Annotated in this window: 51 protein-coding genes and 3 tRNA genes (1 of these 54 cut by a window edge); 25 read left to right on the plus strand and 29 right to left on the minus strand. The window is 68.9% G+C overall.

Annotated features, from left to right (window positions below):
* Positions 1-156: 156 nt before the first annotated feature.
* Genes ACIRG5_RS37980 through ACIRG5_RS37990 form a run of 3 tightly spaced genes read right to left on the minus strand, consistent with a single transcriptional unit; the run spans position 157 to position 4,010 of the window.
* Positions 157-1,110 (minus strand): ABC transporter substrate-binding protein, encoded by a 954-nt coding sequence (locus ACIRG5_RS37980; protein WP_330270360.1) that lies wholly within the window; start codon positions 1,108-1,110, stop codon positions 157-159.
* Positions 1,111-1,122: 12 nt separating this feature from the next.
* Complete coding sequence (locus ACIRG5_RS37985) at positions 1,123-3,048, minus strand: ABC transporter permease (protein WP_402914573.1); 1,926 nt, start codon at positions 3,046-3,048, stop codon at positions 1,123-1,125.
* A 2-nt stretch (positions 3,049-3,050) separates the two neighbouring features.
* On the minus strand, positions 3,051-4,010 hold the full coding sequence (locus tag ACIRG5_RS37990) for a glycine betaine/L-proline ABC transporter ATP-binding protein (protein WP_402914174.1): 960 nt from the start codon (positions 4,008-4,010) through the stop codon (positions 3,051-3,053).
* Positions 4,011-4,310: 300 nt separating this feature from the next.
* Between ACIRG5_RS37990 and ACIRG5_RS37995 the strand changes: the two genes are divergently transcribed.
* Positions 4,311-5,249, plus strand: coding sequence for an ABC transporter substrate-binding protein (locus tag ACIRG5_RS37995; RefSeq protein WP_402914177.1), 939 nt, complete (start codon positions 4,311-4,313; stop codon positions 5,247-5,249).
* Between the two features lie 23 nt (positions 5,250-5,272).
* Here ACIRG5_RS37995 and ACIRG5_RS38000 read toward each other — a convergent pair whose 3' ends face one another.
* Positions 5,273-7,042, minus strand: a complete 1,770-nt coding sequence (locus ACIRG5_RS38000; RefSeq protein WP_402914180.1) for a hypothetical protein — start codon at positions 7,040-7,042, stop codon at positions 5,273-5,275.
* Positions 7,043-7,061: 19 nt separating this feature from the next.
* On the opposite strand from ACIRG5_RS38000, the gene ACIRG5_RS38005 reads away from it, so the two are divergent.
* Positions 7,062-7,823, plus strand: a complete 762-nt coding sequence (locus ACIRG5_RS38005; protein WP_402914183.1) for an alpha/beta hydrolase family protein — start codon at positions 7,062-7,064, stop codon at positions 7,821-7,823.
* 49 nt (positions 7,824-7,872) lie between these two features.
* Here ACIRG5_RS38005 and ACIRG5_RS38010 read toward each other — a convergent pair.
* A tRNA-Pro gene (locus tag ACIRG5_RS38010) sits at positions 7,873-7,946 on the minus strand.
* A 62-nt stretch (positions 7,947-8,008) separates the two neighbouring features.
* On the opposite strand from ACIRG5_RS38010, the gene ACIRG5_RS38015 reads away from it, so the two are divergent.
* Positions 8,009-8,079, plus strand: a tRNA-Gly gene (locus tag ACIRG5_RS38015).
* Positions 8,080-8,201: 122 nt separating this feature from the next.
* Here ACIRG5_RS38015 and ACIRG5_RS38020 read toward each other — a convergent pair.
* Complete coding sequence (locus tag ACIRG5_RS38020) at positions 8,202-8,756, minus strand: NAD(P)-dependent oxidoreductase (protein ID WP_402914185.1); 555 nt, start codon at positions 8,754-8,756, stop codon at positions 8,202-8,204.
* 57 nt (positions 8,757-8,813) lie between these two features.
* Between ACIRG5_RS38020 and ACIRG5_RS38025 the strand changes: the two genes are divergently transcribed.
* The 3 genes from ACIRG5_RS38025 (at position 8,814) to ACIRG5_RS38035 (ending at position 9,970) form a co-directional block, all read left to right on the plus strand.
* Positions 8,814-9,116, plus strand: coding sequence for a winged helix-turn-helix transcriptional regulator (locus ACIRG5_RS38025; RefSeq protein WP_402914188.1), 303 nt, complete (start codon positions 8,814-8,816; stop codon positions 9,114-9,116).
* Positions 9,113-9,448, plus strand: a complete 336-nt coding sequence (locus ACIRG5_RS38030) for a VOC family protein (RefSeq protein WP_402914191.1) — start codon at positions 9,113-9,115, stop codon at positions 9,446-9,448. The genes ACIRG5_RS38025 and ACIRG5_RS38030 overlap by 4 nt, the downstream gene beginning before the upstream one ends.
* A gap of 147 nt (positions 9,449-9,595) precedes the next feature.
* Entirely contained in the window at positions 9,596-9,970 is a 375-nt protein-coding gene (locus ACIRG5_RS38035) for a histidine triad nucleotide-binding protein (protein WP_401040226.1), read from the plus strand.
* Here the strand turns inward: ACIRG5_RS38035 and ACIRG5_RS38040 are convergent.
* Complete coding sequence (locus ACIRG5_RS38040; RefSeq protein ID WP_402914193.1) at positions 9,951-10,559, minus strand: MBL fold metallo-hydrolase; 609 nt, start codon at positions 10,557-10,559, stop codon at positions 9,951-9,953. The genes ACIRG5_RS38035 and ACIRG5_RS38040 overlap by 20 nt on opposite strands.
* Complete coding sequence (locus ACIRG5_RS38045; RefSeq protein WP_402914196.1) at positions 10,556-11,221, minus strand: 2-phosphosulfolactate phosphatase; 666 nt, start codon at positions 11,219-11,221, stop codon at positions 10,556-10,558. The genes ACIRG5_RS38040 and ACIRG5_RS38045 overlap by 4 nt, the downstream gene beginning before the upstream one ends.
* 27 nt (positions 11,222-11,248) lie before the next feature.
* Between ACIRG5_RS38045 and ACIRG5_RS38050 the strand changes: the two genes are divergently transcribed.
* Together ACIRG5_RS38050 and ACIRG5_RS38055 are read left to right on the plus strand one after the other, a co-directional pair.
* The gene (locus ACIRG5_RS38050; RefSeq protein ID WP_402914199.1) at positions 11,249-11,701 is read left to right on the plus strand and encodes a ribose-5-phosphate isomerase; all 453 of its coding nucleotides are present in this window, start codon (positions 11,249-11,251) and stop codon (positions 11,699-11,701) included.
* The gene (locus ACIRG5_RS38055) at positions 11,694-12,494 is read left to right on the plus strand and encodes an Fpg/Nei family DNA glycosylase (protein ID WP_402914200.1); all 801 of its coding nucleotides are present in this window, start codon (positions 11,694-11,696) and stop codon (positions 12,492-12,494) included. Before ACIRG5_RS38050 ends, ACIRG5_RS38055 begins: the two co-directional genes overlap by 8 nt.
* Before the next feature lie 4 nt (positions 12,495-12,498).
* Here the strand turns inward: ACIRG5_RS38055 and ACIRG5_RS38060 are convergent, their stop codons facing one another.
* The 5 genes from ACIRG5_RS38060 to ACIRG5_RS38080 form a co-directional block, all read right to left on the minus strand.
* Positions 12,499-13,236 (minus strand): hypothetical protein, encoded by a 738-nt coding sequence (locus tag ACIRG5_RS38060; protein ID WP_402914203.1) that lies wholly within the window; start codon positions 13,234-13,236, stop codon positions 12,499-12,501.
* A 57-nt stretch (positions 13,237-13,293) separates the two neighbouring features.
* Positions 13,294-14,496, minus strand: a complete 1,203-nt coding sequence (locus ACIRG5_RS38065; RefSeq protein WP_402914206.1) for a GNAT family N-acetyltransferase — start codon at positions 14,494-14,496, stop codon at positions 13,294-13,296.
* A gap of 41 nt (positions 14,497-14,537) precedes the next feature.
* The gene (locus tag ACIRG5_RS38070; RefSeq protein ID WP_402914209.1) at positions 14,538-15,890 is read right to left on the minus strand and encodes an aldehyde dehydrogenase family protein; all 1,353 of its coding nucleotides are present in this window, start codon (positions 15,888-15,890) and stop codon (positions 14,538-14,540) included.
* Between the two features lie 518 nt (positions 15,891-16,408).
* The gene (locus tag ACIRG5_RS38075) at positions 16,409-17,248 is read right to left on the minus strand and encodes a DNA-3-methyladenine glycosylase family protein (RefSeq protein WP_402914212.1); all 840 of its coding nucleotides are present in this window, start codon (positions 17,246-17,248) and stop codon (positions 16,409-16,411) included.
* Between the two features lie 69 nt (positions 17,249-17,317).
* Entirely contained in the window at positions 17,318-17,926 is a 609-nt protein-coding gene (locus ACIRG5_RS38080; RefSeq protein WP_402914215.1) for a DsbA family protein, read from the minus strand.
* Between the two features lie 163 nt (positions 17,927-18,089).
* Here ACIRG5_RS38080 and pepN point away from each other — a divergent pair, with 163 nt between their 5' ends.
* The 3 genes from pepN (at position 18,090) to ACIRG5_RS38095 (ending at position 23,092) form a co-directional block, all read left to right on the plus strand.
* On the plus strand, positions 18,090-20,666 hold the full coding sequence (gene pepN / locus ACIRG5_RS38085) for an aminopeptidase N (RefSeq protein ID WP_402914217.1): 2,577 nt from the start codon (positions 18,090-18,092) through the stop codon (positions 20,664-20,666).
* A gap of 84 nt (positions 20,667-20,750) precedes the next feature.
* Positions 20,751-22,460, plus strand: a complete 1,710-nt coding sequence (locus ACIRG5_RS38090; RefSeq protein ID WP_402914220.1) for a GNAT family N-acetyltransferase — start codon at positions 20,751-20,753, stop codon at positions 22,458-22,460.
* On the plus strand, positions 22,457-23,092 hold the full coding sequence (locus ACIRG5_RS38095; protein WP_402914222.1) for a GNAT family N-acetyltransferase: 636 nt from the start codon (positions 22,457-22,459) through the stop codon (positions 23,090-23,092). Before ACIRG5_RS38090 ends, ACIRG5_RS38095 begins: the two co-directional genes overlap by 4 nt.
* A gap of 42 nt (positions 23,093-23,134) precedes the next feature.
* On the opposite strand, the gene ACIRG5_RS38100 is transcribed toward ACIRG5_RS38095, so the two are convergent.
* From ACIRG5_RS38100 to ACIRG5_RS38110, 3 genes are read right to left on the minus strand one after another with little or no spacing between them, the layout of a single operon-like run.
* Positions 23,135-23,614 (minus strand): DUF5130 family protein, encoded by a 480-nt coding sequence (locus ACIRG5_RS38100; RefSeq protein WP_402914224.1) that lies wholly within the window; start codon positions 23,612-23,614, stop codon positions 23,135-23,137.
* Positions 23,601-23,846, minus strand: coding sequence for a hypothetical protein (locus ACIRG5_RS38105; protein WP_090010263.1), 246 nt, complete (start codon positions 23,844-23,846; stop codon positions 23,601-23,603). The genes ACIRG5_RS38100 and ACIRG5_RS38105 overlap by 14 nt, the downstream gene beginning before the upstream one ends.
* A 20-nt stretch (positions 23,847-23,866) precedes the next feature.
* The gene (locus tag ACIRG5_RS38110) at positions 23,867-25,036 is read right to left on the minus strand and encodes an MFS transporter (protein ID WP_402914227.1); all 1,170 of its coding nucleotides are present in this window, start codon (positions 25,034-25,036) and stop codon (positions 23,867-23,869) included.
* 249 nt (positions 25,037-25,285) lie between these two features.
* On the opposite strand from ACIRG5_RS38110, the gene ACIRG5_RS38115 reads away from it, so the two are divergent.
* A complete protein-coding gene (locus tag ACIRG5_RS38115) occupies positions 25,286-25,915 on the plus strand; it encodes a DUF2345 domain-containing protein (RefSeq protein ID WP_402914228.1) in 630 nt (209 codons plus the stop codon).
* Between the two features lie 16 nt (positions 25,916-25,931).
* Here the strand turns inward: ACIRG5_RS38115 and ACIRG5_RS38120 are convergent, their stop codons facing one another.
* On the minus strand, positions 25,932-26,504 hold the full coding sequence (locus ACIRG5_RS38120; protein WP_319981753.1) for an HNH endonuclease: 573 nt from the start codon (positions 26,502-26,504) through the stop codon (positions 25,932-25,934).
* A 248-nt stretch (positions 26,505-26,752) separates the two neighbouring features.
* Between ACIRG5_RS38120 and ACIRG5_RS38125 the strand changes: the two genes are divergently transcribed.
* The 4 genes from ACIRG5_RS38125 (at position 26,753) to ACIRG5_RS38140 (ending at position 31,924) form a co-directional block, all read left to right on the plus strand.
* Positions 26,753-28,849 carry a prolyl oligopeptidase family protein gene (locus ACIRG5_RS38125; protein ID WP_402914230.1) on the plus strand — a complete coding sequence of 699 codons (2,097 nt, stop codon included), beginning with the start codon at positions 26,753-26,755 and terminating at the stop codon, positions 28,847-28,849.
* Positions 28,850-28,881: 32 nt separating this feature from the next.
* A complete protein-coding gene (locus tag ACIRG5_RS38130; protein ID WP_402914232.1) occupies positions 28,882-29,772 on the plus strand; it encodes a mechanosensitive ion channel family protein in 891 nt (296 codons plus the stop codon).
* 118 nt (positions 29,773-29,890) lie between these two features.
* A complete protein-coding gene (locus tag ACIRG5_RS38135) occupies positions 29,891-30,274 on the plus strand; it encodes a globin (protein ID WP_319981755.1) in 384 nt (127 codons plus the stop codon).
* Between the two features lie 57 nt (positions 30,275-30,331).
* Complete coding sequence (locus ACIRG5_RS38140; RefSeq protein ID WP_402914234.1) at positions 30,332-31,924, plus strand: glycoside hydrolase family 13 protein; 1,593 nt, start codon at positions 30,332-30,334, stop codon at positions 31,922-31,924.
* 25 nt (positions 31,925-31,949) lie between these two features.
* Here ACIRG5_RS38140 and ACIRG5_RS38145 read toward each other — a convergent pair whose 3' ends face one another.
* The 3 genes from ACIRG5_RS38145 to ACIRG5_RS38155 all read right to left on the minus strand — a co-directional run bounded on the left by ACIRG5_RS38145 (position 31,950) and on the right by ACIRG5_RS38155 (position 34,188).
* Entirely contained in the window at positions 31,950-33,062 is a 1,113-nt protein-coding gene (locus ACIRG5_RS38145) for a low temperature requirement protein A (protein WP_402914236.1), read from the minus strand.
* 75 nt (positions 33,063-33,137) lie between these two features.
* Entirely contained in the window at positions 33,138-33,764 is a 627-nt protein-coding gene (locus ACIRG5_RS38150) for a hypothetical protein (RefSeq protein ID WP_319981758.1), read from the minus strand.
* Complete coding sequence (locus ACIRG5_RS38155) at positions 33,757-34,188, minus strand: thioesterase family protein (RefSeq protein ID WP_319981759.1); 432 nt, start codon at positions 34,186-34,188, stop codon at positions 33,757-33,759. The genes ACIRG5_RS38150 and ACIRG5_RS38155 overlap by 8 nt, the downstream gene beginning before the upstream one ends.
* A gap of 85 nt (positions 34,189-34,273) precedes the next feature.
* Between ACIRG5_RS38155 and ACIRG5_RS38160 the strand changes: the two genes are divergently transcribed.
* Entirely contained in the window at positions 34,274-34,771 is a 498-nt protein-coding gene (locus ACIRG5_RS38160) for a DUF2975 domain-containing protein (protein ID WP_402914239.1), read from the plus strand.
* A 60-nt stretch (positions 34,772-34,831) separates the two neighbouring features.
* Here ACIRG5_RS38160 and ACIRG5_RS38165 read toward each other — a convergent pair whose 3' ends face one another.
* From ACIRG5_RS38165 to ACIRG5_RS38180, 4 genes are all read right to left on the minus strand, one after another.
* A complete protein-coding gene (locus ACIRG5_RS38165; RefSeq protein ID WP_402914241.1) occupies positions 34,832-39,775 on the minus strand; it encodes an NAD-glutamate dehydrogenase in 4,944 nt (1,647 codons plus the stop codon).
* A gap of 381 nt (positions 39,776-40,156) precedes the next feature.
* Positions 40,157-44,701 (minus strand): histone H1-like repetitive region-containing protein, encoded by a 4,545-nt coding sequence (locus tag ACIRG5_RS38170; RefSeq protein WP_402914244.1) that lies wholly within the window; start codon positions 44,699-44,701, stop codon positions 40,157-40,159.
* 18 nt (positions 44,702-44,719) lie between these two features.
* On the minus strand, positions 44,720-46,396 hold the full coding sequence (gene ettA / locus ACIRG5_RS38175; RefSeq protein WP_402914246.1) for an energy-dependent translational throttle protein EttA: 1,677 nt from the start codon (positions 46,394-46,396) through the stop codon (positions 44,720-44,722).
* Positions 46,397-46,657: 261 nt separating this feature from the next.
* Positions 46,658-47,050 (minus strand): single-stranded DNA-binding protein, encoded by a 393-nt coding sequence (locus tag ACIRG5_RS38180; RefSeq protein WP_402914249.1) that lies wholly within the window; start codon positions 47,048-47,050, stop codon positions 46,658-46,660.
* A gap of 251 nt (positions 47,051-47,301) precedes the next feature.
* Here ACIRG5_RS38180 and ACIRG5_RS38185 point away from each other — a divergent pair, with 251 nt between their 5' ends.
* Genes ACIRG5_RS38185 through ACIRG5_RS38195 form a run of 3 tightly spaced genes read left to right on the plus strand, consistent with a single transcriptional unit; the run spans position 47,302 to position 49,639 of the window.
* Positions 47,302-47,916, plus strand: a complete 615-nt coding sequence (locus ACIRG5_RS38185) for a TetR/AcrR family transcriptional regulator (protein WP_402914251.1) — start codon at positions 47,302-47,304, stop codon at positions 47,914-47,916.
* Positions 47,909-48,832, plus strand: coding sequence for an ATP-binding cassette domain-containing protein (locus ACIRG5_RS38190; RefSeq protein WP_402914253.1), 924 nt, complete (start codon positions 47,909-47,911; stop codon positions 48,830-48,832). The genes ACIRG5_RS38185 and ACIRG5_RS38190 overlap by 8 nt, the downstream gene beginning before the upstream one ends.
* A gap of 9 nt (positions 48,833-48,841) precedes the next feature.
* Positions 48,842-49,639 carry an ABC transporter permease gene (locus ACIRG5_RS38195; RefSeq protein WP_402914255.1) on the plus strand — a complete coding sequence of 266 codons (798 nt, stop codon included), beginning with the start codon at positions 48,842-48,844 and terminating at the stop codon, positions 49,637-49,639.
* On the opposite strand, the gene ACIRG5_RS38200 is transcribed toward ACIRG5_RS38195, so the two are convergent.
* Positions 49,636-51,567: a cytochrome c oxidase assembly protein gene (locus ACIRG5_RS38200; protein WP_402914258.1), complete on the minus strand. Its 1,932-nt coding sequence runs from the start codon at positions 51,565-51,567 to the stop codon at positions 49,636-49,638. The two genes, ACIRG5_RS38195 and ACIRG5_RS38200, sit on opposite strands and share 4 nt — an antisense overlap.
* 34 nt (positions 51,568-51,601) lie before the next feature.
* On the opposite strand from ACIRG5_RS38200, the gene ACIRG5_RS38205 reads away from it, so the two are divergent.
* Positions 51,602-52,126 (plus strand): hypothetical protein, encoded by a 525-nt coding sequence (locus tag ACIRG5_RS38205; RefSeq protein WP_402914261.1) that lies wholly within the window; start codon positions 51,602-51,604, stop codon positions 52,124-52,126.
* Here ACIRG5_RS38205 and ACIRG5_RS38210 read toward each other — a convergent pair.
* Positions 52,104-53,267 carry an MFS transporter gene (locus ACIRG5_RS38210; RefSeq protein ID WP_402914263.1) on the minus strand — a complete coding sequence of 388 codons (1,164 nt, stop codon included), beginning with the start codon at positions 53,265-53,267 and terminating at the stop codon, positions 52,104-52,106. The two genes, ACIRG5_RS38205 and ACIRG5_RS38210, sit on opposite strands and share 23 nt — an antisense overlap.
* A 72-nt stretch (positions 53,268-53,339) precedes the next feature.
* On the opposite strand from ACIRG5_RS38210, the gene ACIRG5_RS38215 reads away from it, so the two are divergent.
* The 3 genes from ACIRG5_RS38215 to ACIRG5_RS38225 all read left to right on the plus strand — a co-directional run bounded on the left by ACIRG5_RS38215 (position 53,340) and on the right by ACIRG5_RS38225 (position 55,112).
* A complete protein-coding gene (locus ACIRG5_RS38215; protein ID WP_402914265.1) occupies positions 53,340-54,419 on the plus strand; it encodes a LacI family DNA-binding transcriptional regulator in 1,080 nt (359 codons plus the stop codon).
* Between the two features lie 129 nt (positions 54,420-54,548).
* Positions 54,549-54,621, plus strand: a tRNA-Arg gene (locus ACIRG5_RS38220).
* Positions 54,622-54,728: 107 nt separating this feature from the next.
* A complete protein-coding gene (locus tag ACIRG5_RS38225) occupies positions 54,729-55,112 on the plus strand; it encodes a hypothetical protein (RefSeq protein WP_402914267.1) in 384 nt (127 codons plus the stop codon).
* Here the strand turns inward: ACIRG5_RS38225 and ACIRG5_RS38230 are convergent.
* Positions 55,088-55,891 carry an NAD(P)H-binding protein gene (locus tag ACIRG5_RS38230; protein WP_402914270.1) on the minus strand — a complete coding sequence of 268 codons (804 nt, stop codon included), beginning with the start codon at positions 55,889-55,891 and terminating at the stop codon, positions 55,088-55,090. The genes ACIRG5_RS38225 and ACIRG5_RS38230 overlap by 25 nt on opposite strands.
* Before the next feature lie 88 nt (positions 55,892-55,979).
* On the opposite strand from ACIRG5_RS38230, the gene ACIRG5_RS38235 reads away from it, so the two are divergent.
* The gene (locus ACIRG5_RS38235) at positions 55,980-56,741 is read left to right on the plus strand and encodes an AraC family transcriptional regulator (RefSeq protein WP_402914273.1); all 762 of its coding nucleotides are present in this window, start codon (positions 55,980-55,982) and stop codon (positions 56,739-56,741) included.
* On the opposite strand, the gene ACIRG5_RS38240 is transcribed toward ACIRG5_RS38235, so the two are convergent.
* Together ACIRG5_RS38240 and ACIRG5_RS38245 are read right to left on the minus strand one after the other, a co-directional pair.
* Positions 56,698-57,603, minus strand: a complete 906-nt coding sequence (locus ACIRG5_RS38240) for a LysR family transcriptional regulator (protein WP_402914275.1) — start codon at positions 57,601-57,603, stop codon at positions 56,698-56,700. The two genes, ACIRG5_RS38235 and ACIRG5_RS38240, sit on opposite strands and share 44 nt — an antisense overlap.
* Positions 57,604-57,646: 43 nt before the next feature.
* A protein-coding gene (locus ACIRG5_RS38245; RefSeq protein WP_402914278.1) for a DUF3152 domain-containing protein crosses the window boundary here: on the minus strand, positions 57,647-57,671 show its 3' portion. Its footprint extends 767 nt past the window's final position; only the last 25 of its 792 coding nucleotides appear in the window; the start codon falls outside the window, past its right edge — the gene reads right to left on this strand; its stop codon occupies positions 57,647-57,649.

Here is a 57,671-nt window from a genome sequence, read left to right on the forward strand (position 1 = left end):
GTGCGGGGGGGGTGGTGGCGGCGCGGGGCCCCCCCCCCCCCCGCCCCGGGGGGGGGGGGGTGGGGGGCGGGCGGGGGGGGGGGGGGGGGGGGGGGGGGGGTGGGGGTCCCCCCCCCCCCCCCCCCCCCCCCCCCCACGGCTCTTCTCACGTTCTGACTAGGCCTTGGGCAGCCACGCCTTGACCTTGTCGGCGTTGGCGTCCGCCCACTTCTTGGCGGCGTCCTCGGGCTTCATCTTGTCCTCGGCGATGTACTTCGCGACCGTGTTCTGGTCCTCGTTGGTCCACTTGAAGTTCTTGACCAGCTGGAAGGCCGGGCCGTTGGCGTCGGCGAACTTCTTGGACACGAGCTTGTCGAGGTCGTAGTCCGGGTAGTCGCAGGCGATCTTCTCGGCGTCGGCGTCACAGCCCGCCTTGTACTCGGGCAGCTTCACCTTCTCGAGCTTGATCTCGTTGAGCAGCCACTGCGGCGAGTAGAAGTAGCCGATGACCCACTTCTTGTCCTTCTCCGCCTGGCGGAAGGCCTGGATCAGCGCGGTCTCACTGCCGCCGTAGACGACCTTGTAGTTGAGGTTCAGGTTCTTCACCAGAGCCTCGTCGTTGGTCACGAACGACGGGTCGCCGTCGAGCAGCTGGCCCTTGTCGCCGGACTCGGACGTCTTGAACTGGTCGGCGTACTTGTTGAGGTTGTTCCAGTCGAGGATGTCGGGGTGCTCCTTGGCGAGCCACGGCGGCACGTACCAGCCGATCTGGCCCTTCACGCCCGTGGACCCCGCGCTGACGGCGGTCTTCTGCTCGTCGATGTACTTCTTGCGCAGGTCGTCATGGCCCCAGTTCTCGACGACGGCGTCGACCTCACCGGTGCCGAAGCCCTGCCAGGCCACCTCTTCCTTGAGCTCCTTCTTGGTGACCTTGCACTTGAGCTCCTTCTCGGCCACGTACGCGAGAACGGCCGCGTTCGCCTCGTAACCGACCCACGGGTTGATCGCGAGGTTGAACGTGCCGCAGTCGCCGGTCGCACCCGAGGAGGTGTCACCGACCTTGGCGCCACCGCAACCAGCAAGGGCGAGTGCTCCTACGAGCACTGCTCCCAGCACGCTGTGCCTAGCCACTTTCCAGACCTCCTAGTTGGTCCACCGCTTGGCGGCCGCCTGCGTGAGGCGGTCGAGCATCACGCCCAGCACGACGATCGCGACACCGGCCGCGAGCCCCTTGCCGTACAACTGGCCCTGCGAGAAGCCGGCCACCACGTCGTAGCCGAGCGCGCCGGCGCCGACGAGACCGCCGACGACGACCATCGAGAGCACGTAGATCAGGCCCTGGTTGGCGGCGAGGGTCAACGCCCCGCGCGCCATGGGCAGCTGCACCTTCACGATCGTCTGCCACGAGCTCGATCCGAGCGCCGTGGACGCCTCGACGGTCGCGGTCGACACCGCGCGGATGCCGTCCGCGATGATCTTGATGGCGACCGGCGCCGCGAACACCACGGCCGCGATGATCGCGGTGAAGCGGGACGCGGAGAACAACGCCAGGAAGGGCACCAGGTAGACGAAAGCGGGCATCACCTGCGCCGCGTCGAGGATCGGCCGGATGAACCGGTCGGCCCGCCTGCTGCGTCCCATCCAGACACCGACGACGATTCCCAGCAGCATCACCAGGATCGTGGCGACCAGGGTGGACGCCAGCGTGATCATCGAGTCCTGCCACAGGCCCGTCGCGATCAGCGCCGCGACGCACACGGCGGAGACGATCGCCGACCGTACGCCGCCGATCATGAACGACAGCGCCACGATCACCAGCGCCACCAGGAACCACGGCGACTCGGCCAGCAGCGCCTGCAGCGGGTTGATCAACGCGAACGTGACGAAGTCCTTGAAGCCGTCCGTGATCACCGGCAACGAGTCCTGCGCCCACTCCGTCACGACGGTCGCGCCCTTGCGGATCGAGCTGCCGATCTCCACGTCCGACTGGAACTCCGCCGCCCACAGGTAGGTGTAGGACAGGTAGACGCAGACACCCGTGACGCCGAGGCCGCCGAACAACGCCCAGCGCGGGAGCTTGCGGCGCTCGCTCGCGGCGGCCGTCGTCACGCGGTCCAGCACGATCGCCAGCACCACGATCGCGAGGCCCGCGTTGAACGCGGTGCCGACGTCGAGGGTCTGCAACGCCTTGATGACCGTCTTGCCGAGACCCGGCGCGTCGATCAGCGCGGCGATCGTGACCATGGACAGAGCGGCCATGATCGTCTGGTTGACGCCGAGCACGATCGTCTTGCGCGCGGACGGCAGCAGTACCTTCACCAGCGTCTGCTTCTGCGTCGCGCCAAGGGACTCGCTCGCCTCGACCGTGGTGCGCGGCACCGAGCGGATGGCGTGCGCGGTGATCCGGATCGCCGGCGGAGCGGCGTAGATCAGCGTCGCGATCGTCGCCGAGGCAGGGCCGATCAGGAAGAACAACGTCAGCGGCGCCAGGTAGACGAACGTCGGCATCGTCTGCATGAAGTCGAGCACCGGCGTCAGGATCCGGTGTGCCCGATCGGACAGTCCCGCCCAGATTCCCAGCGGAATGCCGATGAGCAAGGAGATCACGACCGCGGCGAGCGTCAGGGAGAGCGTGTCCATGCTCTCCTGCCACAGGCCCTGCAGGCCGAGGAACACGAAGCCCGCAACGGCGAGCAGCGCGACCCGCCAGCCGGCGACCGCGAGGCTGACGAAGCCGGCGATCGCGACCACGCCGAGCCAGCCGATCACCGGCACGGGCCGGCCGAACGACGGCTGCGCGATCAGGGCCTGGATGAAGGTCACGAACTCGTCGATGACGAGCCGGATCTCGTTGAAGAAGTACAGGAACACGGGGTTCGAGTTCCTGGACGCGCCGACGGCGTCGTTGACGTCGTTGACCCACCGGTGCAGCGGGGTGAGGTCGGCGGCGCCGAGCGACAGCGTCCCGACGTTGCGGAACACCAGCCACAGCACCAGCCAGGCCAGCACTATCCCGGCGAAGATGAGCGGTTTGCGCGGAAGTTGCCTTGGGGCGGCGACGGCAACCATGTTCACGCCTCCCCGGCCACGACCCCGAGGATCTCCTCGTCCGCGACCACACCGAGCAGTTCGCCGTCCCGCACGACCTTCACCGGCTTGTTGGCGCCGAGGACGCTGCGCACGGCCTCGCGCACAACGGTTTCCGGCGACAGTTCAGGCCCGTCGAGCTCGTCGTCGGGACGCGGCGGGCGCATGATCCACTTCAGCGTCAGCACGTGCGCCTTGGGCACGTCCCGCACGAAGTCGCGCACGTAGTCGTCCGCGGGCGCGCCGACCAGCTCGTCACCGGTGCCGACCTGCACGACCTTGCCGTCGCGCATGATCAGGATGCGGTCGCCCAGTTTGAGCGCCTCGCTCAGGTCGTGGGTGATGAACACCATCGTCTTGCCGACCTCGCGGTGCAGCCTGATGACCTCGGACTGCATGTCGCGCCGGATCAACGGGTCGAGCGCGGAGAACGGTTCGTCGAAGAACAGGACGTCCGGGTCGCCCGCGAGTGCGCGTGCGAGACCGACGCGTTGCTGCATGCCGCCGGAGAGCTGATCCGGATAGGACTTCTCGTTGCCGGAAAGTCCGACCAGGTCGATCACTTCCTGCGAACGCTCCACACGTTTCGCCCGCGGTACCCCGCGGATTTCCAGCCCGTAACCGACGTTGTCGGCGACTGTCCGATGAGGAAGCAGGCCGAAGTGCTGGAACACCATGGAGAACTTGTTCCGGCGCAGGTCACGCAAACGTCTGGGGTCCGCTTCGAGAATGTTCTCGCCCTCGAACATGATCGTGCCCGCGGTCGGTTCCACCAGCCGCGTGAGACAGCGGACCAGTGTGGACTTTCCCGATCCAGAAAGGCCCATGACCACGAACATCTCACCGGGAGCGACGTCGAAGTCGACTCCCCGTACTGCGGCAACGGAACCGGTGCGGTCCATCAGCTCCTGCCGCGACAACGCCTTGAGCTCGTCCGAGGCCACCAGTTGAGATGCCTTGGGGCCAAACACCTTCCACAGGTCCCTGACCGAAATCACGGGATCCACGCCAAACCACTCCGACCTGTTGCGGACTGCGCACACCGTTTCTCGATGCGCGACAGCATTGACCTTCGCACGGATACGGTCAAGGGTCGATACATGTCTGATCCATTGTGGACAACCAATCATCCCATGACTTGACGCGGTCTGATCGATCGGGAAAAGCTGAACTGAGCGGTCTTCTGCATCGCTCTTCCCCCCGACGAGGAGCTGTTCGTGCAAGCCCCCAGAATCGCTCTGGCAATGACGTTCGTGTTGACAATTACCGGTTGTGGCGGTGGATCAACGGCGTCACCCCGCTCCAGTTCGGCAGCACCGACGGAGCCCTGCGACTCCGTCACCATCGCGGTCAACCCGTGGGTCGGCTACGAGGCGAACGCGGCCGTGGTCGCGTACCTCGCCGAGAAACGACTCGGCTGCAAGGTGACGAAGAAGGAAGTCGACGAGCAGACGGCCTGGCAGGGCCTCGACTCCGGCGAGATCGACGTGATCCTGGAGAACTGGGGTCACGAGGACCTGAAGCAGAAGTACATCGAGGAGAAGCGCAGCGCCGTGCGGGTGGGCCCGACCGGCAACAAGGGCGTGATCGGCTGGTACGTGCCGCCGTGGATGAAGAAAGAGTTCCCGGACATCACGAACTGGCAGAACCTCAACAAGTACGCGGAGAAGTTCAAGACCCCGCTGTCCGACGGCAAGGGCCAGGTGCTCGACGGCGACCCGTCGTTCGTGACGAACGACGAGGCCCTGGTGAAGAACCTGAACCTCAACTACAAGGTCGTCTACGCGGGCAGCGAGCAGGCGTCGATCAAGGCGTTCCGCCAGGCCGAGGAGAAGAAGACGCCGCTGATCGGCTACTTCTTCGAGCCGCAGTGGCTGCACCTCGACATCGAGCTGGTCAAGATCGAGCTGCCGGAGTACAAGGCGGGCTGTGACGCGGACGCGGCCCAGGTCGCCTGCGACTACCCGCGCTACGAGCTCGACAAGATCGCTGCCAAGAAGTTCATGGACAAGGGCGGCCCCGCGGCCCGGCTGATCCAGAACTTCCAGTGGAGCAACGACGAGCAGGACACGGTCGCGTCGTTCATCGCGAAGTACAAGATGTCGCCCGACGAGGCGGCGAAGCGGTGGGTCGAGGCGAACCCGGACCGGGTCGAGGACTGGCTGACGAAGCCCAAGCCGTAACCATCGTTCTGGGTTGACGGGCGTCAACTCCTGCCGCGCGACCACCACTTCTCGTCGGGGCCGGAGATGTCCTCGACGCTGAGCCTGCGCACGGACCCCGCTCGCTTGAGCCGGGCCACCAGCTGGTCCTGTCGTTGCGCGAGCCGGCGGTAGATCTCCACGGCGGAGGTCTCCTGCCGGCTTCCTCGTTCGTCCTGGGCACGTCTTTCGACGGTCCGCCAGTTTCCGAGGAACTCGAGTGTGAGATCGGCGACGGCCTGTCCGCCGTGCGCGGTCAGCGTGTCGGCGGGCGAGGCGAACCGTCCCGCGTGGAACGCCAGGTTCCTGGTGACGTAGAGCCACTCCAGCAGCGCGGCGGCGGTGTCCTCCTGCTCGCGCAGCCAGGCGGCGAGGACCTTCGAGTCCGCGAGCCGGTCGCGCCAGAGTTCCGCGAGGTCCTGCACCAGGCCGCCCTCGCTCTCGGCGAGCGCGGTGATGGCCTTCTGGGCGGCGTCGAGCCGTGCGTCCGGGCGGTTGTGGCCGATCAGCACCTCCAGCCAGGCGTCCACGGACTTCAGGTGGTGCTTCACACCGGTGGTCGGCACGTGTTCGTCGAGCGGTTTGCGCAGTTCGGTGTCGTGGTTGGTGACCACGACGTGCAGGCTGACGAGGTGCTGCCGCAACATCTGCAGCGCACAGGCCTTGGCCAGCCACGCGATCTTGCTCGGATCCAGCCCCGTCGCCTCCAGCGCACTCCACGCGAGCCCGGCGCTCGCCATCGGCGCGTCGACCTGCCGCGCCAGGTTCGCCACCCGCATCGCGCTGCGCAGTTCGGCCGGCCAGTACGCGGTGAGCGGATAGGCGTTGCCGACGGTGCGCTGGTGCTCGGTGCCGCGGGTGACCCGCCCGCCCGGCGCGCTGACCTGCCAGACCGGCGCGATGGTCAGTTCGGTGAGCCGCTCCCCCGCCGCGTACTGGTCGAGCACCTCGCTGAGAATCCGGCGGGCCCTCAGCGCGGCCGTGTGCACGTCCGCGGCCTCGACCGGCACCCGTACCAGCACCGACGACCCGGTGACGGCGTCCTTCAGGAAGTCGTCCTTCGGCAACCTGTTGCGGTGCAGGGGCTCCTGTCGCGCCTCGGGCAGCAGCTCGTCCAGGTGCCGGAGCACTCGCGCGCCCCTCACCACGAGCGCGACGACGTGCCGTCGTTCCCGGGGCCACAGCACTCCGGCCAGATCACCGGGTTTCTTGAGCCACCGCAGCAGGTCCGTGCGAAGCTGTCTGCCGTCCCGCCCGTGCATCGCCACGACGACGGCGATCTCGGCGATCATCCTGGTGCGCAAGGGAAGCCCGACGCCGTTCCACAGTGGAGCGATCCACTCCTTCACGACCTTCTCGAGCGCTTCCGGGTCGAGCTTCGCGGCCGCGGCGGCCGTCACCTGAGGATCGAGCCGCTGCCCGTCCGCCGCGATGGCCGCGTCCACGCCCTTCAGGACCTTGCGCGCCTCGGCGAGTTCCTCGGCGCCGCCATGGGCGTACGCGGGCCTAGCCGCGTCCATGCACGCCAGCGAGGTGGTGATGATGCGGCGCAACAGGTTCCACCGCGGCTGGTCCTCCGTCGCGTGACTCTCCAGGGCCGTCCTGGCACGCGTGACGGCGAGAACGGCGCTGTTGAGGCCCGCGACGTGCTCGCCGAGGTGCGCGTCGGGGTCCAGTGCGCGCAGCACTCCCTGCAGCAACGACCGCTGCCCGCGGTCGAGCCCGGCGTGGTCGAACGCCTGCCGCAGCCGGTCGTCGAGGTACTGGTAGCGCACGTGACGCACCATAGAGGGCATGGACAACCGGAAAGCGGTCTTCGCGGGCATCGACGGCCAGGCACTGGCGGGCCGGCTCGAACTGCCCGCGGGCGACGTCGTGGCCACCGCCGTGTTCGCGCACTGCTTCACCTGCGGCAAGGACTCGGTGGCGGCCACCCGGATCTCCCGTCTGCTCGCCGAACGCGGGGTGGCGGTGCTGCGGTTCGACTTCACCGGCCTCGGCCAGTCCGACGGCGACTTCGCCAACACCACGTTCACGTCCAACGTCGACGACCTCGTGTGCGCGGCGAACCACCTCCGCGACACCATCGGAGCTCCGAGCGTCCTCATCGGACATTCGCTGGGCGGCGCGGCCGTGCTGGCCGCGGCCCGTCAGATGCCGGAGGTCAAGGCCGTCGTCACGATCGGCGCGCCCGCCGACACCACCCACGTCGAGCACCTGCTCGGCCCGTCCAAGGAGAAGATCGAGGCGCACGGCGTCGCCGAGGTGCTGCTCGCCGGGCGGCCGTTCCGGATCAGCAACGACTTCCTGCTCGACATCAACCAGCAGAACCAGACCGCGTGCATCGCAGGCCTCGACCGCGCGCTGCTCGTCATGCACTCCCCGCAGGACGACACGGTGGGCGTGGACAACGCCAGGCTGATCTTCGACTCGGCCCGCCACCCCAAGTCGTTCGTCTCACTGGACGGCGCCGACCACCTGCTGACCGACCGCGCGGACGCCGCGTACGTGGCGGAGGTGCTCGCCGCCTGGGCAAGCCGCTACCTGGTGAAATGAGCCAAAAGCCCTCGGCGAGGTTCCTTCGCCGAGGGCTTTCGACAACCGATCGGGGCGACAGGATTTGAACCTGCGACCCCCCGCTCCCAAAGCGGGTGCGCTACCAAGCTGCGCCACGCCCCGGTTGCAACCACCTTACCGCCACCCGCTAAGGTATTGATCGCAGCCCCTTCAAGGGGCGGCAGGCGGGCGTAGCTCAATGGTAGAGCCCTAGTCTTCCAAACTAGCTACGCGGGTTCGATTCCCGTCGCCCGCTCGCGGCCGAGGCCGATCCATGTCTGCGGAGAACGCAGACCGGGTCGGCCTCTCGCCTTTATCTGGGGGGCCAAGCCCCCAGACCCCAGCCGGGGAGATCCCCGGACCCCCATATGAGCTAGGTCACGCCGACGCCACACCGATCTGCGTGCGGCGGTGCTTCGGGTTGTCGATCTCGTCCACCAAGGCCACGGCGAAGTCCTCGTAGGTCAGCTCGTCCGCCGGATCGACCTCGCTCAGGCGGTACCGGCCCGTGGGCGTGCCTCCGAAGTTGCCGGACGGGCTCATGACCAGCCAGTCCGCCTCGGACTCGGCCAGCACCTCGACTCCCGCCGCGTGGCCCAGGCAGAACGGCTTGTGCTCGTCCGGGAAGTCCGGGCCGTCGATGACCCGCACGTCCGGTGAGGTCTCCAGCAACGTGTAGATGCCGACCACGATGATCCGTCCGGCGCCGGACGCCACGAGCGCACTCGCGGCCTCGCGGTAGAACTCCGCCGCGTCACGCGAGAGGTCGGCCACCGAACTCACCGCGACGTCATGACCTGCCGCCACCTCGGCCGCGGCCTGCACGCCGGGGTCGCGCCCGATCCTGGTCACCTCGTGGCCGCGAGCCTCCGCGACGGCCGCGATCTCCTTGCCTGCCTTGCCGGACGCTCCGAACACAACGATCTTCGCCATGAACGCGAAGGTAGGGTGCGGGTGTCCGGTTTCCGCAACGATATCGGGGGTGAGCAGGTGGAATGCACGCATGGGGACCTGCCGTACCGCATCGGTGACAAGTGGACCGCGCACGTGCTGCGGGCGTTGCAGGACGGGCGGCGGCGGTTCACCGAACTCCGCGCCGAACTGCCGGGCGTGACGCCCAAGGTGCTCACCGAGACGTTGCGGGCGATGGAGCGCGATGGCGCGGTTTCGCGCGAGGCGTTCGAGGAAAACCCGCCGCGGGTCGAGTACGAGCTGACCGAGCAGGGCCGCAAGGTCCTCGGGCTGCTCGACCTGTGTTGCGACTGGGCCCGAGAGAATCTGGTGAAGAGTTGAGGCTGCAGCAGATCGTCGTCGACAGCAACGACCCGTCCCGGCTCGTCCGGTTCTGGGCCGAACTGCTCGGCGGTGAGCCGGTGAACCGCGAGCACGGCTGGGCGCACGTCGAGCCGCCCGGTGGCATGCGGATGTCGTTCCAGCCGGTGCCGGAACGCAAGGACGTGAAGAACCGGCTGCACCTCGACTTCGAGGTCGACGACATCGAGGCGGCGGTCGTGAAGGCGGTCAGTCTGGGCGGCACCCGTGAAGGTGTGGTCGTCACGGACGAGCAGGGCAGCTTCCAGGTCATGCGCGACCTCGAGGGGAACGAGTTCTGCTTCGTCCACTGAGGAACTACTGCACGGCCCGCCACAGCGCCTCACCGAAGCGGATCGCGAGGATCAGGAGCAGCACACCGAGCGCGAAACTGATGAGGCACCGCACGACGATCATCAGTTTGGTGCCCTTCACCCGGCCATGATTCAACGTCGGCGGGCATGAACGACAGAGTCCATCGGTACCAATACGATGCGGGCGTGACCGACTGCCTGTTCTGCCGGATCGTCGCGGGCGAGATCCCGGCGACCCTGGTGACGGAGACCGACACGACGCTCGCGTTCCGCGACATCGACCCCAAGGCGCCCACGCACGTCCTGGTGATCCCCAAGGAGCACCACACCGCGATCGGCGACGTCGACCCGGTGCTCGCGGGGCAGATCCTCGCCACCGCGCACCAGGTCGCGAAGGCCGAGGGCATCGACGAGTCCGGTTACCGGCTCGTCTTCAACACCGGCAAGGACGGCGGCCAGACCGTCTTCCACGTGCACTGCCACGTCCTCGGCGGGCGCGGTCTCACCTGGCCTCCGGGATAGCCATCCCGCGGACGAACTGGGCGTCGACCGGGTCACCGTGGCCGGGCACGACGATCCGCGGGTCGAGTTCGAGCATCAGATCCAGGACGTGACGCCAGTTCGACGGCGTCGCGTCCGGGCCTGCCTGAGCGGGAGCACCCTGTTCCACCAGGTCACCGGCGAAGACGACACCGGCGTCCGGCACGTGCACGATCACGTCGTGCGAGCTGTGCGCGGGGCCGAAGTGGTGCAGGTCGACCCGGCGGCCGCCGACGTCGAGCGTGACGGTGTCGCGGAACGTGTGCGTGGGCGCGATGAGCGTGCCCTCGAACGGGTCGTCGTAGTGCTTGGCGCGGTCGTCGAGGAGGCTGTCGTCGACAACGCAGTCCTCGTGTGCCCACACCTCGCACGGCAGGAACGCCTCGGTGGCCATCACGTGGTCGAAGTGGTTGTGCGTGAACACGATCCGCGACGGCCTCACCTGGCGCGCGAGTGCCGGGTCCATGCCGGAGTCGACGAGCAGAGAATCACCTGATCCGGTGATGAGGCCGAGCGTCAGGTCCAGCTCGGTGTGCCGGAGGACGAAGATCCCGTCCGCGATCTCGATCACCGCAGCACCCCGTCGACCAGCACGGGGACGGCGTCGCTCACGCCGATCCGGACGGCCAGGTCCACGTCCGCGGCGTGACCGTTCTCGATCAGCTCGCGGCCGGAGCCGCACTCCCGCACGGCGGTCTCGACGTCGGTGTCGCGGAACGCCGTGGCTGCCAGCAGCGCTTCAGGAGAAGCCTTGCCCTCCAGCGCCGCGAGCACCGCGCCCGCACCCAGGTAGTCCTCGACGCACGGCCGCAGCGGTCCGAACTCGCGCGGACCCGCGTTGAGGATGTCGAGCCCCCATCGCTCGCCGCCTGGAATCACGCCGATGGTCTCCCCCAGTTCCTGAGCGCGCCGGGCCACCGCCGAGGCGTTGCGCAGGCAGGCCGCGAGGACGTGGGCGCCGGTCTCGGCCGCGAGGAAGCAGAGGTTCGACCCGTTCGGCGACGGCAGTTCGACCAGTCCGGTCGTCTCGACGAGTGATGCTGGTCGCAGCGTCCTGCCCGACGCCGGCTTCCACCGGGACGGCCGCACCTGGCCACCGTTGCCCACGACCAGGTCGACGGACGTGGTGAACGACAGCACGTCGACGACTATCAGCACGTCACAGTCCCGCAGAGCGCCTACGCCCTCGGGCCCCCATTCCAGCTTCAGCTGGTACCCCTCCTGGCTGAACACACCCCCCAGCGTGTCAGACTCCGTGACGTGCGCGTTTATCTGGCAGCAGACCACGCTGGCTTCGAACTGAAGTCCCACCTGTCCACGGCTCTCACCGAGCAGGGCTACGAGATCGTCGACGTCGGCGCCCACGAGTACGACGCGTTGGACGACTACGTGTCGTTCTGCATCGAGGCCGCGGAGAAGGTCGTCTCGGACCCCGGCAGCCTCGGCGTCGTGATCGGCGGCTCCGGCAACGGCGAGCAGATCGCCGCGAACAAGGTGAAGGGCGCCCGCGCCGCGTTGGCGTGGAACGTCGACACCGCGCAGCTCGCCCGCCAGCACAACGACGCTCTCCTGGTCGGCATCGGCGCTCGTCAGCACACGACCGAAGAGGCGACCGAGATCGTGTCGGCGTTCCTCAAGACGCCGTTCTCGGGCGAGCCGCGGCACCAGCGCCGCATCGACCAGGTCAGCGCCTACGAGAACAAGCGTGCCTGAGGGCCACACGCTGCACCGCCTCGCGCGGCTGCACCAGCGCCGGTACGCGGGCAGGCCCGTGACCGTCACGAGTCCACAGGGACGCTTCGCGGCGTCCCTTGTGGACGGACGGAAGCTCGTCCGCGCCGAGGCGCACGGAAAGCACCTGTTCCACGTCTACGGCCCGGACGCGATCGTCCACGTCCACCTCGGCCTGTACGGCACGTTCACCGAGTCACCGCTGCCGGTCCTGCTGCCCGTGGGCCAGGTCCGGATGCGGATGGCCGGCGAGACGCACTGGACCGACCTGCGCGGCCCGACCGCGTGCGAGGTGCTGAACTCCGACGAGGTCAAGCTCATCCGCGAGCGTCTCGGGCCCGACCCGTTGCGTCGCGACGCCGACCCCGACCGCGCCTACGAGCGGATCATCCGGTCGAAGCAGTCGCTGGCCGTGCTGCTGATGGACCAGAAGATCCTCGCGGGCGTCGGCAACGTCTACCGCGCCGAGGTGCTGTTCCGGCACAACGTGAACCCGCTGCTGGTCGGCAACAAGGTCAGCCGTGAGCTGTGGGACGCGATCTGGGCGGACCTGGTCGTGCTGATGAAGGACGGCGTGAAGGTCGGCAAGATCAACACCGTCCGTGCCGAGCACATGCCCCGTGCCATGGGCCGCGCGCCACGCGTGGATCGGCACGGCGGTGAGGTGTACGTCTACCGCCGTGCCGGGGAGCCGTGCCTGATCTGCGGCACCGAGGTCCTGACCACGGAACTGGCGGCGCGCAACCTCTTCTGGTGCCCCGCCTGCCAGCCCTGACGGGCTAGAAGTCGAAGCCGCCCATGTCGCCGAAGTCGAATCCACCGGCATCGCCCGCGTCGGCGACACCGCCCATGTCACCCATGTCTCCCATGCCGACGTCGCCCATCCTCATGTCGCCCATGCCGTAGTCGCCGACTCCGTGCATGCCGGAGAACATGGCGTCCATCAGCAGGAACGTGCCGACGCCCCACGCGCCGGCCACGAGCGCGGGCTTCCACCACGGCTCGGAGTACCAGCCACGCGGCACCGGACGTCCGGCGACCATGCCACCGGGGTAGTAGTAGGGCGTGCCCGAACCGGAGTGCGGCGACGCGGCGTACTGGTGTCCCTCGACGGCGACCTGGCGGTCCTCGCTGACGGCGCCCGCCTGTTTCTGGCCCGCGCTCTCGGGCAGCGCGGGGCCGGGGTCCATGCCCATGGCCTCGCGCGCGGCGCGCACGTAGTGCAGGCCTTCCATCGCGGTCTCGGTGACCAGCCGTGCCTGCGGGATCGTGCGAGCCTGCTCCATCTGCGAGCCGGCGGCGGTGAAGCGCTCGGACGCGTCCGCCATCGCCTGCGTCGACGCGGCGTTGCTGCCGGTGAGGCTCATCACCTGCCCGCCCAGCCGCTCGACCCAGCGGCGTGCCTCCGCCTTGGCGTCGTCGAGCTCCCGCGCTTTGCGCGCGTTGCTCTGGCTGACCAGGTAGAACACCCCTGCGATCAGCAGTACCAGCACAACAATCCACACCACGGCGGCCACGGCTTTACCTCCCACACCAGGTGAACCGTCAACGAGCGACCGCGGCCTTGAGTTCCGTCAGAACACCTCGGGGCAATGCGGCTCACGTGCGCCGAGGAACGCCATCGACAACGCGTCGACGTGACCGGGCGTGTGCTCGACCACGCGGTGTGCGCGCTTGAGCACGGAAAGCCGTGCCCCGCCGAGGAAAGCACTGCCGAGCGACGCGATGTCCAGCGACACGTCCGCCGGGTCCTCGGTGCGCGTGACGGTGGCTTCGCCGCCCTTGGCCGTGAAGCGCCAACGGCCGGAGTTCCACGGGCAGAACGAGTCCTCGACCTCCAGCACGCTGTCCACATCGGACGAATAGCGGCGCAGCGGGAGGGCCCGGTCGATGTCGACGATCCGCATCCACAACGCGTCGCCGGCCTCGCGGCGGACCATCCGCGGGTTGTCGACCATGTGCAGGATCGGGTCGTCCCAGGCGGTGTAGAAGGAGATCTCCCCCGCGAGGTCCATGTCCAGCAGGAACCGGTAGAGGTCGGCGTACGCCTGCTCGGTCTCGCAGACCAGTTCGCGCACGTGCAGCTCGCTCGAAACACTGTCCGCCTTGACCCGGAACACCACATAGCCCTCGGGATGCAGGCAGTAGCGGTACGAGGAGAGTCCGCCGCGATCGATCTCGCGATCGGCCAGTTGCACGTCCCAGGTGTGCTCGACCCGGCTCAGCCAGCCGACCCGCGTGGTGCGCACCCGTTCGTGGATCTCGCGCATGACCAGCAGGGCTTCTTCTCGCGACACCTGACGGATCCGTGCGTCGCTGACGTGCACACCGGGGTGGAACGCCATCCGCGTCGGCATCTTCAGCATGGCGATGCTGGTCGCGTATTCGCCGTAGCCGTACCGGCGGTAGATGCCGCCCTCCGACGCCCACAGCATCGCGATCGGCTCACCGGTGTCGTGCAGGCCGTGCAGCTGCGTCTTCATCATCAACGACGCCACGCCGCGACGCCGGTGGCCGGGCTTCACCGACACGACGGTCACCGCGGCGGCCGGTGCCTGCAGGCCACCCGGAACGGTGATCTCGCGAGTGAGCACAGCGGCGGTGCCGATCAGCTCGTCACCGTCGAGGACAGCGTGCGCCCGGTCCTTCTCCAGGACCTTGAGCCATTTGCTGTCCTCCCCCATCGAGTCGCTCAGAAACGCCCACGCCATCACCCGCTGGAACTCGGGGAGGTCGGAGTCGGTGATGGTCCTGATGCTCAGTGCCGAGTCAGCCATGGCAGCAGTGATACGCCGCCATGGCGTCGTGCGCAGCCCAATTAGCGCTGGACCGACTTGACCTCGCAGAACTCGTCCAGCCCGAACCGGCCGAACTCACGCCCGTTGCCCGACTGCCGGTAACCACCGAACGGCGCGCTCGTGTTGAACGCGGCGGCGTTGATGTCGACCTGCCCGGTCCGCAGGCGCCGGGCGACCCGGAGTGCCCGGTCGGTGTCCGCGGAGAACACACCGCCCGCCAGCCCGTAGATGGTGGAGTTCGCGATCCGCACCGCGTCGTCCTCGTCGGCGTAGGGCATGACCGACAGCACCGGCCCGAAGATCTCCTCCTGCGCGATCGTCATCTCCGGCGTCACGCCACCGAACACCGTCGGCGCGACGTAGAAACCCTGCGGCAGCGGGGCTTCCGGCCCACCGGCGGCAAGCGTCGCGCCTTCCTCGACACCCTTGCGGATGTAGCCGACAACACGGTCGCGCTGTGCCTTCGACACCGCGGGCCCGATGCGGGTGGACGGCTCGCCCGGATCCGCCGACGTGTACTTCTTCGCGGCCTGAGCGGCCAACTCGACGGCCTCGTCATGCCGGTCCGCGGGCACCAGCAACCGAGTCCACGCGCTGCACGCCTGACCGTTGTTCATGAACGAGTTCGCGACCGCGATCTTCACCGCCCGCCCGAGATCAGCATCGTCGAGCACGATGCACGCCGACTTGCCACCCAGCTCGAGCGCGACCCGCTTGACCGTCTCGGCGGCGACAGCGGACACCCGGCGACCAGCCTTCGTCGACCCGGTGAACGACACCATGTCCACGTCCGGATGCGCGGCCAACGCCTCACCCACGACGGGCCCGGTGCCGTGCACGAGCTGAAACACTCCCGCCGGAGTGACAGCCGTGATGATCTCGGCGAGCAGATCGGCCGTCCCCGGCGCGAGCTCGCTCGGCTTGAGCACCACGGTATTCCCGGCGGCCAACGCCGGCACCACCTTCGCGACCATCTGCTGCAACGGAAAGTTCCACGGCGTGATGGCGGCGACGACCCCGATCGGCTCGCGGAAGACCAGCGAGTTGCCGATCTCCTCAGGCTCGAAGTAGCCGCGCTCCAGCACGTCCGCGACCCCCTCGGCGATGGCGACGGGGTTCGCGACCTGCACCTTCTGGCTGAAGGTGAGGGGCGTGCCCATCTCCCGGGTCATGGTCGCCGCGAGCTCGCCGGCCCGCTCACGCAGACCGTCGATGATCGCCCGGACCACCTTCGCCCGCTCGTCCACCGAGGTCTCCGCCCACGCCGGGAAGGCGGCCACAGCGGCGGCCACGGCCACGTCGACGTCGGCCGGCGTGCCCTCGGCGAGCGTGCCGATGACTTCCTCGGTGGCGGGGTTGACGACCTCGATCACGGGAGCCCTCCAGGCGGTTGTGACACTTGCGGCGCTGACAGCAGTCAGCCTGTCACATCCGCTGGCAGCGGTCACGCCGACCGGAAGGCGGCCCGATGAGCCGACGGGTGGCGGAGGGCGGTGGCAGCCGGAGGGCCGGCTGGTGAGCGAGGGCGGGCACTGCGGATGCCACGCCCAGCGAACCGCTTTCGGCGACCTCGCCAGTCGAGCAGGGCGGCCACCACAGGTTCCGGTCCTCCGGCTGCTGACATCGCCGACGTCCCAGCGCGGGTGCCCTGGTGAGCGAGACGACCCACAACCAACTTCAGCGACCCCGCCCCAGGTGATCAGAGCGGACACCACGAACGCCATCCCCAGCGACTGACATCGGCGACGTCCCAACCCAGAGTGGTTCGGCTAACGAGACGCCCAGCAACCCGAGCCAGCGCGACCTCGACCTGGTGAGCGAGGGCAGCCGTGCCGGCACCCAGCGTCGAAGGCCTCGGTCTCGCGAGCACGGGCAGGCACCGCCGGCACGCTCAGGCAGACGCCATCGCACCTCCCAGCCGCCGCTCACGCAGCACCCGCAGGTGCACCGACGCCCAAGTCCGGTACGGCCGCCACGCCTCGGACACCTCGGCCAGCGGCCGCCCGTACCACTCGGAAACCTCATCGGTGAGCCGAGATTCGTTGTGCGGCACGGCATCCGGAGCGTTCGCCCCGCGCAGCACGACCAGCTCGGCCGCGAACGGCCCCAGCCCCTTGACCTGCTGCACCGCCAGCACAGCGGCCGCGGGCTTGAGAGAACGCAACGCCACCGCGTCCAGCACCCCGTCCAGCGCGGCCTCGGCCACCGCACGCAGGTACTCGGGCTTGCGGCCGGGCAGGTCGAGGTCGAGCCGCAGCAACTCCGCCGGTGCCGGGAACACGCCGTCGCGCAGCAGCGAAGCCTTCAGCACGGCCGCCTGCGACACGCGGATCCGCTGCGAGAGCACCGACCACGCCGCTGCCTCGTACGGCGAGTAGAAGCCGCACGGCCGTAAGCCGGGTAAGGAAGCCTGTGCGGCAGCGATCACCGGATCGCGCAGACCGACGTCCGGCCACGCCCGTCCGTCGACGTCCAACGACAGGAAGCGGCAGACCTGGGAAGCCGCCAGGTCGAGGTCGCCCTCGCCGGACAGCTCCAGAACGGCAGTGGCGCCGTGCTGGGTCACGGAGACCGAGGCACGGCGCCACTCACCTTCGACCAGGAACGTCGCCTGCAGCGCCTCTCCCGCACGCGCGGGCAGCGCGGACGGCGTGAAGCCCTCCCAGAACTCCCTCGACGTCGCCAACGACCAAGGGCCCTGAACTGCGACTTCGACGCGGTGGTGTGCCATGTCAGGAGACGCTAGCGAGCACCCCTGACAGAAAACTCAGCCGAAGAGATCAGAAGCGCCCGGCAGGACTCAGCTGAAGTCCAGTTCACCCGTACGGGTCCGCTTGAGCTCGAAGAAGTACGGGAAGCCGGCGAGCAGCCGAGCACCGTCGAAGATCGTGCCGGCCTCCTCGCCGCGCGGGATCTTCGTCAGCACCGGGCCGAAGAACGCGACGCCGTCGATGTGGATGGTCGGCGTGCCGACGTCCATGCCAACCGGGTCCATGCCGCGGTGGTGCGACGCCCGCAGCGCCTCGTCGTACTCGGTCGAGTGCGCGGCCTCGGCGAGCTCGGCCGGCAGTTCGGCGTCGGCGAGAGCCAGCTTGATGATCTCGTCGAAGTCCTGGTTGCCCTCGTTGTGGATGCGCGTGCCCATCGCGGCGTACAGCTTCGGCAGCACCTCGTTGCCGAACTTCTGCTCGGCGGCGATGGCCACGCGAACCGGACCCCAGCCCTTCGTCATGAGCTCCTTGTACTGCTCGGGCAGGTCGCGGCCCTCGTTCAGCACGGCAAGGCTCATCACGTGGAAGCTCAGGTCGATGTCGCGGACCTTCTCCACCTCGAGGATCCACCGGGAGGAGATCCAGGCGAACGGGCAAAGAGGGTCGAAGTAGAAGTCGACCTTCGCCTTGTCGGTCATGCGTGCCCCTTTAGTGACGGTCGGTGGCGTTATCGCCCCATCAGCCCAACCAGATCACCCTGTCATCTCTTCCCGTGCGCCGGTTCCGTGATTGGATGCGGGAGTCATAACCATTCCCGACGACGTCAGCGCGTAACCACACGCGCGGCAGACGAGGTGACCAGTGGCCGCGCCCAACCTCACCCGCGACCAGGCTCAGGACCGTGCTGAGCTGCTGGAAGTGGAGTCCTACCGGATCGAGCTGGACCTGACCGACGGCGGCGGAAAGCCGGGTTCGGACACGTTCCGCTCCACCACCACCGTGGTGTTCCGCAGCCGGACTCCGGGTGCTTCCTCGTGGATCGACATCGTGGCGGCGACCGTGCACCGCGCTGTGCTCAACGGCAGCGAGCTCGACGTCTCCGACTACCGCGAGGAGGACGGCGTCAAGCTGCCGGACCTCGCGGAGACCAACGAGCTCACCATCGAGGCCGACTGCCGGTACATGAACACCGGCGAGGGCCTGCACCGGTTCGTCGACCCCGTCGACGGCGGTGTCTACCTGTACTCGCAGTTCGAGACCGCGGACGCCAAGCGCATGTTCGCGTGCTTCGACCAGCCCGACCTCAAGTCCGTCTACTCCATGAAGGTGACGGCGCCGCACGACTGGAAGGTCATCTCGAACGGCGAGATCATCGCCACCGAGGACGGCGAGGGCGGTTCGGACGTGCACACGTTCGCCACCACCAAGCCGATGTCGACCTACATCGTGGCCCTGGTCGCCGGTCCCTACGCGGAATGGCGTGACGAGTTCGTCAGCCAAAATGATGATGGCAGTGACTTCAAGATCCCGCTCGGCATCTACTGCCGCGCCTCGCTCGCTCCTCACATGGACCACGAGCGGTTGTTCACGGAGACCAAACAGGGCTTCGGGTTCTTCCACAAGGCGTTCGGCGTGCAGTACCCGTTCGGCAAGTACGACCAGTGCTTCGTGCCGGAGTTCAACGCGGGCGCGATGGAGAACGCCGGCTGCGTCACGTTCCTCGAGGACTACGTCTTCCGCAGCCGCGTCACCCGCTACCTCTACGAGCGCCGCGCCGAGACCGTGCTGCACGAGATGGCGCACATGTGGTTCGGCGACCTGGTCACCATGCGCTGGTGGGACGACCTGTGGCTGAACGAGTCGTTCGCCACCTGGGCGTCCGTGCTCGCGCAGGCGGAGGCCACCGAGTACCGCCAGGCCTGGACGACGTTCGCGAAGATCGAGAAGTCGTGGGCGTACCGGCAAGACCAGCTGCCGAGCACGCACCCGGTCGCCGCGGACATCTCCGACGTGCAGGCGGTCGAGGTCAACTTCGACGGCATCACCTACGCCAAGGGCGCCTCGGTGCTCAAGCAGCTCGTCGCGTACGTCGGGCTGGAGAACTTCCTGGCGGGCCTGCGGGTCTACTTCGGCAAGCACGCCTGGGGCAACGCCACGCTCGCGGACCTGCTGGGCGCGCTGGAGGAGGCGTCCGGCCGCGACCTGTCGTGGTGGAGCGCGCAGTGGCTGGAGACGACGGGCCTGAACCTGTTGCGCCCCAAGTTCACCGTTGACGCACAGGGCAAGTTCACCCAGTTCGCCGTGCTGCAGGGTGGCGCGCGTCCGGGCGCAGGCGAACTGCGCACGCACCGCATCGCGATCGGCGTCTACGACGACGACGGCACGGGCAAGCTGGTCCGCACGCACCGCCACGAGCTGGACGTGACGGGCGACCGCACCGAGGTTCCCGAACTGGTCGGCGTGCACCGCGGCAAGATCGTGCTGGTCAACGACGACGACCTCACGTACTGCACGATGCGCCTCGACCCGGACTCGCTGGCCGGGCTGATCGACCACATCTCCGACATCGCCGAGCCGCTGCCGCGCACACTGTGCTGGTCGGCCGCGTGGGAGATGACCCGTGAGGCCGAGCTGAAGGCCCGCGACTTCGTGAACCTGGTGCTCCGCGGGCTGCACTCCGAGTCCGAGGTCGGTGTGGTGCAACGGCTTCTGTTGCAGGCTCAGACCTCGTTGTCGTCCTACGCGGACGACTCGTGGCGGGCGGAGGGCTGGCGCCGGTTCGTGGCCAAGGCGCTGGAACTGGCGCAGGCGGCCGAGCCGGGCTCCGACCACCAGCTGGCGTTCGTGAACGCGCTGACCTCGTCGGTGCTCGACGACTCCACTGTGGACGTGCTGCGCGGCTGGTACGACGGCACCGCGGTGCTGGAAGGCCTGGACGTCGACACCGACCTGCGCTGGCGTCTGCTGCAGGCACTCGTCGCGCACGGCAAGGCGGACCTGCCGGAGATCAACGCAGAGGAGGAGCGCGACCCGACCTCCACCGGTCACCGCCGCGCGCAGTCGACCCGTGCGCTGCGCCCGACGGTCGAGGCCAAGGACGAGGCCTGGGACCGCGCCGTGAACGACGACGACCTGCCCAACGCGGTCAGCGAGGCGATCATCGCGGGCATCTCGCACCCCGGCCAGAAGGAGCTGCTCGCGCCGTACGTCGAGCGCTACTTCCGCGACGTGAAGGGCGTGTGGGACCGCCGCAGCTCCGAGCGCGCGCAGTCGATGGTCGTGGGTATGTTCCCGGCGTGGTCGATCGCGAAGTCCACTGTGGAGGCCGCTGACGCGTGGCTGGCGGACGAGCACCCGCCCGCCCTGCGCCGTCTGGTGTCCGAGGGACGCGCGGGCATCGTGCGCGCCCTTGCGGCACAAGAGTTCGACCGCTCGTAAGCTTGTGCTGGGGAAGGCCCCGTAATGCGTTCGCGCGTTGCGGGGCCTTCCCATAGCGTCGAGCGGCTGTCCTGGGGAGGTCCGGTGAGAGTTCGCTACGAGGTCGTGCGCTGGTGGCTCGAGGACGGGGAGTTCGTCGACGAGGTCCTGGCACGGGTCGTGGACGTCGACGGGCTGTTCGCCGATCCCGTGCCGCCCGAGCGCGAACGGCTGGTGCTGCGCGGATGCACCGTCGCACCGGACGAGCTCACCGGCGACTTCCACCTCAGCGTCTCGGGCTCGCAGTGGTGGCTGCTGGGCGATCTGGTCGTGCACGCCGAACTGCCCGGCGGTGATCTCGTCGCGAGCGCCTGCGTGAGCCAGCTGATCGACGGCGGCGACTTCGGCACTCCCCCGGCGTACACGCTGTACAAGGACCTGCGGGAGACCGGCACATGTCGTGCCGTGGAAGGGTTTCCCCGCTCGTTCGAGAGCGTCTGGCCACCGGTGACGCTGATCGGCTGCGACAACCCCGGCCGCATCCGGCCCTCGGCGCCCGTCGACGAGCAGGGTCCGTGGGTGGGGTTGCGCGCCCTGGACCGCGGCGGCCGGATCGTGGCGCACGCCGGGGTCGCGCTGGACGTCGCGTCGACGTCCCCGTCCGCTGCCGGTGAAGGACTTTTCGACGTCGTGCTCGACCAGTCCCGCTACGGCGAGGACTGGACGGTGGCCGAGCGGCCCACTCCCGCCGCCCGCGGGGCCTGGCGCGTCTGGATGGAAGGCGTTCCGGCGGAACGAAACCTGTGGGCGCCACTGTCTCCCGAGGGCCGCATGTGGTGGAACGAGATCGCCGCCAAAGCACCCCGCACGCGCCCCACGGCCGGCGTGCACCACGTGGACGGCAGACACGCCACGGACGAGTTCGGCCTGCACCTGGCGCTGAGTGAGGCGCTGGTCGGGCCCGGCCGGTTCCTGGGCAGCGTCTACGCCATCACCGGGATGTACGAGGAGTGGTGGTTCGTGCCGGGCATCACGCTCGTGTGGCACGAGCCCGGCGTGGCGTTCGAGGCGATGCCCGACTACTTCCTCGGACTACTGAAGAACCTGCGGCGCAACGGAGTCGACGTCGTGCTGGAATCGTCCACGGAGGACCTGGCCGACCGGCTCGACCGGTGCGTGGAGCTCGGCGCGTTCGTCGATCGCTGGATCGCCGGCTGGGCCAGGGCGCAGGAGGTGGAACCGCACGACCTGCTGGACAACTGGCACGTCTGGGCCGATCTGCCCGGCCGGGAGGAGGAACGGATACTCGCGGGGGACGCGAACGTGATGCAGCACGCCGAAGACGTGGAGCTCCAGTCCGTGCCGACCTGGCTGACGGTGGCGACGGACTCGCCGGACGAGGTGACCCGCGTGGTCGAGCAGGCCGGACTGGTCGCCCGCACACCGGAGACGTTCATGCGGCGCGGCCTCTTCGACCACCCCGCGCCGAAACCCCCCGACGGCTACTCGGTGCGGGTGACGCCGGGAGACGTGATCGAGGTCGTGGTGACGTTCGACGGCGAGGAGGCGGCCAGCGGTCTCATCGCCGTGGTGGGCGAAGACGCTGTGCCCCACCGCATCGAGACGAAGCCGGCGCATCGGCGGCGCGGGCTCGGCAGCGTCGTGATGGGCGCCCTGGTCCAGGAGGCGGTCAAGGCGGGCGCGAGCGACGGGCTGCTGTTCGCCACGGAGGAGGGCCTGCACCTGTACCGGAAACTGGGCTGGGACACGATTTCCGACGTCGTGATCGCGGCGAACGACAAGGGGGAAGCATGATCGGCGAACTGGTGGAGCGCTGGCACCGCGGCTGGATCGCGGCCGACGGTCTGACGTCGGAGTACCGCGACGGCCACCTGGTCGTCCACGTGAACCGGTCGCACCGGGTGTTCGAGTGGATCGCCACGGACGACGCGGAAGCCGGTGCGCTGGCCGGAATCGTCGCCGCGACGGAGGAACCGAGCTGGCTGAGCGTCCCCACGCACTCGCCGGACGAGGTGATCGCGGAGATCGAGGCGGCCGGGCTTGTCGTCGCACGCCCGGACGAGACGTTCATGCGGCGCACGCTGGCCGGCCACCCGTTCCCGGACCCGCCCGAGGGCTACACCGTCGAGGTGACCAGGGGCCCGGTGATCGGGGTTCAGGTGCTGGCGGACGGCGAGGCGGCCGCCAGCGGGTTGATGGCCGTGGTCGGGGAAGACGCTGTCGCGCACCGCATCGAGACGGCGGAGGCACATCGGCGGCGTGGTCTCGGCAGCGTCGTGATGGGTGCGCTGGTGCGGGAGGCCGTGGCGGACGGGGCGACGACCGGGTTGCTGTTCTCGTCGACCACGGGCGTGCACCTCTACCGCAGCCTCGGCTGGGAGAAGATCTCCGACCTGGTGGTGGCCCGCAACGACGTCAGCGCGTGAAAAACGCCCCCGGCGGCGTGCCGGGGGCGTTCGAGAACAAGATCAGGAACGCGGTGCGCTGCCCGCCTGGTCGGTCAACATGCGCAGGCCCGACACGAGGCCACCCGCGAGGTCGCCCTCCTTGAAGGACGCCACCATGCTCATCACCGCGAGCTTGGCACCGCGGTCGGCGAGACGGCGGTGGGACTCCTCGCCCGTCACGATCTCGACGACGCGCTCGCCCGGCGACACGGCCACGAGGACGTGGTGCGTCGGACGCTCGGTGGAGGCGTGCAGCTCCTGCGCGCGCTCGTGAGCGTTCGAGCCGAGCTCGCCCAGGTACACGCTGAAGTCGAGGCCCGTGGAACGGCTGGAGAGCGTCAGCGCCTCGTCCAGCTGTGCGAGCTGGGAGGGCGTGAACGGCAGCTCCGGCGCGTGCGGCTCGTACATCTTCGCCGCGGACACCCGGCCGCTGTTCGTCACGACGGCGCCGACGGGCAGCGTCGACGGGTCGACGGCCACGATCGCTTTACCAGTTGCCACGTGCGCCTCCCTTGGCGGTCGAGTCCGAGGCACCGGACTCGGCGGCGCTGTGGTGCTCGGCGCTCAACCCTGCCGGGTTCGCACTCCACCACACCGGGGCGTAGCCCCACTCCTGGCCGGGCCGGTACCGGGGAATCCGGGTGGCCTTTGGCCTCACCGTCAGCAGCGTGATCACGCCGTAGATCGCCAGCGGGATCAACGCGAAGACGAGAACGGTCTCCACGATGGTCACGGCGGGTACGGTAGCCGAACTCAGCCGCGCGCGAGCGGCCGGGCCAGCAAGATCGCGCTGAATCCCACGATCGAGCCCGCCACGACGTAGACGGTGCCCAGCGACGTCACCTCGGCGAGCGGTCCGGCGAGGCCCGCGCCCAGCGGCGACAGCCCCCAGGCGACCACTCGATAAGCGCTGGTCACACGCCCCATCATCGGCCCTGGTGTGAGTCGTTGCCGGCGGGTCGCGGACAGCACGTTCCAGCCTGCGGACCCCACGCCGAACAACACGCACGCGAGCACCGCCACCGCCAGCCACGGCGTGAGGCCGAACAACGCGAACGCGGCGCCGAGCAACGCCAGGAACCCGACCATGACCCGTCCCGCGCCCCACCGCGCCGCGAGCCGCGGGGACAGCCGGACGCCTAGCAGAGCACCGGCCGCCATGCACACGACAAGAACAGGAACCACCGGTTCGGCGAGGCCGAGCACCTGGATGGAGTAGAGCGCCAGCATGGCGTTGATCGCGGCCGCGCAGACGGCTGTGATTGCAACGGCAACTACCAGTGACCGCAGGCCAGGGGTCCGCACGAGGAACCGCATGCCCTCGGCCAGCTGTCCGCGAAGATCAGTGCCCGAACGCTCGGGAGCGATGTCCGGCACGCGGGACACGAGCACCGCGGCGGTGACGAACGAGAGCGCGTCGAGTGCGAAACAGGCCGCCGGCGCCCACCAGAACAGCACCGCGGCGGCTAGTGGCCCCGCAAGATCCATGCCGATCGTCTCGACCGTCACGAACCGGCCGTTGGCCGCCTCCAGCTCGTCCTCGCCGGCGAGTTCGACGAGCAGCACCTGGGACGCCGAGTCCGCGAACGTCTCCGCGGAGGTCAGCACGAAAGCCGTGGCGCACAAGACGACGACCGTCGCGTGTCCGGTGTGGACTGCCAGCGCGAGCACTCCGGTCACCCCGCCGCGCAGCCAATGTGCCACCACGACAACGGTTCTCGGTCTCCAACGGTCCACAAGGGCGCCCGCGGGCAGCGCGACGAGCAACCAGGGCAACGTGAGCGCGACGGCCACAGCGGACACCGCGAGCGGACTGCGGGTGCTGGCGGCGGTGAACAGGGGCAGCGCGACGATGCGCACGCCGTCGCCCACGAGCGACACCGCCCAGGCAGCGGTGAGCGCTCGGAAACCCCGTCCATGCACGCCTTTTGCGCTATGACGCATGTCACGTTCCATCAGATTGAACGCTACAGAGCGTGTCCATACCCGCCAGTAAGGCCAATGAGTGCTCTCGTGCGGCGCAGCGGTTACACCCGGTCAGGCCTCACCCGGTCGGCGGCGAACGGGTGCCGGTTTGGGGTCTTGTTCCCGGATCACCCACCTCTTAGCTTTTCACCTATACGGGTCTTGCGCACCCGCCCCGAGCAAGCTGGAGGACACAAAATGTTCACGATGACCCGCCCCCAGGCCGTGACCTTCACTCTTCCGAGCTACAAGGACGATTCAGTGCGTATCACGGCCAGTGACTCCGTCCGGATCACGATGAACGACTCCGTTCGGATCACCGCGAGCGATTCGGTCAGGATCACGGCCAGCGACTCCGTGCGCATCACGATGAACGACTCGGTCCGCATCACGGCGAGCGATTCGGTCAGGATCACGTGCGCCGACTCCGTCCGGATCACGGCACTCGACGACTCCGTCCGGATCACCGCTCAGCAGGATTCGGTGAGGATCACTGCGCGTGAGGACTCGGTCCGGATCACCATGGACGACTCCGTGCGCATCACGGCCCACGACGACTCGGTCCGCATCACCGCGCAGGACTCCGTCCGCATCACGATGGACGACTCCGTGCGCATCACGGCGCACGACGATTCCGTCCGCATCACCATGGACGACAGCGTCCGGATCACCGCCCACGACGACTCGGTGCGCATCACCGCTCAGCAGGACAGCGTCCGCATCACCGCACACGAAGACTCCGTGCGCATCACGATGGACGACTCGGTCCGGATCACCGCGCTCGACGACTCCGTGCGCATCACGGCACGCCAGAACGACTTCTCCCTCGCTGCCTGACTCGAACGACCCAGCCTCAGGCAGCCGGTTCGCCCAGGTACGGCAACCACTGCGGATCAGCCTCGGCCACGCCGGCGAGCAGTCGCCAGTGCGGGCCACGTGGCGCCACGGGAACGACGCGCAGCCGCCAGCCCAGTTCGGACAGCATCTTGTCCGCCTTCCGGTGGTTGCACTTCGCGCAGCAGGCGACGCAGTTGGTCCAGGTGTGAGGTCCGCCACGCGAGCGCGGCACGACGTGGTCGATCGTCTCGGCCCGCCCGCCGCAGTAGGCGCAGCGATAACGGTCGCGGTGCATGAGCCCGGCACGGGTCATCGGCACGCGACCGCGATAAGGCACGCGAACGTAGGAGCTCAGCCGGATCACGGACGGCACGAGCACCTCGGACTTCGACGAGTGCAGCACCAGCCCGGAGGCGTCTCCGTGCACGACTTCGGCTTTCCCGCAGACCACCAGGACGACCGCGCGGCGCAGTGACAACGCCGTGAGCGGCTCGAACGTGGCGTTCAGCAGCAGGACCTTGCGTCTTCCCCAGGGGAAAACAGCCGGCGTCGGACCGGTACCTCCCCCGTCTCGATCCCCATCCGGCACGGCCCGCAACTCGGGCGGTTTTCGGCATGGGGGGACCGTCGGCGCCGTCTCGCCTGGTAGCGAGGTGCCGATAGGGGTCGGTTGTCGGTCTGGCACGCGACCACCTCCACCGGTTCAGCCATAGGAGACCACACTTACCAGGAAAAAATCACGTGTGATAAGTGACGCGTCATGGATGTGTGATCAAACCTGGGGTGAACTCACTCCCTATCGGAAGTCGTTTTCAAGAGCCCGCTACCCTTGACAAGGTGACAGAGGCTCCTTCCACTCCACTGCCTGCGACGATCACCTACCCGATCGCCGAGCGGCTGAACATCGCCGAGCAGATTCACGGGCGCGTCGTCGCCGATCCGTACCGGTGGCTCGAAGACACCGCGGACCCCCGCACCGCGGAGTGGTCGCAGGCACAGGACGTCCTCGCACGTTCCTGGTTGGACGCGATGCCTGGTCGCGCACGCCTGGGCGAGCGTCTGAAGGAGCTGATGCGCACGGGTTCGGTGTCCACGCCGACCTGGCGCGCGGGCAGGGCGTTCTTCAGCCGCCGCGGTCCCGAGCGGGACCACCCCGTCGTCATGGTGCACGAGACCGACGGCACCGAACGTGTGCTGCTCGACGTCAGCGCCCTGGACCCGTCCGGCCGGACCACCCTGGACGGCTGGTCCCCCAGCCTCGAAGGCACGCGCCTCGCGTACCAGGTGTCCGTCGGCGGCAACGAGCACTCGCTGCTGCACGTGATCGACGTCGAGTCGGGCGAGCTCATCGAGGGCCCCATCGACCGGTGCCGCTACTCCTCCATCGGGTGGCTGCCCGGCGGCGAGGAGTTCTTCTACGTCCGCCAGCTCGACCCGGCGCTGCTGCCCGAGGACGAGAAGCTGTTCCATCGCCGCGTGTGGCGTCACCGCGTCGGCGCGGATCCCGCCACGGACCTCAACGTGCACGGCGACGGCCAGGCGCACACCTTCTACTACTCACTCACCGTGTCGCAGGACGGCCGTTGGCTGGTCGTGAGCGGTGCGCCCAGCACGATGAAGCACGACTCCGTGTGGATCGCGGACCTGCACGGCGACGCCGCGCTCAAGCCGGTGATCCTGACCGAGGCCGGTGTGCAGTGCTCGGCGTTCGTCGCCCGCGACGGCAGGCTCTACCTGCACACGAACCACGGCGCGCCCCGGCAGCGCCTCTGCGTGGCCGACCCCGGGAACCCCACCGAGTGGACCGAGCTGATCAGCGAGGAACCGGACTCGGTGCTGGACGGCGTGCGCTGGCTCAACGGTGACCTCGTCATCCTGCGCACCCGGCACGCGGTGTCCGAACTGCACCTGCACGACGCCGCGACCGGCGCTCACGTCCAGGAGATCCCGCTGCCCGGCACGGGTTCGGTGCACGGCATGTCCGTTGTGGATGCCCAGACGGCCCACGACCAGGACACGCTGTGGTTCGGGTGGACGGACTTCGTGACGCCGCAGTCGGTGTTCCGGTTCTCGAAGGCCACGGGTGAGACGGTGCTGCACGAGGCCGCACCGGGTCGCGTCGAACTGCCGACCGTGACGACCCAGCAGATCGCGTACACGTCCAAGGACGGCACGACGGTCCACATGTTCGTCGTCAGCGGCGAGCAGAAGCCCGACCTGCCTCGTCCCGCGCTGCTCACCGGCTACGGCGGCTTCGCGATCGGCCGCGGCCCCGGCTACAGCGCGACCACGCTGGCGTGGGTCGAGGCGGGCGGCGTGTGGGTGCACGTGTCGTTGCGCGGTGGCGACGAGGAAGGCGAGGAGTGGCACCTCGCCGGCATGCGTGCCAACAAGCAGAACGTGTTCGACGACTTCCACGCCGCCGCGGAGCGTCTGGTGCGCGACGGCTGGACCACGCCGCAGCAGTTGTCGATCATGGGAGGCTCCAACGGCGGCCTGCTCGTGGGCGCCGCGCTGACCCAGCGCCCCGAGCTCTACGCGGCCGTGGTGTGCTCAGCGCCACTGCTCGACATGGTGCGCTACGAGAAGTTCCTGCTCGGACGGTTGTGGGCCGACGAGTACGGCAGCGCAAGCGTTTCCGAGGAACTGGGCTGGCTGCTCTCCTACTCGCCTTATCACCGAGTGGTAACGGACGTTGAGTACCCTTCGGTCTTGTTCGCGGTGTTCGAGTCGGATTCTCGTGTGGACCCCAACCACGCCAGGAAGATGTGCGCAGCTCTGCAGCACGCTTCGTCCAGTGATCCGACCAAGCACCCCGTGCTGATCCGCCGCGAGACCGAGGTCGGTCACGCGGGCCGGTCCGTCAGCCGGACGGTGGCTCTCGCCGTGGACCAGCTGACGTTTCTCGCGAATGCCACTGGCATGGAGTTGTAGGAGGGCACGAGCACGTGTTGGCGACGAGTCCTGTGGATGACGCCGCGAACAAGACCGCTCAGGCGGTCGCGTTCTTCGAGAGGTACGGCCCCACGATCCTGGCGGGCGCGATCAAGATCGTGGTGATCCTGATCGCCGCCTTCATCCTCAGGGCCATGCTGCGCAAGGTCATCGACCGGATCACCACTCCCGGCAAGGAAGGCAAGAAGCCGGGCCTGCTCAAGCCGCTGCGGGAACGCGCTCCGCAGGCGCTCGGAAACCTCATCTCCGAACGCCGTGAGCAGCGCGCCCGCACGATCGGCTCGGTGCTGAAGTCCATCGTCACGATCCTGATCTTCGGTATCGCGTTCCTCGAGATCATGATCGTGGTCGGGATGGACATCACCCCGGTGCTGACCTCGGCGGGCATCCTGGGCGTCGCCATCGGTTTCGGCGCCCAGAACCTGGTGAAGGACTTCCTGGCCGGCATGTTCATGCTGCTGGAGGACCAGTACGGCGTCGGCGACGTCGTGGACCTCGGCCCGGCGACCGGCACCGTCGAGGCGGTCGCGCTGCGCACCACCACGATCCGGGACACCGGCGGCACGGTCTGGTACGTCCGCAACGGCGAGATCCTGCGCGTCGGCAACTCGTCGCAGGGCTTCGCGGTCGCGGTCGTCGACCTGCCGCTGAGCTACGGCGCGAACCTCGCAGAGGCCACCCAGGTGCTGGACCGCACTGCTCGCGAGGTGGCCGACAAGGACCCGCTCAAGTCGGACATCACGGCCAAGCCCGAGGTGCTCGGCGTCGAGAAGTTCACGTCGGACGGCATCACCCTGCGCGTCACCGTGAAGACGCGCCCCGGCCGTCAGTGGGCGGTCCAGCGGAACCTGCGTGCGCAGCTCATGCCGGCGCTGGAAGAGGCGGGCTTCACCGCCAAGTGAGTTAGAACACCCATTCGAGACGGTGATCATCAGGCGTCCTGCCAGTTCACACGCCTATGGCAGAGCCAACAGCCGGGGCGGCCTGCGCGCGGTGGCTGCCGTGAGTCAGGATGGGTGTGTGGGAAACCCCGTGAGCTTCTTCGAACAGGTCGGTGGCGAGGAGACGTTCCACCGCATCGTCGCGCGCTTCTACAAAGAGGTGAAGGCTGACGAGGTCCTCCTCCCGCTGTACCCGGAAGAAGACCTCGGACCTGCGGAGGAGCGGCTGCGGCTGTTCCTCATGCAGTACTGGGGCGGCCCCCACACCTACTCGGACAACCGGGGCCACCCGAGGCTGCGGATGCGCCACGTACCGTTCAAGATCGGACCGATCGAACGGGACGCGTGGCTGCGCTGCATGAGGATCGCCGTCGACGAGGCCGGCCTGGACGAGGCTCACCGCAAGCAGCTCTGGGACTACATGGAGATGGCCGCGAACAGCTTGATGAACAGCTTCTCCTGAGCGCCCATCACCCGTTCGGGTCCTTTAGCAGCGAGACGAATGGCAGGATGACCCCCCGTGCGACGTTCCTCCGACCTCAGTCCCGAGATCGCCGAAGAGTCCGTCTGGTGGCGTGACGCCGTCTTCTACCAGGTCTACGTGCGCTCCTTCGCCGACTCCAACGGCGACGGCGTCGGCGACCTCGACGGCATCCGGTCCCGCCTCGGCTACCTGGAGCTGCTCGGGGTCGACGCGCTGTGGCTCACCCCGTTCTACCGCTCGCCGATGGCCGACCACGGCTACGACGTCGCCGACCCGCGCGACGTGGACCCGATGTTCGGCGACCTGGCCGCGTTCGACCGGCTGGTCGCGGACGCGCACGCGCACAACATCCGCGTGACGGTCGACCTGGTCCCGAACCACACCAGCGACCTGCACGTGTGGTTCCAGGAGGCGCTGCAGGCCGGTCCCGGCAGCATGGAGCGCGCCCGCTACATCTTCCGCGAGGGCCGCGGCTTCGACGGCTCGCAGCCGCCGAACAACTGGACGTCCGTCTTCGGCGGTCCCGCGTGGACCCGCGTACCGGACGGCCAGTGGTACCTGCACCTGTTCGCGCCGGAGCAGCCCGACCTCAACTGGGACCACCCGGAGGTCCGCGCCGACCTGGAGCAGACGCTGCGGTTCTGGCTGGACCGCGGGGTCGACGGCTTCCGCATCGACGTGGCGCACGGCATGGCCAAGCCCGAGGGCCTGCCGGACATGGAGATCCGCGCGCAGGCACCCGGTGTGCTGTCCGACGACGCGCACGACCCGCGCTTCGACAACGACGGCGTGCACGAGATCCACCGCATGATCCGCAAGGTGATGGACGGCTACCCCGGCACCATGGCCGTCGGTGAGATCTGGGTGAAGGACGACGAGCGCTTCGCCGCCTACGTCCGTCCCGACGAGCTGCACCTGGGCTTCAACTTCCGGCTGGTCGAGGCCGGCTTCGACGCCGACGCGGTCCGTTCGGCGATCGAGCACTCGCTCGGTGCCGTCGCGCTGACCGGCACGCCCGCGACCTGGACGCTCTCGAACCACGACGTGGTGCGCCACGTGACGCGGTACGGCGGCGGCGCGCTGGGCGAGCAGCGGGCCCGCGCGATGACGCTGGTCGAGCTGGCGCTGCCGGGCGTGATCTACCTCTACAACGGCGAAGAGCTAGGCCTGCCGAACGTGGAGCTGCCGGACTGGGCCCTGCAGGACCCGACCTGGGAGCGTTCCGGGCACACCGAGCGCGGCCGGGACGGCTGCCGCGTGCCGATCCCGTGGGAGGGCACCAGCCCGCCGTTCGGGTTCTCCACGGCCGTGAACACCTGGCTGCCGCAGCCGAACGAGTGGGACCACCTCACGGCCGAGGCGCAGCTGGAAGACCCCGGCTCGATGCTCTCGCTCTACCGCGAGGCGCTGGAGCACCGGAAGTCCAACGCGGGCTTCGCCGGTGAGGAACTGGAGTGGTACGGCGCACCGGCCGGCTGCTTCGCGTTCCGGCGCAAGGGTGGCGGCCTGATCTGCGCCCTGAACACCTCGGGTGCCTCCGTGCCGCTGCCTCCCGGTCAGGTGCTGCTGTCGTCCGGTCCGATGGACGGCGACCAGCTACCCCCGGACACCGCCGTCTGGCTCGCCTGAGGGATTTCTCCGCTGCGGGCGTGCCTCACGCCCGCAGCTTGTCCTCCACGGCCAGCAACGCACCGAACACGAGCACGAGTGCGGCCACCTGGGCGATCGCGAGCCACAGCCCGATCGGCACCGTCGCGAGCGCCAGCACCGCGGCGGTGATGCGCCACTTGTTCGTGCCGATGCCCATCCGGTGCCGGAAGAGCACCTGGCCGACCAGGAAGATCGCCGCTCCCCCGCCGAGTGCGAGGGCCCCGCTGAGGTAGAGGTGCTCGGCGGCGTGCCCGATGGTCTTCTTGATGCCGACGCACACGACGATGATGCCCAGCAGGATCGGCACGTGCGCCCAGCCGAACGCCGACAGCGCCGCGCGTGCCCGTTCGGACTGCGTCATGGTCGTCAGGCGGTGCTCGGCGCGGATGTCCTGTTCCCTGCCGAAGTGGCACCACCAGAGCTGGTAGGCGAGCGTGAGACCGAGCAGCGCCGCCACGACGAGTTGCAGGTTCAGCGGCAGGCCGGCCGCCCCGATGCCGATCGCGATGATCGACTCGCCGATCGCGATGATGACCACGAGCCCGTGCCGTTCGACGAAGTGCACCGGCCTGATCCGGAACTCCCCGTGCCGCCGGTTCACGTACGGCGACACGACCATGAGCACCACGGCCGCGGCCCAGGCGGCGGCTCGCCAGATGGGCGGCAGGAACCCGCCGGCCAGCACCAGGCCCGCCGAGCCGAGGTTGAACGGTGCCAGCCGTGCCATCGCCGCGGCCGACCCCGGCCCGCCCGCCGAGATGAAGAGCCCGGAGTGCACCAGGTTCACGATCAGATACCCGACCCCGAACGCGGGCCCGGCGGCGGCGAACCCGGAGGGAATCGCCAGCGCGATGATCAGGAACCCGCCCATGCCGCACATGAGCAGCACCCGCCGCAGAGTGGTGTTCGGTGGGACGGAGTTCGTGAGCCAGACGTACCCGAAGTACATCCACAGGATCACGAACAGCATGAGCACGACCTGCCCGAACCCGGCCGGCGACATGTCGTCGGCCAGCTTCTGGGTCAGCTGCGTGATCGTGAAGACGAAGACCAGGTCGAAGAAGAGCTCCAGCGTCGAGACCCGGTACTCGGTCTCCTGCTGCGGTTCGGCGGACACGCGCGACATCGTGCCACGCGCATCCGCTTGCCGCGTCACGAATTCCGCGGCGACGAACCTGGACCTAACTCCAGGTCAGACGAGCAGCGGCAGCATCGAGTGACGGCGGCGGACGACCGCGCCGTAGCGGGCGTCGATCCGCAGCCACGAGTCGGTCGCGGTCACCCGCACGTCGCCGTCCTCGCCGAGGAAACCCATGCCCGACAACGCGAACAGGACCCGCAGCGCGATCTTCACGTCCAGTCCGGACCCGCTGACCGTCAGCACCGTCTGGTCCAGCAACGAGGCCGGCGGCGTCCCCTGTGGCCCGGTGTTCTCCCTGGCCACCTCGACGCCCTCGTCCGCGATCTTCGCGACGACCTCGACCGGCAGCCGGTCGACCACCAGCCAGCCCTCCGCGGGCGGCAGGGCCGAACGCCACATCAGGTCCTTGGCAGGACCGGGGTCGATGCGTTCGTCGCGCATCACCGCGAGGCCCGTCAGCAGCTCCGACCCGGACACCGTGACGTCCGCCGGAGTCGCCTGTCCCGCAACGGTTCGCGTGGCGAGCGTGTCGAACGGCGTGGCCACCCACGCGTCGAGCAGCTTCTCGTCGCGGTTGCGCAGCCGCACCACGGTCTGCGCGTCGAGCCGCACCGCCCGCGCGGCGAACGCCCCGAGGTCGTCTCTCTCGGCCGCGTCGGCCAACACCAGCTCAGGCACCGTTTCCCCCTGCCCGCCACCCGGCGAGAAAGTCGCGCTCGGCCTCGGTCAGCCGGCGCGGTCGTGCAGTCGTCACGTTGTAGGGCGCCATCAGCGTCTCCGCCTTGACCACCACGGGGCTGTTCACGTCGCGGCTGCCGCGCACCACGTAGTCGAGCGTCAGCGACGCGGACTTCAGCTCCCGCACCGACATCTCCACCAGGACGTCCTCGCCGGTGAACACGATCGGCGCGAGGTACTCGACCACGAGCTTCGCCACGACCATGCCCTCGGCCAGTTCCTTGACCCCGTGGCGGGCCGCCTCGGTGAACAGCAGCTCGATGCGGGCCTCTTCGAGCAACGTCACCGTGTTCGCGTGGTTGACGTGACCGAACGCATCCATGTCCGACCATCGCGGCCGCACACCAGTGACGAAGACACCCATGCAGGGACCCTACCGTCCACGAACCTTCACAGGACCTCCACACCAGCCGATTGAAAATCGATAGGCAGCTCTCGATACTCGATCTATGTCTCGCGTAGTGGTGTTCTTCCTGCAGGCTCTGCTCGGCTTCGCGGTCCTCTGCGGCCTGTTCGCGCAGGTCGTGGTGATCCCAGGGACCGCGGAGGGAGAGGTCGAACTCTTCCCGCCCTACGAGTCCGTGCGGCTGCCGTTCGTGGTGTTCGCGATCGTCTTCATCGCGTGCCTTCAAGTCCTCGCGCTGGCGTTGGGCGGAATGCTGCAGCGGGCGGGTGAGGGCACCGTGTTCGAGTCCGGCTCGCTCTTGTGGACGAACATCGCGATCGGCGCCATCGCCGGTGGTGGTGCCGTGCTCGCGTCGCTGTTCGTCTACGTCACGTTCGCGGACATCCCCTCGCCCGCCGACGGCATGGAGGTCCTCGGGCTGTGGATGGGTTCTGCCGTCGGCACGATCGCGGCGATCGGCGTCGCGTTGCTGGTCGTCATCGGACGGCAGTGGCTCGGCAGGGCGATCGCGCAGCGCGCGGAACTGGAGCAGGTCGTCTGAGAAACGCCGGGGCGCCGCGGAGGGGATTCCGCGACGCCCCGGTTCTCGTTCGTGCTCCTGCTAGCGGACCATGCTCCGCACCTGTCGGGCGGCGACGGACAGGGTCGCCAGGTCCAGCTGGTGGACCCGGTTGATCTCCTCCAGCGCGCCACGCGAACGAGCCAGGCGGGAAGCGTTGGCCTGCTCCCACTTGGCGATCTTCTCGGACGCCGTGTCGCCCTCGTCGCTCGCCCTGAGCACGTCGACGGAGATGGCCCGCAGCGACGAGTAGAAGTCGTCGCGGAGAGCCAGCCGGGCCAGCGCGTGCCAGCGGTTGCCGCGCTCCAGGTTCGTCACCGAGTCCAGCATGTGGTCGATGTCGAGGTGGTCGGACAGCGAGAAGTACAGCTCGGCCGTCTCCCGGTGCGTGCGCTCCGGGCCCGCGCCGCCGGTCGGGCCGAACTCGCGTTCGGCGAGCTCGGCGATCTCGGTGACGTCGAGCAGGCCGTACATGTAGAGCAGCGCCGCGACCTTGCGGGCGAGCTCGGCCGGGACGCCCTGTTCGACGTACCGGTCGGCCTTGCCCGCGACGACGTCCAGTTCCTTGCCCTGCAACAGGTCGAAGGCGTAGGGGCTGAGCTCCTCGACCACGCCGCGGAAGCGGTTGATCGTCGAGCCCACCGGCAGCGGCTGCGGGCGGTTGGAGAGCAGCCAGCGGGACGCGCGGTCCAGCAGGCGGCGGGTCTCCAGGACCATGCTGTCCTGGACCTCCGTCGGCACCACGTTGTCGAGCGCCTGGATCTCGCGCCAGATCGACGGCAGGTCGAAGACCTCGGTGACCACGGCGTAGGAGCGGACCGCGTCGGTCGCCGACGCGCTCATCTCCTCGGCCAGGCGGAAGGCGTAGGACACACCGCCGCCGTCGACCACCTCGTTGACGACGACCGTGGTGATGATCTCCTTCGCCAGCGGGTGGTTCGGGATGGCCGCGCCGAAGCGTTCGCGCAACAAGGTCGGGAAGTAGTCCGGCAGCTTGTTCTTGAACGTGTCGATCGTCGGGATCTCGCTCGCCAGCAGCTCTTCCTTCAGCGTGAGCTTGGTGAAGGCGAGCAGGGTGGAGAGCTCCGGCGAGGTGAGGCCCTGGCCCTTCTTCTCCAGCGCCTTGAACTCCGCCGCGCTCGGCATCGCCTCCAGCTTGCGGTTGAGAGCGCCGCGAGCTTCGAGGTCGGCCGTGAGACGCGCGTGCACCGACAGCATCGGGGCGGCGTGCGCCCGGCTGACGCCGAGGACGTTGTTCTGCGAGTAGTTGTCCGCCAGCACGAGCTCGCCGACCTCGTCGGTCATCTCGCCGAGAACCTCGTTGCGCTGCAACTGTTCCAGCGACCCCTCCCGGACCAGGTGGTCCAGCAGGATCTTGATGTTGACCTCGTGGTCGGAGCAGTCGACGCCGGCCGAGTTGTCGAGCGCGTCGGTGTTGACCTTGCCGCCGGTGCGCGCGAACTCGATGCGGCCGCGCTGGGTCAGGCCCAGGTTGCCGCCCTCGCCGACCACCTTGACCCGCAGGTCGGCGCCGTCGACGCGGATCGCGTCGTTCGCCTTGTCGCCGACGTCGGCGTGCGACTCGGTCGACGCCTTGACGTACGTGCCGATGCCGCCGTTCCAGAGCAGGTCGACCGGCGCCAGCAGGATGGCCTTCTTGAGCTCCGGCGGCGACAGCTTGACCACGCCCTCCGGCAGGCCCAGCGCGACGCGGGCCTGCTCGGAGATCGGGATCGACTTGGCCGTGAGCGGGAAGATGCCGCCGCCCTCGCTGATCAGCGAGCGGTCGTAGTCGTCCCACGACGAGCGCGGCACGTTGAACAGCCGCACGCGCTCGGCGAACGAGGTGTCCGCGACCGGGTTCGGGTCGATGAAGATGTGCCGGTGGTCGAACGCGGCCACGAGCCGGATGTGCTCGGACAGCATCATGCCGTTGCCGAACACGTCACCGGACATGTCGCCGATGCCGACGACGGTGAACTCCTCGGTCTGCGTGTCCACGCCGAGTTCGCGGAACGAGCGCTTCACGCTCTCCCACGCGCCCTTGGCCGTGATGCCCATGGCCTTGTGGTCGTAGCCGATCGAGCCACCGGAGGCGAACGCGTCGCCGAGCCAGAAGCCGTAACTCTGGCTCACGCCGTTGGCGATGTCGGAGAACGTCGCGGTGCCCTTGTCCGCGGCCACGACGAGGTACGTGTCGTCGTTGTCGTAGCGCACGACCTGCGGTGCGGGCACGACCTCGTTGTTGATCAGGTTGTCGGTGAGGTCGAGCAGGCCCGAGATGAACATCTTGTAGCAGGCGATGCCCTCGGACATGAAGTTCTCGCGGTCGATGCCGGGGTCGCCCGTCGGGGCGATCGGCTTCTTGACGACGAAGCCGCCCTTCGCGCCGACCGGCACGATCACCGCGTTCTTCACGGCCTGCGCCTTGACCAGGCCGAGCACCTCCGTGCGGAAGTCCTCGCGGCGGTCGGACCAGCGCAGGCCACCGCGTGCGACGCTGCCGAAGCGCAGGTGCACGCCCTCGATTCGCGGCGAGTACACGAAGATCTCGAACTTCGGCCGCGGCGCCGGCAGGTCCGGGATGGCCTGCGGGTCGAGCTTGACCGACAGGTACGGCCGGGCGTTGCCGTCGGCGTCGCGGAAGAAGTAGTTCGTCCGCAGCGTGGCGTTGATCAGCGTGAGCAGGCTGCGCAGGATGCGGTCCGCGTCGAGGCTCGTGACGTCGTCGATCAGCTTGCCGGTCTCGACGACCATCGTCTCGGTGCGGTCGGTGCGCGTGGAGTCGTCGAGCCGCGGGTCGAACCGGGACTCGAACAACGCGACCAGCGCGATCGCCACGGACGTGTGGCTGAGCACGGCGTCCTCGATGTAGTCCTGCGAGTACGGCGTGCCCGCCTGACGCAGGTACTTCGCGTACGCGCGCAGCATCGCGGCCTGCTGCCAGGTGAGCCCGGCCTGCAGCACCAGCGAGTTGAACCTGTCGACCTCGGCCTCACCGCGCCAGACGGCGGCGAACGCGTCCTGGAACCGCACGCGCACCTGGTCGAGGTCGGACTCGGACAGCTGCGCGAGCGCGGCCTTGTCGATGCGCAGGCCGAAGTCGTAGATCCAGCACTGCACTCCGTCTTCGCGGGCGATCTCGTACGGCCGCTCGTCGACCACGATGACGCCCATGCGCTGCAACATCGGCAGCACGTCCGACAAGGTGATGCCCTCACCGGTCAGGAACAGCTTGAACCGCCGCTCGCCCGGCTCGGCGTCCTCGGGCACGTAGAACACCATGTCGAGGTCACCCTCGACGAGCGCCTCGATGCGCCGGTAGTCCTCCAGGCCGATGGCGGCGTTGAAGTCCTCCTTGTAGGCCTCCGGGAAGACCGCGGCGAACCGCTGGCCCTGCTCCGTGGCCGACTCGGCGCCGAGCTCGCCGCTGTCGCCCGTGACGGCCTCGACCATGCGGTCGTCCCAGCTGCGGATGGCCTCGGCCAGCTTGCCCTGGATCGCGTTGACGTCCGGCTCCAGCGTGCGCGAAGGCTCCGTGTGCACCATGAAGTGCACACGGGCCAGCGCGGACTCACCGATGCGCGCGCTGTACTCGAGGTTCAGACCCCCGAGTTCGGCGAGCAGCACCTCCTGCATCGCGAGGCGGCTCGTCGTCGTGTAGCGGTCGCGCGGCAGGTAGACCAGGCACGAGAAGAAACGGCCGAACGGGTCGCGGCGCAGGAACAACCGCAGCCGGCGGCGTTCCGCGAGCGCGATGACACCCGTCGTCGTCTGGTAGAGCGTGTCGGCGTCGACCGAGAACAGCTCGGTGCGCGGGTAGTTCTGGATCACCTCGAGCATCCGCTGACCCGAGTACGACTGCAGCGGGAAGCCCGCGCGGTGGATGACCTCGCGCACGCGGCGTTCGATCACCGGGATGTCGAGGACGTCCTCGTGCAGCGCGGTGGTGCTGAGGATGCCCAGGAACCGGTGCTCGCCGGAGACGTTGCCTTCGGCGTCGAACGTCTTCACGCCCACGTAGTAGGGGTAGACGCTGCGGTGCACGCTGCTCTGCGCGCTCGCCTGCGTCAGCACCAGCAGGTCGGGGCTCAGCGCCTGCGCGCCGTTGTCCGGCCCGGCGGTGAGGCTGCGCGCGGCGAGGCTGTCCTGGCGCAGCACGCCGAGCCCACTCGCGAGCACGGCCCGCAGCGCGGGTTCGCCGTCCTCCCGCACCAGCTCGTACTGCCGGTAGCCCATGAACGTGAAGTGCCCGTCCGCGAGCCACTTGAGCAGCTTCGAGCCGTCCGTGGTGGCCTCGGACGAGTCCTTCTCCAGCTCGTCCGCCAGCTGCAGCGCCGTCGTGACCATGCGGTCGGTGTCCTCGACGACCTCGCGGACGTCGGTCAGCACCGTCAGCAGGCGGGTCTCGAGTTCGCGGGCACGATCGGGGTCGGTGATGAGGTCGACCTCGACGTTCATCCACGACTCGGCCAGCGCGTCCGCGGGCGGATCGGCCGGATCGGCCGTCGGCAGCACCTCGATGCGCTCACCGGTGACCGGGTCGCGCCGCACGACGACGATCGGGTGCACGACGCGCTGCACCTGCACACCACCACGCGTGAGCTCGGACGCGACCGAATCCACCAGGTACGGCATGTCGTCCGTGACGACCTGCACGACGGTGACGGGACACTGCCACCCGTCGGTCCCGCGGGTGGGGTTCAGAATGCGCACCGCGGCGCGTCCGGGAACGCGGCTCTCGGCGAGCTGGTAGTTCGACCGGACCGCTCCGACCAGGTCCACCGGGTCGTCGTCGTTGACTTCCTCGGCGGGCACGTGGCGGTAGAACAGGCGGATCAGATCAGCGAGTTCGGGGGCATTGGCGGCGGCCCGTTCGATCAGCTCGTCACGGACCTGCTCAGGACTGGCCGGTCGACTGTCATCGCCCGCGGCGGGGGCCGCGGAGACGTCGTCGGTTCGGGTCGGGGCTCCAGTCGAGGTCATCTTCAGGCGACTCCACGCTATCCGGCACCTCTGTGTGCCGGGTCCGACCCCACCCTAGATGGGGTGGCGGCCGTCACCGGCAACGGGAGGGGCACTGACGGACCACTGAATCGTGGGCTGAATCGAGTCACATCATCAGTGGCGACAAGGGTTTCCGCATCGTGCGACGCGCCGGGACACCAGCCGGCTCCGGCAACCTCCACCAGACCCGGCACCCGGCCGATCCACAGCATTCATCCGATCATGGGTGTGACCACCACCGAACCGCGGGAGATCACCGACCCGCTCACACCAGGTCGCCGTCCCGACGCTCCCGCGCCTTCTCCCCCGCCACCGGCCGGACGGGGTTGGGCAAGGCTTGAGGTGTGGTGCTGGCCACCATCACGCCCCGGGCAACGTCCAGCCCGCCGGCCCGTCCGGACGAACGCGGCGAATGGGACCGGTGGTCTCGCTGTCCGGCGCGGCACCCACCGGGGTGATCGGCCCGGTCTTCTCCTGTTCGGACTCCACGGGCGGCGTGGAGAGGAAGTACGACTCCTGGTTCGGCTGGGGGGTGCCGAACGACGGCGTGGTGCTGAAGGCGAGGTCCGTGGCCGACCGGCTTTCGGTCCCTGCCGGGGGCTGCGGGACACCGAAGGACTGGCCAGGCCGGAAGGAGACGTCGGAGCCGGTCTGGGCATCCGTCACCGGCTGCGTGCCGAACGACTGGCTCGAGCCGAACAGCCCGTCCGGGGAAGCCGCGGCTCCTGCCGCCGGATCCTGCTGGGAACCGAACGACTGGCCAGGCCTGAACGACGCTTCCGAACCGGACGAGGTGTCCGCCGCCGGGTTCTGATGCGAACCGAACGACGAACCTGGTCGAAACGAGGTGTCCGAACCGGACGGTGAGTCCGCCGCGGAGTCCTGCCGGGTGCCGAACGACAGGCCTGACCGAAACGGCGTCTGCGAACCGGAGCCGGCTTCCACCTCAGAATCCTGCTGGGATCCGGACTTGCCGTGCCGGGACGGTCCGTCCGAGCCGGGCTGAGTTTCCGCCACCGGATCCTGCTGCGCGCCGAAGGACCGCCCCGGCCGGAACGACGCTTCCGAACCAGACGCTGTGTCCGCTGTGGAGTCCTGCTGGGAACCGAACGACAGACCCGTCCGAAACGAAGACTCCGAACTTTGCGGGGCCTCGGCCGCCGGATCCTGCTGGGAACCGAACGACGATCCGGGCCGAAACGGAGTCTCCGAGCTGGGCGAGACTTCCGCCGCCGCGTCCTGCTGGGAGCCGAACCGGCCGGGCCGGAACAGTCCGTCCGAGCCGGGCTGGGGCTCTGCCGGCGACTCGTGCCGGCCACCTACCGACTCACCTCGCCGAAACAACCCGTCCGAACCGGGCGAGGTGTCCGCCGCGGAGTTCTGCCGGTCGCCGGTCGGGGCATCCGCCGCCTGGTCGTGCTGCGCGCCGAAGGAGAGGCCGGTCCGGAACAACGCCTCCGAGCTGGGCTGGTCTGCGGCTGCGGGCTCCGGGGAGCCGAAGGGCTGCCCCTGCTGGAGCGCGTCCGGGGAGGAGCTGGCCTCTGCTGACCGTCCCAGCTGCGGCCTGAAGGGGCTGCCCTGCCTGAAAGGGGTGTCCGAGCCGGCTTGAGGGTCTGTCGTCGCGCCTTCTGCCGAAGGGCGTTGTGCGCCGAACGACTCTCCTGTCCCGAAGGGGGTGTCCGCCGTGGTGGACGGCTCGGCTTCGGTGGTGCGGCCGGGAGTGGCTTCTGGCTCTGGTTCCTCCGCTGACCAGTGCGGGGCGCTCAGGTCTGCCGCTTCTACCTGTTCCTCGTCGGAGCGGCGGCCCGTTTCGTAGGCGACGAGTGCTTCGGCCAGCAGGTCGGCGAGGCTCAGGTCGCTCGGCCTGCGGCGGCTGCTGGGACGGCCTGTCCGATCGGCGCGGTCGTTCGTGGTGGCAGGGTCGGGCTGGGCGACCGCGCGGAAACCTGTCTCGGTCGGTGCCTCGGAGCTCGCCGAGTCGAAGCCGTTCGGCTGGGTCGCGAGGTCCGGCTGTGCGACCGCTTCGGGTGACGTTGCCTGGTCGGAGGACGCGGGCTGCGAGCTGTAGCCGGCATCGGAGCCGAAGCCCGGTTGGGCACCGAAAGCCTGGGTGCCGAAAGTGGGCTGCGTGCCGAAGCTGGTTTGGGTGCCGAACGTCGGCCGGGGCTGCTCGGCCTGCGACTGCACCCGTACCGGGGTCGTGGGGACGTCCGAGGTGTCGTCGTCCATGTCCGCCGAGCTCAGGAACGTGGTCGACATCAGGTCCGGTTCCGGGGCCTGCGGGATCTCGGCCGGGGTCGGCACGGACGGGATCGGGTCCGGGATGGACGGGAGCGGTTTGTGTTCGGGCTCCGGGTCCTCGTCCGGGTGTTCCGCGGGGGCGGGCGGGACCGGGATCGAGACGGCGGGCTTCGGCTTCGGGGTGCTGAAGTCGAGGCCGCTGAAGTCCAGGTCGGGGAGTTTGCGCTCGTCCGGGTCCGCGGCGGCGGCCGGGAAGCCTCCTGCCGGGGTGTGCAGTGGGTAGGCCGGGTCGTCCAGGTGCGGGCCGAAGTCCGGGGCCGCCGGTGCACGGGAGAACGCCGCGGACAGGCCTGAGCGGGTCGGGCCGTCCGGCGTGTCCTGGTCCGAGAAGTAGTCCGGGCGGGCCGGGCCGCCCGAGTCCGCGAAGAAGTTCCGCGGGTGCGCGGGCTCTGCCGCCGGGTCGGTCTGGCGCAGGCCCGACGGGGGTTCCACGCGCCACGACGGGGTTTCGGACTGGGGCTCGGCGTCGCGGGCCCGGCGGCGGCCTCCTGCTCGCAGGCCCTGGGCCTTGAGCATGTCCAGCACGCTTTCCGACTGGGAGCTCGACGCCTCGGCGCGCGCGGCGGCCTCGGCGCGGGCCGCTTCCTCGCGGACGGCGGCTTCTCTGGCCGCCTCCTCGCGTTCCACGGCCAGGCGGGCGACTTCCTGGTGCGCCGCTTCCTGACGGGCGACGTCCCGGCGGACCGCTTCCTGGCGGGCCGCCTCGCGGCGAGCCTCCTCCTGGCGCGCGGCTTCCTGGCGAGCCGCCTCCTGCCGGGCGAGTTCCTGGCGCGCCGCTTCCTGGCGGGCGGCTTCCCGCCTGGCGGCTTCCTGACGCGCGGCCTCTTCGCGAGCCGCTTCCTGGCGCGCGGCCTCCTGGCGGGCTGCCTCTTCGCGGGCGGCCTCCTGGCGTGCGGCTTCCTCGGCGGCCTGGGCTTCGCGTTCGGCCTGGGCGCGCTGTTCGGCGCGGGCCTGGCGTTCCGCCTCGATCTGGCGGCGGGCCTCGCGCTGCAACTCCATGAGCTGCTGCTCGACCTTGCGCTTGCGTTCCTGCTCGACGGTGAGCCGCGGCTGCGGCTCGGGATCCGGAAGCGCTGGTGTGATGGGGATTTCGGCGATCGTGGTGGGCCGGTCGTCGTCGATCTCACCGGCGGCCACGCGAGCGGCGCGGCGGCGGCCGCTCACCATGGCTCCAGCGGACGCGATCAGGCCGGAGGCGGGGACGGTGCGGTCAGAGGAGGGGGAATCAGATGACGGCAGGGATTCGGGTGGCAGTTCCACTGGTTCCGGGGTCTTGTCATCGGGCTCGCCGAACGGCTGGACCATGCGCCACCGGTCGGCGGCGTGTTGTCGGGCCGCGGACAAACCTTCCACGGTCATGTCTTCGGCAGCGCGCCGGACGCGCTTGACCTTCAGCCCATCGCCCTTGCGGACCTGGACCTGACGCCACTGCCGAAGTTGTTGCTTCAGTGCGGCGGTCAGCACGCCGTCGGTGACCACCTGCATGCCCTCGATCGGGCGGAGCACGCTCGCCAGCTGCTGGTGCAGGTCGGCCGGCTGGCGGTGGACACCGGCGAACTCGGCGGCGAGCCGGGCGCGCACCGCGTAGACGGCGCGGGCACGGCGGCGTTCCGCGGCGTGGGCTGAGCGCAGGTTCTTCAGCGCGTCGGCCAGTTCGCCGGACACTTCGTGCACGTGGGCCAGCGCGAGCAGGCTTTCGGCCAGCAACGTGTCGAGCTGGTGGCGTTCGGCGCTCGCCGCGGCTTCACGCAGCATCTCCCGGGCCAGCGCGACCCTGCCGGCGGGCAGGTGCACACGCGTGGCCAGAGCGAGGCGCAACCACCCCGTCGTGGACGCCGACGGTGCGCGCACCGGGAGGTCGAGCATCGGGGTGCCGACGTCGCTGGCGTCGAGCAGGCGGTTCGCGTCCATCAGCGAGAGCACCAGTTCCAGCGTGAGCCGGCCGACGCCCTGTCCGCTGTCCGCTGACGGGTCGGAGAACCTGCTCAGCAGATCGAGGCCTTCGCGGGCGGCACCGATGGCGGCGGCGAGGTCGCCCCACCGCCGGTGCTGTGCGGCCTGCACCGCGCGGATGAGGCCGCGCAGCAGCAGACGCGTGTCGTCGTCGAGCGTCGTGTCGGCGACGTAGAGCTGGTCCGCCTCGGCGAGAGCCCGCGTGGGCTCGTCGCCGCGGCCGACCGTGACCAGGCATTCGCTGGCCTGCACCAGCGCTGAGGCCCGCAGTTCCGCGGGCACGTCCGGCGCTTCGAGCACCGGCGTGACCGCGGCGAACCCCGTGAGCGGGGCTCCCACGGACCGCGCGCACGCCGCGAGTTCGACCCGCAACAGCCACGCGGTCTCGTGTTCGCCGGCGGCCTCGGCCGCCTTCAGCGCGTCGATCGCCCTGTCGGCGATGCGGACGCCGCGGCCCACGCGGTTGCTCGCGAAGACCACCAGCGACTCCGCCCGCAGGCGGTCGGCTTCGTCGCGGCGGGTGGTGGCGAGCGCGAGTGCGCGCTCGCCGAGCACCAGGGCGAGCTCCGGTGCCCGCCAACGCAGCATCCAGGCGGGCACGACCAGCGTGCTCACCTCGACGTTCGCCTGCGCCTCGCCCCTCGCCGCCACGACGTCGCCGTTGCCCTCTCAGTCCCGTGTCAGCTTGCGGTACGTGACACGGTGCGGCCTCGCGGCGTCGGCACCCAGGCGCTCGAGCTTGTTCTTCTCGTAGCCCTCGAAGTTGCCCTCGAACCAGTACCACTTCGACGGGTCCTCGTCCGTGCCCTCCCACGCGAGGATGTGCGTGGCGACGCGGTCGAGGAACCACCGGTCGTGGGAGATGACCACGGCGCAGCCGGGGAACTGCTCGAGAGCGTTCTCCAGCGAGCCGAGGGTCTCGACGTCCAGGTCGTTGGTCGGCTCGTCCAGCAGGATCAGGTTGCCGCCGAGCTTGAGCGTGAGCGCGAGGTTGAGGCGGTTGCGCTCACCACCGGACAGCACGCCCGCGGGCTTCTGCTGGTCCGGGCCCTTGAAGCCGAACGCGCTGACGTACGCGCGCGACGGCATCTCGACGTTGCCGACGTGGATGTAGTCGAGTCCGCCGGACACGACCTCCCACACGTTCTTCTTCGGGTCGATGCCGCCGCGGTTCTGGTCGACGTAGGACAGCAGGACCGTCTCGCCGACCTTCACTTTGCCGGCGTCCGGCTCCTCCAGGCCGACGATGGTCTTGAACAGCGTCGTCTTGCCGACGCCGTTCGGACCGATGACGCCGACGATGCCGTTGCGCGGCAACGTGAACGACAGGTTGTCGATCAGAACCCGGTCGCCGAAGCCCTTCTTCAGCTTGTCGGCCTCGACCACGACGTTGCCCAGACGCGGGCCCGGCGGGATCTGGATCTCCTCGAAGTCGAGCTTGCGGGTCTTCTCCGCCTCGGCCGCCATCTCCTCGTAGCGGTCGAGACGCGCCTTGGACTTCGCCTGGCGGGCCTTGGCGCCGGAGCGCACCCACTCGAGCTCGTCCTTCAGCCGCTTCTGCAGCTTCTGGTCCTTCTTGCCCGAGATCGCGAGACGCTCGGCCTTCTTCTCCAGGTACGTGGAGTAGTTGCCCTCGTAGGGGTGGGTCTTGCCGCGGTCGATCTCGAGGATCCACTCGGCGAGGTTGTCCAGGAAGTACCGGTCGTGGGTGACGGCGAGCACGGCGCCGCTGTACTGCGCGAGGTGCTGTTCCAGCCACAGGACGCTCTCCGCGTCCAGGTGGTTGGTGGGCTCGTCGAGCAGCAGCAGGTCGGGCTTGCTCAGCAGCAGCTTGCACAGCGCGACACGACGGCGCTCACCACCGGAGAGCTTGGTGACGTCGGCGTCCGGCGGCGGGCAGCGCAGTGCGTCCATCGCCTGGTCGAGCTGCGAGTCGATGTCCCACGCGTTCGCGTGGTCGAGCTCCTCCTGGAGCTTGCCCATCTCCTCCATCAGCTCGTCGCTGTAGTCGGTCGCCATCAGCTCGGCGATCTCGTTGAAGCGGTCCAGCTTCACCTTGATCTCGCCCAGGCCCTCCTGGACGTTGCCGAGGACGGTCTTCTCCTCGTTGAGCGGCGGCTCCTGCTGCAGGATGCCCACCGTGTAACCGGGGGCAAGGTAGGCCTCGCCGTTGCCGGGTGTGTCCAGCCCCGCCATGATCTTGAGCACGCTCGACTTGCCGGCGCCGTTGGGACCGACCACACCGATCTTCGCGCCGGGGTAGAACATGATCGTGACGTCATCGAGGATGACCTTGTCACCGTGCGCCTTGCGCACCTTTTTCATGGTGTAGATGAACTCGGCCATGGTCGCGATCGTAGAGCGGTGCTCAGAGGCTCCTGACCTCGGTCGCCGACAAGCGGCCGCCCACCCCCGAAACGAGCGTCACGCGACTCGGTGACCAGCCCGTTCCGTTCGAACGTGAACGACTCTCGGCGATCGGTCCTCAGCGGCCCCGATCTACGAGCTTCCCTCCTTCTCCGTGGATCGCAGTACGTACATCTTCTCCGGCGCCGCCGCCGGATCGGGCGGGTTCCCGAAGTCCGGGTACGGGTTGCCCCGAACGGCTCAGAACGGAACGGGTTCCTCGGCGAGATCTCCGGCTCGCGGTTCAACGAGCGGGGCGGAGCCCAGTGACTGCACCCGGCTCAAGTCCAGCCCCACGTGCAACGCGTCCAGACTGAAGGCCTGCCGCTTCACGTCGTCCTTCTCGTACTGACGGATGCGCAGCTTGCCCTGGACGATCACGGGGTCACCCTTGGACAGGGTCGTCTTCACACTGTCGGCGAGCTTGCGCCAGCACGAGACACCCAGCCACAACGTCTCGCCGTCCTCCCAGTCGCCGAGTGCCGTGTTGTACCGGCGCTCGGTCGAGTTGATGCGGAAGAACGCGTTCGTCCTGCCGTCCTCACCGTGCTTGTACGTGATCTCGCTGACGACAGTTCCAACAACGGTGATCACGGTGGAATTCCAGGACATCGGGCTGCCTCCAGGTCGCGGGGTTCCGGTCCAGGTTGCTCCGGAGGCAGGTGGTGCGGGCGGGGTGGCGGCGGATCTGTGGACAACTCCCGGGGTGTGGACAGGTCGAGATCTTGAACAGCCTCGGACCGCGGAATTGTCGGGGGTGCGTGCTAGGGCGACGCTGGAGCCGAGCGAGTGAGTGAGCGCCCACTCATTGACATGAGTGAGGACTCACTCATACAGTTGCGGACGTGTCAGAGGAACCACGCCGCCGCCGCGCCCCCGCGATGAGCCCGGAAGATCGCCGCGAAGCGATCGTCCAGGCCACGCTGCCGCTCGTCGTGAAGGCCGGCGCGAACGTCACCACCAGTCAGATCGCCGCCGCGGCCGGCATCGCGGAGGGCACGGTGTTCCGCGTCTTCAAGGACAAGGCCGAGCTCCTCGGCGCCGTCATCCAGCGAGCCCTGCTCTCCGACGAGGAAGTGGCCCGCATCAAGGCGGTGCCCGCGAACCTGTCCATCGAGAAGCGGCTCGTGGAGGCGACCAGCACGGTCAGCGGCTACCTGGACCGCATGTGGAGCGTCATGGGCGCGCTGCGCGAGTCCGGCTACCAGCCGAGCCAGGAGGACCACGAGAAGCACAGGGGCCCGCAGGCGGGCATGCAGCGCGTCTCGAACGCGATCGCGGAGCTGTTCAGCGACGCGGACCTGCGCACGAGCCCCGAGCACGCCGCCCGCCTGCTGCTCGGTTTCGTCTTCACCAACCGCTTGCAGGGCAAGGGCTTCGGCGAGACCACGGTCGATCCGGAGCAGCTCGTGGAGCTGTTCCTGCACGGAGCACTCAAACCAGGGGGAGCAAATGACTGAGCTCATGATCGAAGCCCACGAGGTGAGCAAGAAGTTCGGTGACGTGACCGCCCTCGACGGCGTGAGCGTCACCGCGAAGAAGGGCTCCGTGCTCGGCCTGCTCGGCCACAACGGCGCCGGCAAGACGACGCTGGTCAACCTCCTCACCACGATGCTGCCGCCGTCCAGCGGCAGCGCGAAGGTCGCGGGGTTCGACGTCGTCAAGCAGAGCCACGAGGTCCGCAGCCGCATCGGCCTGACCGGCCAGTTCGCCGCCGTCGACGAGCAGCTCAGCGGCCACGACAACCTCGTGCTGATCGCCCGCCTGCTCGGTGCCAGCCGCAGGCAGGCCCACCAGCGCGCGGACGACCTGCTGGAGCAGTTCGACCTCACCGACGCCGCCAAGCGCAACGCCAAGACCTACTCCGGCGGCATGCGGCGCCGCCTCGACCTGGCCGCGTCGCTGGTCGGCAACCCCGACGTGCTGTTCCTGGACGAGCCGACCACCGGCCTCGACCCGGCCAGCCGCCTCGCGATGTGGGAGATCGTCGAGAAGCTCGTCGCGGACGGCACGACGGTGCTGCTCACGACCCAGTACCTCGACGAGGCCGACCGGCTCGCCGACTCGATCACCGTGCTGTCCCACGGCAAGGTCGTCGCGTCCGGCACGAGCTCGGAGCTCAAGGCCCAGGTCGGCCAGCGCACGGTGACCGTCACGCTCGACTCGGTGTCCGAAGTGGACATCGCACTGAAGGCCATCAACTCCGTGGGGCTCCACCCCGTCGCGGAAGGCCTCACGCTCACGACCCCTGTCAGCGGGTCACGCGACCTTGCGACGGTCGTGCGCGCGTTGGACGACAACGGCTTGGAGGCGCACGAAATCGGCCTCAAGGAGCCCACGCTGGACGACGTCTACCTCACTCTCGCCGCGAACTAGGGGGAAATCATGGCGACCTTGACCTGGCACGGCAGCAGTTACCCGACGCAAGTCCTCGTGCTGACCGGCCGTTCACTGCGCGCGCTGCTGCGCACGCCCGCACTCGTCTTCTTCAGCATCCTGCAGCCGTTGATCATGCTGACGTTGTTCAGCCAGATCTTCGGCAGCATCACGTCCACGGCGAACTTCCCGCCGGGCATGAGTTACATCAACTACCTGCTGCCCGCGATCCTCGTGAACACCGCGATGCAGTCCTCTCTCGCGTCCGGCATCGGGCTCGTGCAGGACATGTCTAACGGTGTGCTCGCACGGTTCCGTTCGTTGCCGATCCGTCCGAGCACGGTTCTGCTGGCACGCAACCTGTCCGACGCGGTCCGCACCGCGTTTCAGTTGGTGCTGATGATCCTGTTCGGCGTGCTGGTGTTCGGCTTCCGCCCGGACGGCGGCATGCTCGGCACCCTCGCCGCACTGGGTCTCGCGCTGGTCGTGGGATGGGCGCTGAGCTGGGTGTTCATCGCGATCGCCGCGTGGGTCCGCAAGGCGGAGCTCATGCAGACCGTGGGCTTCCTGGCGATGTTCCCGCTGATGTTCGCGTCCAGCGCGTTCGTGCCGGTGGGCGGCCTGCCGGGCTGGCTGCAGGCGATCGCGAAGATCAACCCGCTGACCTACGCGGTCGACGCCGCCCGCAGCCTGGCGCTCGCCCACCCCGTCACGGGTGTGCTCGGCGCACTTGTCACGAGCGGCTCGATCGCGGTGATCGGCGCGTTCTTCGCGGTCCGCGGATTCCGCCGCCCGCTGTCCGTCTAGTCCTTACCGGCCATCTTCCGCAGCATCGCGTTGTAGGCCTCGAGGTCGGCGCCCCCATCGGCGTCGGCCTTGCGGTCGTACCGCTTCGCGTCCCGGCCGTCCTGCCGCGCCCACTGCGTGAGCAGGGCGACCATGACCACCAGCAACGGGATCTCCCCCGCCGCCCACGCGATGCCGCCGCCGAGCCGCTGGTCCTCCAGCAGGTTCTGCACCCACGGCAGCGCCAGGCCTCGGTAGAACTGCTCGCCGATGACGGTCGCGGAGCTCATCAGCACGACACCGAAGAACGCGTGGAACGGGATCGACGCGAACAGCAACCCCAGCCGGCCGAGCGGCGGCAGCTTGTTCGGCGACGGGTCCACGCCGATCACAGGCCAGTAGAAGACGTAACCGGCGAGGATGAAGTGCGCGTTCATCGCGAGGTGCGCCCAGTGGAACGGCAGCGCGGCCTCGAAGATCCCCGAGAAGTACAGCGCGTAGAAGGACCCGACGAACAAACCCAGTGCCACGAATGGGTTCGTCAGCAACCGTGCGACCGGTGAGTGCACGAAGGCCAGCACCCACTCTCGCGGGCCTGGCACCTCCTTGTTGACCGGCAACGCGCGCAACGCCAGCGTGACCGGTCCACCCAGGACGAACAGGATCGGCGTCAGCATGGACAGCACCATGTGCGCTTCCATGTGCACGCTGAACATCGCCGGCGAGTACCGGCCCATGCCCGACGATGTCGCGAACAGCAGCGAGAAACATCCGCACAGCCACGCGACCGTGCGTCCCACCGGCCACTTGTCACCGCGCTTGGTCAGCCTGCGCACGCCCAGCACGTAGAACAGGGCGAGGGCCAGCGCCGCGGTTCCGTAGATCAGGTCGAAGCGCCAGTCGAACAGGATGGCCGCGAGCGTCGGCGGTCCGTCGAGGTCGTAGCCGATCGCGATCTCCGTGCGGCTGGGCAGTTCGGTGCTGCCGCCGGGCGGAGGCGTGCGGGCCAGCGCCACGGCCAGGCCGATCGTGAACATCATCAGCAGGACTTCGAGGCCAGCGAGCTTGAGCAGCGCGTGCGGCTTGCCGTCGACCACGCCCTTGACGCCGCGTTCGCGCTGGAAGTACCCGAACACGCCGAGCAGCAGCAGGCACGTCAGTTTGCCGAGCGTCAGCCAGCCGTAGGTGGACGTCACGAGGTCGACCGGCGTGATGCGCACGAGCGCGTTCACCACACCTGAGACGGCCATGACGATCCAGCAGACCAGCGCGATCTTCGAGAACCTCGTCGCGGCGAGGGGAAGGTGCGCGCCGCCACGCCTGCCGTGCGCAAGCAACGCGATCAAGCCGCCCACCCACAGCACGGCGGCGACGAGGTGGAACAACAGGCTGTTCGTCGCCATGTCGTGCGACCCGCCCGACGACGAGTGGCCCGTGACGGCGACCGGCACCAACGCGAAGATCGCTCCGAACAGCAGGACCGTCGTCCATCCCCACGACAGCACCAGACGGCACCCCAGTGCGAGCAACGCCACGATGATCGCCGTGAACAGCCAGGCCTTCGACTGCTCCAGCAGCATCGCCGTCGCGATCATCTGGCTGAAGGTGAACGAGCTCACCGGCCGGTCGATCGCGGCCGCCGTGGTGAACGGCACCGACAGCAGAGCACCGATGAGCCACACCAGCGCGAACCAACCGGCGGTGCGCATCGCGGCGTAACCGTCCGCTGCGAGAGTGCCGGACTTCTGCGGTGGCACGAGGAACGCCGCCAACAACAACGAGCCGATGGTCACCACCGCACCCGTCTCGGTCAGCACGCGCACGATCTGCACCCCTACTGGAGGGTTGCTCTCGATCGAGCTGAGCGCGACGGCGGCGAGGGAAGCCACCGCGAAGCCGATGACGACGAGGGGCACCAAACCCGTCTTGGTGGAGCGTTCGATTGGCACGCCTGGAGCCTACGACGCTCTAGTGTTGCGCCGTGTGAGACGTTCTCTCCTCCTCCTGCCAGTGCTGCTCTCGCTGGCCGGCTGCGCGTACTCGGTCCAGGGCGAACCCGTCGCCGCGCCGCTGCCGCCCCTCCCCATCGCGACGCCGCGCAAGACCGCGGGCGTGGACCCGTGCACCCTGGTGACGGAGAAGGACCTCAAGCCGCTCGGCACGCTCAAGTTCCAGCCCGTGCCCCGCGCCGAACTGGCGAACTCGTGCCTCTACGCGCTCAACGAAGGCCCGTACGTGCTGGTGGCGGTCCCCTACCGGTCGTTCGACGAGTCGAAGAAGTCGCAGACGGCGGGCCGTGAGGTCGACACAGCCAAGCACGCCACCTGGCTCAGTTGCACCCGGCCGGCCGTGGACAAGGACATGGTGTGCACGGCCACCATCGCCGTGACGCGCGACGAGTCGTTGATGGTCGCCATCGGCATGGCCGGTGGCTCCGCCGAGAGCAAGGTGACCTCCGCGCTGGAGCCGATCAGGCAGGAAGCGCTCAAACGGATGCCGCCTGCCTAGCGGCCCTCCTGGCCAGCCACGTCGCCGGGATGATCAGCGCCGTGACGAGCGCCACGAACCCGAGCGACAGCACGAGGGAACTGACGTGCGCGAGCCCGCCCACGATCGGCGGTCCGGCGAGGAAGCCCGTGTAGGCGATCGTCGTGACGAGGCCCAGCTGGCGTTCGCCGCCGCTGCCGTCCGCACGTTTGCCGGTCTCGCTCGCCAGATCCATGACCACCGGGAACGAGAACGCGAGCCCCAGCCCCGCCAGGCCGAACCCGACGTACCCGGCCGCCGGCAACGGGACCACGACGGCGAGCGCCAGCCCCGTTGCGGCGAGGCCACCACCCGCGGCGAGCAGGCGGTGCGGGCCGAGGCGGCGTTGGATCGGTTCGCCGAACCACCGTGCGAGCGCCATCGCGACGGAGAAGCCCGCATAGGCGTAGGCACCTGCCGCGTCTCCCATTCCTCGCTCACGCACCATGAACAACGCCGACCAGTCCGCCGCCGCCCCTTCCGCGATGGCACTGCACAGCGCGACGCTCGCCAACAGCCAGAGGACCGGGCTCTTGAGCACGTTGGCGCGTTCGGCGACTTCTTCCCTATGACGCTCCCCTACTCCTCCGGGGATGTACTTCGCGATGACCGCTGTCACGACAAGGCCCACGCACGCGGCCACGAGGAAGTGCTTCATGGGCGTCCAGTGCGCCTGAGCGGCGGCGGCGCTGCCCAACGAGCCGATGAGACCACCGACGCTGAACCCCGCGTGGAACTGCGGCATCAACGGGCGTTGCAGGGCGCGAACGACGACGACCGCGGCGATGTTCATCGACACGTCCATCATGGCGATGCTCGCGCCTAGTGCGACCAACGTCAGTCCGAACTGCAGCGGTGACTGCGACAAGGCGAGCACGGGCAGAAGCAGCGGACTGAGGAGGCTGCTCGCTATCAGGACTCCACGCGACCCGTAGAGAGCGCAGATCCGTGCCGCCAACGGCGCCGTGAACGCCAGGCCGGCACTCGCCCCGAGCAGCGCCAGACCGAGGCTGCCCACGTCCGCGCCGATCTGCCCGGCGAGTGCCGGCACGCGGGAGGCCCAGGTGCCGAAGACAGCGCCGTTCAACAGGAAGACGACGAACGTGGCAAAGCGCGGAGACATGCGATCCAGCATGACTGAAGCGCTTCAGCAGCGCCACCGATCGGGGTGCGATCTCTCGCATACGATGCGTCCGTGGACTCCGACCGCCGACGCAGGCCGACGCTGGACACCGTCGCCGCGGCCGTAGGGGTCTCCAGGGCAACGGTGTCGAACGCGTACAACCGGCCGGACCAGCTGTCGACGTCGTTGCGCGAACGCATCCTCGAAACGGCGCGGTCTCTCGGCTACTCGGGACCCGACCCGGTCGCCCGCTCGCTGGCGACCCGTTCGTCCGCTGCCGTGGGTTTCATGCTGCCGCAGGGCCTGTCCGGCGCGTTCTCGGATCCGGCCCTGTCGATCGTGCTCGACGGCCTGGCCCAGACGGTCGACGGCCACGACCACAGCCTCGTGCTGATGCCCGGCGACTCCACGGGCGGGCCGCGCCCCTCGATCGTGTCGCGCGCACAGGCGGACGTGATGGTCGCCTACTCACTGCCCGACTCGGCGCCGGCCCTGGACGCCGTCGCCGCCCGCGGACTGCCGCTCGTGGTGATCGACCAGCCGGTGCTGCCGGGCTCGGCGCGAGTCGAGGTGCAGGACTACACCGGCACCTCCGCGGCCGCGGAACACCTGCTGGCACTGGGACACCTGAGGTTCGGCGTGCTGACCTTCGCGCTGCACCCGGACGGAGTATCCGGGCCGGTCTCGCACGAGCGCCGTTCGGCCGTGCCGTTCCGCGTGAGCCGCGACCGCCTGGGCGGCTACCTCGACACTTTGGCAAAAGCCGGGGTGGAACCGGACAATGTTCCGGTGTGGGAGGCGCGCGGCAGTGATCGCGAACTCGGACGTCTCGGCGCGCGGTGGTTGCTCACCCGCACGCCGCGCCCGAGCGCTTTGCTGTGCACGTCGGACCAACTGGCGTTCGGTGCCCTCCAAGCGGCCCGCGATCTGGCGTTGACCGTCCCGGGAGACATTTCGGTCGTCGGCTTCGACGACGTCCCCGAAGCGGCCTACAGCGACCCGCCACTGACTACTGTGCGTCAACCCCTGGCCGACAAGGGCCGCCGAGCCGGCGAACTGGCGCTGAAGTTACTGGCCGGCGGAAGACCGCCACGGCCGACGAGACTCGACGTTTCCCTCGTGGAGAGAGCCTCAACGGCCCCACGGACGTGATCCGCGTCACGTTTAGACAGTTTTCGTCACCCATTTGGACGTAGGGCGGAAACAGTCGATCGACTCCGGACGATGTGTCCGGTGGGGGCACCGGTGGCCACGCGTCGTGGTCACTTTCGCACCCCTCCAGCCTCTGTAGCTCAGTGGAGAGAGCGAGGGACTTCTAATCCCGAGGTCGCAGGTTCGAATCCTGCCAGGGGCGCCTCATCAAGACGGCCTCTGACCTGTGCGAACAGGTCAGAGGCCGTCGTCGTTTTCGATCACGGGCCCACGCCGTGGAGCCACACGCGGAGCTGAATAATCGGGCTCGTGGACAAGACGCGGTTGGGTATTGGGCTGGTCGTCGGTGTGCTCGTGGTGCAAACGGCGGCAAGCCTGCTGTGGAACCCAGACGCGACGCTGACCGGCATCGCCCTCGCCTTCAATGCCGTGGCCGCGGTGTCGGTGTTTCTCTTCGTGCGGCGAGGTGGGCAGGCGGCCTGGGTGGTGGCCGGGTGGTGTGCCGGGTTCTTCGGGTGGCACGTGCTGGGGCTCGGTGAGCTGGCCGGCTGGTGGACGACCGGGCTGGACGCCGTGTTCCTCGTCGGGGGCGGGTACCAGGTGTCGGTCGTCTATCAGGCGGTGATGGCCACGGCTGCCGGGTTTGCCGTGCACCTGTTGTTGCCTCGTCAGCGCCAGGTTTCGGAGACGTAGGTCTCGAAGCTGGTGGCCGGGCGGTTCAGGAGGCTGGCGATGTCGTCGGTCGGGGTGGCCAGATGGCCGTTGCGCATGGCCTCGAACATGCCGTTCAGTTCGGTGGCCACCTCTTCTGGGGCTCCTTGGGCGAGCAGGGTCTCCCGGTATTCGGCCGGGGTGAGTTTCACCAGGTCGATGGGGCGGCTGGTGGCTGCGGCGATCTGGGACACCGCGGCGGCGAAGGTGACTCCTTCCGGGCCGGTCAGGTCGTAGGTCTGGCCCTGGTGGTCGTCTGTGGTGAGGGCCAGGGCGGCTACCTCGGCGATGTCCTGGACGTCCACGAACGGTTCCGGGGTGTCGTCCACGGGCAGGGAGAGGCGGCCTGCCTCGATTTCGGGCTGCCAGACCTCCTCGGAGAAGTTCTGGTTGAAGTTGTTGGCTCGCAGGACGGTCCAGGCGAGGTCGCTCGCGCGGACGGCCTTCTCGGCGGCGTGCATGCCCTGGAAGACGTCCGGTGGGGTCTTGTCCAGGCCGCGGCCGGAGAGCAGGACGAGGCGGCGGACGCCAGATGTTGCCGCCTGCTCGACGAACGGGGCCGCGGCCGACGGGTCTTCCGGGGCGATCAGGTAGATGGCGGTGGCGCCGTGCAGGAACTGTTTCCAGGTCGACGGGTCGTTCCAGTCGAAGCCGGTGGCGCGGGAGGCCTTGCGGGACTTCAGACCGGCGGCTTCGAGGGTGCGGACGACGCGGCGGCCCGTCTTGCCGGTCACGCCCAGGACCAGGATCTCTTCAGTCATGTTCTCAGCCAACCCGCGTGGGCCGGGAGAGGACATGGGTGAGAGTTCATCGATGATGTTCGATCGTTCGGGCCGTATCGTGGACGGCATGGAGCCGTTCGACGAACTGCTGCGCGGGGTGCGCGCGGATGGCGCTGGGGTGCGCCGGACCGAGATCGACGGAACGCGGGTGTTGCCGGGACTCACCTTGTACGCGGTGGCGTCCGGTGAGATCAGTGTGCGCGGGCAGACCGCCAGGGCCGGGGACATCCTTGTGGTTCAGGAGTCCGTTGCGGCGCAAGGGCGTGCGTCGGTGGTGAGCGGGACGTACGAGGTCACGGGAGCCGTGGCGCAGCGGCTCACGGCGGTGTTGCCGAACGCGTTGGTGGCACCGGGTACGGACGGATGTGCGGAGTTCTACGGGTCCGTTGACACCGATGGGCCGAGAGTCGTCATGGATCGGTTGCTGGACTGGCTGATGGTGTGCGCGCTCAAGGAGTGGTTCGACCGCGAGCACGGCGACGGGTGGCTGGGGGCCCAGGCCGACGTGGTGGTCGGGCCCGTCCTCGCGGCGATGCACGCGAGTCCCGAACGGGCCTGGACGCTCGCCCTGCTGGCCAAGGAGGCCGGGGTGGCGCGGACGACGCTGGCGAGCAGGTTCGCGAAGCTGGTCGGGGTGCCGCCGCTGACGTACCTCACCGAGTGGCGGATGGCGCTGGCCGCGGATCTGCTGGCCGAGTCGTCGGCGACCGTGGCGTCGGTGGCGCGCAAGGTCGGGTACGCGGACGCGTTCGGGTTCAGCGCCGCGTTCAAGCGCGTGCACGGGTTCAGCCCGAGCGAGTGCCGCAGCCGGTGCGCCGCGAGCGCGTGACGTCGAGGCAGCAGCGGACGAAGTCGGTGGCTGCGTCACCGGGGTCCGGCAGCCACGCCACGGCCACCTCGCTGGGGCTCACGCCCCTCACGGGCACGTAGACGATGTCCGGCCGCGAGTAGAAGTGGGACGTGGACGCCGGAACCAGCGCGACGCCGCAGCCGCCGGCGATCGCGCCGAGGAACTCGTCGGGGTGGTCCGTCACGGCACCGACGCGGACCTCGCGACCGTCCCTTTCGGACAAGGCCAGCCAGTGCTCGCGCCAGGTTCCCTTCAGGGCGGGGGCGACGACGACCGGGTCGTCCCACAACTCGTGGAAGTCGATCGAGGACCGGCAGGCCAACGGGTGCGTGGAAGGCATTGCCACGCAACGGGATTCACTGAACAACGTCCGCACACCGAACGCCTCCTCGCCGGGAAAGGGTAATCGCAACAACGCGACGGGCACCTCCGCACCGGCCAGGCCCGCTGTCGGATCCGACCAGGGTGCCTGTTTCAGGTCGACCCGCCAGCCCGGCCGGAGCCTCCCGAACGCCTTGACGATGGCCTGCGTCGCGTCGTTCGCCGCGCTGGCCAGGAAACCGACGCGCAGCACGCGGGCGGCGCTCCTGGTCTCGCTCACCGCCGCGTCCCAGCCCGCGAGCACTGGCGGGACGCGCGCGGCGAGCGCGCGGCCGGCCTCCGTCAGCCTCATCCCGGTGCTGGACCGCGTGAACAGCCGCACACCCAGTTGCGACTCCAGGTGCTTGAGTTGTTTCGTGAGCGATGGTTGTGACACGAAGAGACGGTGCGCCGCGCGCGTGAGGTTGCCCTCCTCGGCGATGGCGGCGAAATATCTCAGCAGCCTCGTGTCCACGTCCATCCCGCCAGGTTATGGAAACGGACATCAACCACAAGTGAGCAGCTCACGGAAAAGGCCACCCGTTCGGC

This window comes from Lentzea sp. NPDC102401 (assembly GCF_044765805.1).
In the GTDB taxonomy this organism is placed as follows: domain Bacteria; phylum Actinomycetota; class Actinomycetes; order Mycobacteriales; family Pseudonocardiaceae; genus Lentzea; species Lentzea sokolovensis.

Coding starts and splice junctions, on each gene's coding strand:
- ACIRG5_RS38095 (WP_402914222.1), top strand. CDS start 22,457: ATGATCGGCGAACTGGTGGAGCGCTGGCACCGCGGCTGGATCGCGGCC.
- ACIRG5_RS38160 (WP_402914239.1), top strand. CDS start 34,274: ATGTCTCGCGTAGTGGTGTTCTTCCTGCAGGCTCTGCTCGGCTTCGCG.
- ACIRG5_RS38075 (WP_402914212.1), bottom strand. CDS start 17,248: ATGGCACACCACCGCGTCGAAGTCGCAGTTCAGGGCCCTTGGTCGTTG.
- ACIRG5_RS38230 (WP_402914270.1), bottom strand. CDS start 55,891: ATGACTGAAGAGATCCTGGTCCTGGGCGTGACCGGCAAGACGGGCCGC.
- ACIRG5_RS38210 (WP_402914263.1), bottom strand. CDS start 53,267: ATGTCTCCGCGCTTTGCCACGTTCGTCGTCTTCCTGTTGAACGGCGCT.
- ACIRG5_RS38020 (WP_402914185.1), bottom strand. CDS start 8,756: ATGGCGAAGATCGTTGTGTTCGGAGCGTCCGGCAAGGCAGGCAAGGAG.
- ACIRG5_RS38240 (WP_402914275.1), bottom strand. CDS start 57,603: ATGGACGTGGACACGAGGCTGCTGAGATATTTCGCCGCCATCGCCGAG.
- ACIRG5_RS38155 (WP_319981759.1), bottom strand. CDS start 34,188: ATGGGTGTCTTCGTCACTGGTGTGCGGCCGCGATGGTCGGACATGGAT.
- ACIRG5_RS38080 (WP_402914215.1), bottom strand. CDS start 17,926: ATGACCGACAAGGCGAAGGTCGACTTCTACTTCGACCCTCTTTGCCCG.
- ACIRG5_RS37985 (WP_402914573.1), bottom strand. CDS start 3,048: ATGGTTGCCGTCGCCGCCCCAAGGCAACTTCCGCGCAAACCGCTCATC.
- ACIRG5_RS38035 (WP_401040226.1), top strand. CDS start 9,596: ATGAACGACAGAGTCCATCGGTACCAATACGATGCGGGCGTGACCGAC.
- ACIRG5_RS38235 (WP_402914273.1), top strand. CDS start 55,980: ATGGAGCCGTTCGACGAACTGCTGCGCGGGGTGCGCGCGGATGGCGCT.
- ACIRG5_RS38190 (WP_402914253.1), top strand. CDS start 47,909: ATGACTGAGCTCATGATCGAAGCCCACGAGGTGAGCAAGAAGTTCGGT.
- ACIRG5_RS38065 (WP_402914206.1), bottom strand. CDS start 14,496: ATGGCTGACTCGGCACTGAGCATCAGGACCATCACCGACTCCGACCTC.
- ACIRG5_RS37995 (WP_402914177.1), top strand. CDS start 4,311: ATGACGTTCGTGTTGACAATTACCGGTTGTGGCGGTGGATCAACGGCG.
- ACIRG5_RS38005 (WP_402914183.1), top strand. CDS start 7,062: ATGGACAACCGGAAAGCGGTCTTCGCGGGCATCGACGGCCAGGCACTG.
- ACIRG5_RS38115 (WP_402914228.1), top strand. CDS start 25,286: ATGACCCGCCCCCAGGCCGTGACCTTCACTCTTCCGAGCTACAAGGAC.
- ettA (WP_402914246.1), bottom strand. CDS start 46,396: ATGGCCGAGTTCATCTACACCATGAAAAAGGTGCGCAAGGCGCACGGT.
- ACIRG5_RS38165 (WP_402914241.1), bottom strand. CDS start 39,775: ATGACCTCGACTGGAGCCCCGACCCGAACCGACGACGTCTCCGCGGCC.
- ACIRG5_RS38195 (WP_402914255.1), top strand. CDS start 48,842: ATGGCGACCTTGACCTGGCACGGCAGCAGTTACCCGACGCAAGTCCTC.